The sequence below is a fragment of the Exiguobacterium alkaliphilum genome (assembly GCF_018138125.1).
GTDB classification, from domain to species: Bacteria; Bacillota; Bacilli; order Exiguobacteriales; family Exiguobacteriaceae; genus Exiguobacterium; species Exiguobacterium alkaliphilum.
In genome coordinates, this window is the sequence record NZ_CP073101.1 from 870,524 (window position 1) to 928,194 (window position 57,671).

Consider the following 57,671-nt stretch of genomic DNA (forward strand, 5'->3'; position numbering starts at 1 on the left):
AAGAGTTCGCGACGAACCCGAAGCGGCTCATGGACTTCGTCTCGTCGGGCGCATTGTCACAGATCACGACGTCGAGCCTAACCGGAGAGTTTGGCCAGAACGTGCAAGAGCTCGCCTTCACGTTTCTTCGGAACGGACTCAGTCATTTGATCGCCTCCGATGCCCATAGCACCGGTCGCCGCACGTTCTACTGGACGGACGTCGAGACGGTCGTCACGAAAGAGCTCGGTCAAGACAAGTGGGAGACGTACATGACGAACGCCGAGGCGATCGTGAAAGACGAATTCATCTTTATCGACCCGCCCGTTCTTCCGACAAAGAACTGGAGAGGTAAATGGAAGAAATAATTTCTATCTTATGACAAAAAAACTCTTGACATACGGTGTATGAGTGTGATTTTTGTCGACAGTTGTCGAACGATTTTAGGTTTTAATTCCCTAACATTGGTTTTTAAAGACGCTATAACGTGATAACCTTAATTTATAATTTTCAAGGGATGTTAAATGCATCCTTTTTTATGTGGTTTAGACAATTAATAGTTTCATATACAGAGGAGGAGTATCATGACAATCAAAAAAGTGAGAAAAGCCGTTATCCCGGCGGCAGGTCTCGGTACACGTTTCCTCCCGGCGACGAAGGCGATGCCGAAAGAGATGTTGCCGATCGTCGACAAGCCGACGATTCAATACATCATTGAAGAGGCGGTTGAGTCGGGTATCGAGGATATCTTGATCGTCACGGGGAAAGGCAAACGTGCGATTGAAGATCACTTCGATTCCGTGCCCGAGCTCGAGCAGACGTTGATCGAAAAAGGAAAGTCGGAGTTTTTGAAGCTCGTCGAAGAGACGACGAATATTAACATCCACTTCATCCGTCAATCGAAACCGATGGGACTCGGTCATGCGGTGTTGCAAGCGAAAGCGTTCATTGGCGATGAACCGTTCGTCGTCATGCTTGGCGACGACATCGTCCAGGCGGATGTGCCGTGTACGAAGCAATTGATTGAGCAATACAATAAAACGGAAAGCTCGATTATCGGCGTGCAACCGGTCTCGCGTGACGTGACACATCGTTACGGGATTGTCGACCTTCAATCGACGCTTGAAGGCGGGTTACATAAAGTCGAGTCATTCGTCGAAAAACCGGCACCTGGGACGGAACCATCGAACTTGGCTATTCTCGGTCGTTATTTGTTCACGCCCCAAATCTTTAAGTTTTTAGAGACGCAAGATGCGGGTGCGGGCGGAGAGATTCAGCTGACGGACGCCATCACGCGATTAAATGAAGTACAACGTGTCTTTGCCTACGAGTTTGACGGCAAGCGGTATGACGTCGGTGAGAAGCTCGGTTTTATCCAGACGACGCTCGAATTTGCGTTGAACCGTGACGACCTTCGAGACGACGTCTTGAAGATGATCACGCAATTAGTCGAAGAACAAACTGCGGTGAACGCAGTCAAGTAAGGGGAGGGAAACCGATTGTCGATTCCTGAACTCGGTCGTAAATCTTTACGGACCGGTCTATTGGTCACGCTTGATATCATCGCAATTTTGTCGTCGATGGTACTGACTTATTTTTTCTTATATCCAGTTGAATTCATTCAAAATATCGATCAAAACCACTTTTTAGAGTCTGCATTCCTTTATAGCGCCCTCTTTATCGTCATGGCCGGAGTGAGCCGGTTGTACCGTGTCGCATGGCGCTTCGCGAGCATGTCCGAGGCGATCCGTCTCGCTTCGACATTATTCATGAGTACGGTCACGTTACTGCTCATTCAATTCGCGGTATACGGTGAGGCGATGGAGCGGATGTTGTTCCTAAGCTTTTGTTTGTCGCTTCTTATGCTTGGAGGGATTCGTTTAGGCTCACGCGTCTACATCACGTGGAAACAGCAGCAATACTCCATTTTTCTCGGCCGCAATATGAAACGCCGGAAAGATGTGAAACGAACGCTCGTCATCGGGGCCGGACAAGCCGGACGCATGTTGGTTCGACAAATCCAACAGTCGGATAACCATCGGATGAACCCGGTCGCATTTATTGATGACAATCGTCATCTCCAAACGTTGACGGTCAATGGGGTACGTGTTGTCGGGACGATTGAGCAATTAGAACAAGTCGTCGAGAACGAGGCGATCGATAAAATTGTTTTTGCAATCCCATCGATGAGCTATCAAGAGCGTCTCGCCATCATTAAGCGAGCGAAGACAGTCTGTACGAACGTGCATACGCTTCCAATGATTGAAGAAGTCGCAGCTGGAAAAGTGGCTGTCAATCAGATGCGTCAAGTGTCGATTGAAGATTTGCTTGGTCGTGAGCCGGTCGAACTCGACATTTCCGGTATCCAGTCGGAAGTGGAAGGGAAGACGGTGTTGGTGACAGGTGCTGGTGGATCGATTGGATCCGAAATCTGTCGTCAAATTTTGAAATTCAGTCCGGAACGATTGCTTTTACTTGGGCACGGTGAGAACAGCATTTATTTGATTGAACGTGAATTACGTGAACTGAAGGTAGATGTCGAACTCATTCCGGTCATCGCTGATGTGCAAGACGTCGAGCGGTTACGTGATGTCTTTATGACGCACACGCCGCACCTCGTGTTTCATGCGGCAGCGCACAAGCATGTCCCTTTAATGGAAGCAAACCCGCATGAAGCTGTTAAGAATAATATCTATGGCACTAGAAATGTCGCTGAGATGGCAGATGAGTTTGGGGCAAATCGATTTGTGATGATTTCAACGGATAAAGCCGTTAATCCAACGAACGTGATGGGGTCGACAAAACGTATTGCTGAAATGGTCGTTCAAAATTTAGCAAAGAGTAGTCAAACGAAGTATGCCATTGTCCGCTTTGGAAATGTGTTAGGTAGCCGTGGCTCAGTCATTCCGTTGTTCAAAACACAAATTGAGAAGGGTGGTCCGGTCACGGTCACACATCCGGACATGACACGCTACTTCATGACCATCCCTGAGGCAAGTCGCCTTGTCATTCAGGCGGGAACACTTGCCGATGGTGGAGAAGTGTTCGTGCTCGATATGGGCGAACCGGTTAAGATTGTAGATTTAGCGCGTAACATGATCAAGTTGAGCGGTTTTTCTGAAGAACAAATTTCAATTGCCTTTAGCGGAATTCGCCCAGGTGAGAAGATGTTTGAAGAGCTGCTGAAAGAAGGAGAGGTCCATCCCGAGGCGGTGTATCCAAAAATCTTTACGGGCATCGTGACCGAAGAGGCGGATTTGGAAGGGAAGCTTGCGCGAATGAATAAATTGAAGACGGGTGAAGCGCTCAGTCTTTATCTTGTCAATTGGGCGAATGATTGTCTCGATTCCGTGAAACACGATGATTTAAAAGAAACAGTTTAACTAATGGAGTGTGAAGGATGAAGTATATCGAACAGAAGCGGAAAATCGACTTTATATTGTCGTTAATTGGACTGATTATACTGGCACCGTTATTTATTGGAATCATGATTGCGATTAAGCTCGAGTCGAAAGGACCCGTATTTTTCAAACAAAAACGAGTCGGACTTCTTCAGTCACACTTCAATATTTTGAAGTTTCGAACGATGCGAATCGATGCACCGAAAGACACACCTACGCATTTGTTGGGTGATCCGGAGCAGTACATTACGAAAGTCGGTAAGTTTCTTCGGAAAACGAGTCTCGATGAACTGCCTCAAATCATTAATATCCTTAAAGGAGAGATGGCCGTGATTGGACCACGCCCCGCACTTTGGAATCAATATGATTTGATTGAAGAACGTGAGAAGTACGGTGCAAATGGTGTGTTACCAGGTTTAACAGGATGGGCTCAGATTAATGGTAGAGATGAGTTACCGATTGAAATAAAAGCAAAATTGGACGGGGATTATATCAAAAAAATGTCCTTTTGGATGGACGTTCGTTGTTTTTTAGGAACTTTGCTGAGTGTAGTGCGGAGCAAAGGAGTACTAGAAGGTGGTACTGGAGTTATGCTCAGAGAGGTGGCTTCAACGATGGAACATAATAAGGATGAGAAGCATGACAACAAATAAGCATATTTTAGTAATCAGTCAATATTTCTTTCCTGAAAACTTTAGAATTAATGAAATTTGTAAGGAATGGGTGAAAAAAGGCTATAAAGTGACTGTAGTTACTGGTATACCTAATTACCCTGAGGGCAAATTTTACGAAGGATACAACTTTTTTGATAAGCGTACTGAAAATTATTATGGTGCAGAAATTATTAGATTACCTATTATTCCGAGAGGGAACTCAAAACTCTCGCTTATTTTAAATTATTTCTCTTTTGTTGCTTCAGGCTTTATTTGGTCGAAATTTTCACGATTAAAACCAGATAGTGTATTTATTTTTGAGGTGTCACCGATGACACAAGCATTACCTGGGGTATGGTTTGCGCAGAAAAATCAAATTCCGTGCCATATCTATGTTCAAGATTTATGGCCGGAAAACGTAGAAATTGTAACTGGAATTAAGTCTAAAAAAATCCTTGTGCCAATTGGAAAGATGGTTGACTACATTTATTCTAACTGTGATCGAATCTTTACGACATCTAACAGTTTTGTAGAAGCTATCTTGGAGCGTGGTGTTCAAAAAAATAAAGTATTTTACTGGCCGCAATATGCTGAGGAAGTTCAAATTAACTTGTTACACAAGAAGAAAGTAAAAGATGAACTGTCTGTTGTTTTTACAGGTAATATCGGAGAAGCTCAAGGTTTAGAGCAACTAGTTCCATTAGCACGGCAGTTAAAACAATTAGGACATGAAGAGTGTATCCACTTCACTTTAGTAGGTGGAGGACGTTTCAAAAATACTTTAATGAGTATGATAGATGATGAAAACCTCACCTCTATGTTTACGTTCACAGGCCGGGTTTCTTCAGGAAAAATACCATCAATACTTCGGTCGCATGATATCGCACTATTATCGCTTTCTCCGAATCCTTTGTTTGATAAAACGATACCAGCAAAACTACAGACATATCTTTCTGTAGGAATGCCGATATATGGTTTAGTCGGAGGAGAAGCGAAACATATTATCGAGGAATCTCAATCCGGTTATACGGCAAATCAAAAAGATATCAGTAGTCAAGTTGAACTGCTTCTAAACTTTTTAGGGAAAGACGAGAGCGACATGAACGAGCTTAGAGATAATGCGACAGCGTACTCAAAAAATCACTTTGATAAAAACAAATTAATGAATGAAATGGATAGATATTTAAATAATCAACCACTTAAAGAAAGTGGCGAAATTGTAAAGGAGACTAACTATGTTTAATAATAAAACGTTGCTTATTACTGGAGGGACAGGGTCATTTGGAAATGCAGTAATGGAACGTTTCCTTGAAACTGATATTAAAGAAGTCCGTATTTTCTCACGTGATGAGAAAAAACAAGAGGACATGCGTAAAAAATATCAAAACGAAAAGTTAAAGTTTTATATTGGGGATGTTCGTGATCAAAACAGTGTCAAGAATGCGATGTACGGTGTAGATTACGTGTTTCACGCGGCTGCTCTAAAACAAGTACCATCATGTGAATTTTTCCCGTTAGAGGCAGTAAAAACAAATGTCCTCGGGACTGAGAACGTTTTAAATGCTGCAATCGAAGTTGGTGTCAAAAAAGTAATTTGCCTTTCAACCGATAAGGCGGCGTATCCAATTAATGCGATGGGGATTTCAAAGGCGATGATGGAGAAGGTATTTGTTGCGAAAGCACGTACGATTGATTCGACTCAAACGTTAATTTGCGGCACTCGTTACGGGAATGTTATGGCTTCTCGTGGATCGGTTATTCCTTTATTTATTGAACAAATTAAGAAAGGTGAACCGTTAACTGTCACGGACCCGAACATGACGAGATTCTTGATGAGCTTAGAAGAAGCGGTAGAGCTCGTTGTGTTTGCATTCAATAATGCAGTAGCCGGTGACATCATGGTTCAAAAATCTCCGTCGTCTACAGTTGGGGACTTAGCAATCGCTTTAAAAGAACTATTTGAAGCAGATAATGAAATCAAAGTAATCGGTACACGTCATGGAGAGAAGGCCTTCGAGACATTATTGACTCGAGAAGAACATATTGTTGCTGAAGACATGGGTGGTTTCTATCGAGTTCCAGCTGATACCCGAGATTTAAATTATGATAAGTATTTCAGTGAAGGAGACCAACAATTGACACAAGAAACTGAATATAATTCAAATAATACAGAGCGGTTAACAATTGAGCAGATTAAAGAGTGTTTGTTGACTTTAGAATATGTTAAAAAAGAACTTCAAAAGAAGGTTAGACTATGAAAATCCTTGTTACCGGCGCGAACGGATTTCTAGGAAGAAATTTAGTTGAACAACTTAGAAATCAGGGTTATGACGAATTATTACTATGTGATCGCAACACGTCTGAATCTGAATTAGAACAGTTTTCTCAAGAAGCTGAATTTGTTTATCATCTCGCAGGGGTGAATCGACCAAAAAAAGAAACGGAATTTATTAAAGGCAATACAGAATTTACAGAGAAATTGCTTCATTTATTAAATGAGAATCCAAATAATCCAGCAGTGATGTTTGCATCTTCGGTCCAAGCGGAGTTATCTAATCCCTATGGAGAAAGCAAAAAAAAAGCGGAATCTTTTGTTCAAGCTTATGGAGAAAAAAATCAAACTCCAGTTGCAATCTATCGTTTTCCAAATTTGTTCGGGAAATGGTGCAAGCCTAACTATAATAGTGTAATTGCAACATTTTGCCATAATATTGCACGGGATATTCCTGTTCAAGTAAATAATACAGAAACCGAACTAACAGTCGCATATATCGATGACGTCGTTAAAGAACTAATCAGTTTGTTAGAGAAGTCTAGCTTTAATGAAACCTCTGTATTATACGAAATTACTCCTACTTATAAAGTTAAATTAGGGGAGTTAGTAAATTTAATCAATACATTTAAAGAATCGAGAAATGATTTATCAGTTCCACAATTAAATCAAAATTTAACAAAAAAAATGTATAGCACTTATTTGAGCTATTTGCCAGAGGATGATTTTTCATATGACTTGACTATGCATGTGGATGATAGGGGATCTTTCACGGAATTTATTCGAACTCCTGATCGAGGGCAATTATCAGTTAATATTTCTAAACCCGGGATTGTTAAAGGTAACCATTGGCACCATACAAAGAATGAAAAGTTTCTAGTGGTTAGTGGACAAGGCGTGATTCGTTTTAGAAAAATTGGTTCTGACAATATTATTGAGTATTTTGTGAGTGAACGTAAATTAGAAGTGGTAGATATTCCTGTAGGATATACACACAATATAGAAAATTTAGGAGAATCAAATATGGTTACCCTTATGTGGGTTAATGAACCTTTTGATTCTCAACATCCAGATACATATTATACGGAGGTTTAATTACATTTATGAAAAAAATGAAGGTAATGACTATTGTAGGAACTCGACCAGAAATTATTCGCTTATCTGCAACTATAAATAAATTAGAAGAATCTGAAGCAATTGATCATGTACTAGTTCATACTGGGCAAAATTATGATTACGAATTAAATGAAGTTTTCTTTGAAGATTTTAATCTTAGAAAACCAGATTATTTTTTAAATGCAGCTAATGGAACAGCCACGGAAACAATAGGGCATATTTTGATTGCAATTGACCCTATTTTAGAAGAGGTGCAGCCAGAAGCAGTTTTAATTTTAGGTGATACAAATAGTTGTTTATGCGCAATTGCAGCTAAGAAACGCAAAATTCCGATTTTTCACATGGAGGCAGGAAATCGTTGTTTCGATCAACGCGTTCCAGAGGAAACTAATCGTAAAATTGTAGATCACATTGCGGATATAAACTTAACTTACAGTGACATTGCTCGAGAATACTTACTCCGAGAAGGTTTGCCTGCTGATCGTATTATTAAGACTGGTAGTCCTATGTATGAAGTACTAGATTCAAAAAAAAATGATATAGAAAAATCTGATGCGCTTCACCGTTTAAATTTAAAAAAGGATAATTATTTCTTAGTTTCTGCTCATAGAGAAGAAAATATCGGAAATGAGCAAAAGTTCTTCGCTTTAGTGGAATCATTAAATGCTATTGCAGAAAATCACAACTTACCAGTTATAGTAAGTACCCACCCAAGGACTAAAAAAATGATTAATGAAAAGGGAATTGAATTTCATGACAATATAAAACTGATTAAACCGCTAGGATTTGTAGATTACAATAATCTTCAAATTAATGCTAAAGTCGTACTTAGTGATAGTGGAACAATTAGTGAAGAAACTTCAATATTGGGATTGAAAAGTTTGAACATTAGAGAGGCTCATGAAAGACCAGAAGCTATGGAAGAAGCTACTGTAATGATGGTTGGTGTAAATAAAAATACGATTCTTCAGGGTGTAAGCATTATAATGAATCAAAATGCTGAATGTTCATTACCAGTAGCTGATTACACAATGCCAAATGTTTCAGAAAAAGTTCTTAAAATAATCGTATCGTACACTGATTATGTTAATAGAACTGTGTGGAAAAAAAGTTTATGAAAGTAATTATTTTAGCCCCAATCCCTCCGCCTGCAGGAGGGATAGCTAGTTGGACTTTAAGAATGCAAGGAGCTTCATTAAAAAACGGCTGGAAAATTGAAGTTGTTGATGAAAAACTCATAGGAGATAGAAAAGTTTTTGGAAAAGAATCAAAAATCAATTTAAAAAAAGAGGTAGTAAGAACTTTTGGTATATGGAAAAATTTACTATTTAAATTAATTGATAAAGAAACTAGAGTGGTTCATGCGTGCATTCCTGCAAGTACAAATAGTATGCTACGAGAAATAGGTTCCTGTAGTCTTACCAAGTTATTTAGAAAAAAATTTATAATTCATTATAGATGTACAATCCCAAATATCTGCACTGGGAAAATCAACCTATTTTTATTTAAAATTCTAAGTAACATGAGTGATTCTTTAATAGTATTAAATAAAGAATCATATAATTTTTCGATAAAACACTCTAGGAAAAGAACGGTTATAATTCCTAACTTTGTAGAAAATAATATAACCGAATCTATTCGATTTAAAGAAATATCACCAAAAATAAGCAAGATAGTTTATGTTGGTGGGGTTATAGAAGAAAAAGGTTGCAATGATATTATAAAAGCTGCTGAAAAATTACCGAAAATTAAATTTCATCTAGTTGGAAAGCATGATTCGGATTTTTCTTCAAATATTTTTCTGGAAAATGTTGTTTTGTTAGGGGAAAAAAATAAAAAAGAAGTACAAGAAGAGCTTGCAACTTCAGATCTATTCATTTTCCCGACATACTTTCCTGGGGAGGGATTTTCTAATGCTTTAGTTGAAGCTATGGCGTTAGGACTTCCTTGCGTTGTTTCAGATTGGGCTGCAAATAAAGATATGATCGAAGATAAAGGAGGAATAGTTGTAAGTATAAAAGATGTTCAAGGATTAGTGAATGCAATTAATAAGTTAAATGATGACCCGGAATTAAGAAAGAGACAATCAGAATGGAACGTATTAAAAGTAAAGAATTTTTACAATGAACGTAGGATTGTAGATTTATACGTCGATGAATACGAAAAATAATAATGGAGATAAGAATATGTTACGTAAAATAAAATTGGTAATTACAATTTTGTACAATTTATTTAGATTGCCATTAACAAATATTATTTATCTTGGTGCTCTAAAGTTTTCAAAAGTAGTATTAATATCTCCCTTTGCTAGTATTTCATCGTCAAACAAGGGACGGATAGAGATTGGTTACAAATGTGGTATTGAATCCGGAACATTAATTAGAGCAAATGAAGGCGAATTAAAACTGGGATCAAACGTTTATATAAATAGAAATTGTAATATAGTCGCATATGATTCAATAGAGGTAGGTGCAGGCACAACAATTGGTCCAAGTGTAAATATATATGATCATAATCATACATTTGTATCTACCGATAAAAAATATGAAACTGAAAGAATAATAATTGGAAATAACGTTTGGATAGGTGCAAATTCCTGTATTCTTAAGGGCGTTAAAATAGGAAATAATTCAATTGTTGGAGCTGGAAGTGTGGTAACTAAAAGTATACCTGAAAATGTAATGTACGCTGGAAACCCTGCTAAGCTACTAAAGCAGCTACCGAGGAGCGCAAAAAATGAAGAAAAAAGTGGGTATTCTCATTCCTTCGATAAATGAAGGCGGTGCAGAAAGAGTAGTATCAAGATTAACTTATATATTAAACGAAAAGTATGATCTTCATGTAATAGTGTATGAAGACACGTATCTTAAGTATCCTATTAACGTGCCTATAATTAACCTAAATCTAAAGGCAAATACTTCAAGTGTTTTATTAAAATTGCTTACTTTCTTTAAGCGTATAATACTAATGAAGAAAACCAAAAGGAAGTATAAATTTGATGCTGTGATTAGCTTTATGGATAGTCCAAATGTTATTAACATTTTATCCTCGGATAAAAAATGTAAGACAATTATATCAATTAGAAATTACAATTTTTCTAGAAGAAATAAATTGATAAATTCCATTATCTTTAAGTTATACAAAAAATCTGATCAAATAATAAGCGTATCTAAGAAAATTGAAGAAGATCTTGTTCACACTTACAAGATAGATGAAAATAAAATAACGACAATTTACAACCCTTACGATAATGACGAAATAGAAAAGTTAAAGAAAGTTCAACTCCAAGAAAAATATAATTTGGTTTTAAACAACAATTTTAATTTTGTAAGTGTTGGTAGAAACACTTATCAAAAGGGCTTTTGGCATCTAATAAAAGCTTTTAAAATTGTGAATGATATTCATCCTGGAACAAAGTTAGTTATTGTGGGTAGAGACGAAACCCAAGGTAAAGCAAGTAAATTAATAAGTGAATTAGGTTTAAAAGATAATGTGTTATTAGTGGGATCACAAAAAAACCCTTTTAATTTTGTTGCTGCCAGTGATGTCTATGTTACCTCATCTTTATTTGAAGGGTTCCCAAACTCAATGGTGGAAGCAATGGTTTGTGGTAAACCTATTATTTCTACTGATTGCAATTCTGGACCAAGAGAAATTCTTTCGGATACGATTAAGTCGGATTTAAAATTTGATACATACAAAAAAGCAGAGTATGGAATTTTAGCACCTGCGTTCAACTTTGATGAAATTTGGGATTCTAGATATTTTACTAAAGAAGAGAAAATATTAGCAGACGCAATGTTGAATTTTATTCAAAATCCAAGTGAGTTGGAACTATACAAAGAAAAAGCAAAGAAAAGAGCGGAAAAATTTAGTTCAGAAGAGTGTGGCTTAGGTTATATTGATTTAATTGATAAAGTTTTAAAATGAAAATAAATTATATACTGGAGGAAGTATGAAAAAAATTTTAATAATTACAGCTAGAGCAGGATTTCCTCATGGTTATGGGGCCTCAAGTATATTGAGAAAGTATAGTAAAGGTTTTGTAGAAAAGGGATACTTTACGAAAGTATTATTATTAAGACCCTCTGAAGAACCTGATAAAAATACGGCAATAAATGATAATATTTATGGTGTATATGATGGAGTAAATTATGAATATATGTCAAAAAGAGTTCATACAAGTAGATTTTTTTTTGCAAGGATTTTTTTGTATCTTTTTTCATGCATACGTACACTAACCGAAATTTTTAAAAATAGAAGAGAAATAGAACGAATATTTTTTTATTCTCCAGATTATTTATTATCTGTATTATCTATTCAACTTTTATGTAAAGTACTTAAAATTCCATTAATAGGAATTAAAACTGAATCTAGTGAGGCTGATAAACAAAGAATAAAGAATCCTTTTTGGAAATTAAAAGAAAAAATACTATACTCTCTCTTTTCTTCAATGATTGTAATTACAAAATATTTAAAGAATCAACTACAATCATTTGGTTACAAAGGAAAGATAAGTGTGTTACCTATTATAGTTAATGAAAATATGTATAATCATTTAGAGTTGAAAACAAAAAAAAATAAGAGTCTTGTTTATATGGGGACTTTAAATTATGAAGAAGAACTTATTGATTTATTAACCGTCTATAGTCATGTGAAAGAAAAGAATAGGGATTGGAGTTTAATAATAATTGGTGAATTCAGATCTGAAAAATTAAAACAAAAAATAAAAAAAATAGCTCTGCAACTAAATTTAAAAAATGACGTTATTTGGAAAGGGAAACTTTTAGCTGAAGAGGTTTCTTCGAGTCTTATTAACGAAGGCGTAATGGTTTTACCTAGAAGAAAAACAGAATACTCAGAAGGTGGTTTTCCTATCAAACTAGGAGAGTATTTATTAACAGGATCACCTGTGATTGTTACAAGAACAGGTGAAATAGATCAATACTTAGAAGACGGAAAAGATGTATTTATGGTAGAGCCGAACAATCCATATTTGTTTGCAAGTAAAGTCAATGAAGTCATAGAGAATTATGATAGCTCTCTACTGGTTGGAAAACAAGGAAAAGAAGTGGCAATTAAATCGTTCGGTTCTGTTAGTATATGTCAAAAAATGCTGGAGATTTAATAGATGAATAAAAAAATAATGCCTTTTATAAATATATACTCTCTATTTACAATATTTTACTATTTCTTCGGGCGGTATGATTGGGAAATACCTTCATATTCTAAACTATTTTTGTGGATTATTATACTATTGGTCTCCTTGAACATGGGATACTATTTTAAGTATGAATTTACTTTTAAAAAGAAATTAAATAATGGAAAAGTAATAGAGGAGAGAGAAGATAGTAGAGTACTTAAAACGGATTACTATAAATTATTTGTAATAAGTTGTCTATCTATAATTATCTTTCAAGTAATATGGGTTGTCACTGTCTTAGGTGAATTTAATGTCATTAATATTTTTGAATCTCTAGGAAGTAACTATTATGAACGTTTAGATTTTGGAAAAGACGAATCTGCTTTAGGAATGCAAATCAGAACACTGTTTTGGGGGCTTACTTTATTCGCATATCCAATTGGTTTTGTTTTCTTTAATTCTTTGAAGTTATCAGGAAAGATTTTGTTGTTTGTAACTATTTTGATAGATATGATTGCAGCTCTCAATATGGGGATCAGTAAGAATATTGGAGACATTGTAATTATATATATTCTTAGTGTTATCTTAAAAAAATATGTGCATAGTCCATCTAAAAAAAAGGAAGAAACAAATAAGAAAAAGATTTTAATAGTAATTTTATTATTTTTAACAATGTTTGGTGCTATTCAACAAAGTAGAGACGAGACTAAAGGAATGAGTTCTCAAAATCAATTGTTTTCTAATTTCTCGACTGTAAGAGAGGACACATTTTTCGATGTTATGACTTTTAATAACGTAGGGTTAGTTAGCACTATAGACAGAATGGGTGTGTATGTCTCCCATGGCTATACAGGTTTAGCATTTTCTTTAGAAACTTCTTTTCAAAATACTTATGGGCTAGGTTTTTCACGAGCATTAATGGATTATGCAAGGCAATATCTAGGCATAGAGTTAATGACTAAAACCTACATGTCTCAAATTGAAGCCTCATATGGGTGGCCGAATGGAATGTATTGGTCAACAGCCTACGTTTGGTTTGCCTCAGCAACATCTTTTTTATTTCTGCCATTAGCAATGTTCTTTTTTGGATATATTTTATCCAAAGTTGAAAAAAGATTTAGCGTTTACAAAGATGTTTATAGTTTAGCTTTTTTAGCACAGTTATTTATTCAAATGGTTTATCTTCCGGCAAATGCTCAAATATTCCAATCGAGATCAGCTTTGATTGGAATTATTACATTAAGTGTTATTTATGTTATAACAGGAAGGAAAATTAGAAGGTGATGAGTAAAACTTCGAAGCAATATGTTTTGGTTTTATCAGGAAACTTAACTACATTAATGTCAGGTTTTTTAATTAGTGTATTAGCAACCCATACTATGGCTACTTCTGAGTATGGATTTTATAAAGCCTATTTAATTGCTTTACAGCTGTTTGCTACTATTTCGCATCTAGGATTTCACTATACTTTTGGAAGAGAGTATGCAGCTTCCAAAAGTATATCTGATTTAAAAAGCTTAAATGGATTGGGTCTAAAAATAATATTTATTTGTTCTTTTACGTTATTGTTAGGATTCTATTTGTTGTTTTTTACCGGTGAACAATTCGAAATTTTCTCAATACCAGAATATATTAAACTCGCATCTTGGACAGTGTCAGTTATGCTTCTAATTTTTTTTGCACAACAAAAGTTACAAGGGAAAAACGAAATGGGATATTATGCGGCATTAACAATACTCCCTCAATTGTTTATGAGCATATTATTTAGCGCATCATACTTGTTAGGTATTAGTTTAAGTGGTGAACAGGTTGTTTTTTCATACTTGATTTTTAACGTAATCTCATTAATGTTTATCTTCAAAGAAGGGGTCAAGTTTAATACGCAAAGTTTAAATAAAAAGATAATACAGAACAATAAAACGTATGGATTTAATCTCTATTTAGGATCCTTAGTGGCTGTATCAGCATCTCAATTTCTAAGCTTATTAATAGCTACGATAGCTGGTTTGGAGGAGTACGGACTATTTGCGTTAGGTATGAGTCTTGCTTCTCCGATTGCATATGTTGCTTCTACACTTGGAATAGTCAATTTTAAGAGAAATTTAAAAGCAACTCACATTAATAATAATGAGCTTATTAGAACTGCTATGTTAACGTTTGGAACTTGTGTACTCTACTATATATTTTTGAATTTTTTCATAGAATATATTATTGGAGTAAATTACAGAGGTGCTGTTAAGTACGCGAATGTTTTAATTATATTTTACGCGATGACTGGATTAGGAGACTATTTGAATAAATTTTTAAGCGCTAAAGGAGAAGGAACTAAAATTCGGAATGGGTCAATTTTATCGGGAGTATCCCTAGTATCAATATCAGCATTATTAATACCATTTTTGGGAATTGCAGGACTTATTGTTTCGAAAATTATTGGGGCTCTGGTTTATCTGATAAGCATGACTATAGCTTATAAAAAAACGATAAAAGAATTAGGAAAGTAAATATAATTTTGAATCGATAAATTAACATACTAAAAAATTGAAATTGTTGTTTAAGTTCCTGATCGTTTCAACTATAAATATTTTAACTATAGAAAAAATAAATAAACGTTTTTCTGCAACATAAGTAACTTTTAGAATACTGAGGAGGATAAAATTATGAGAATTTTAATTACAGGTTCTAGTGGATTTGTTGGTTTTTCATTATCAAAAAAGTTATTAGAAACTGGTCATGAAGTTATTGGTATTGATAACATGAATGATTATTATGAAACAGATTTAAAAGAAAATCGATTGGAAAGCTTACGCAAATTTAATAATTATAAATTTCATAATGTTAGTCTTTCGGATATGGAGTCATTAAAAAAAATTTTTGATACATATTCTTTAGATTATGTTATTAATCTTGCGGCCCAAGCTGGTGTACGCTATTCAATCGAAAATCCTCAAGCTTACATGGATTCTAATTTGCAAGGATTTTTAAACATTTTAGAAGCTTGTCGTAAAAATCCGGTTAAGCATCTAATTTATGCTTCTTCAAGTTCAGTGTATGGAGGTAATAAAATTGCTCCATTCTCGACGAATCATAATGTGGATCATCCGGTAAGTTTGTATGCCGCGACTAAAAAATCAAACGAATTAATGGCACACACCTATAGCCACCTTTACAGAATACCAACAACAGGTCTAAGATTCTTTACTGTATATGGTCCATGGGGTCGTCCTGACATGGCTTACTTTTCATTCACGAAAGATATTATCGAAGGTAATCCGATTAAAGTATTTAATCACGGGAAAATGGAGCGTGATTTCACTTATATCGATGACATCGTAGAAGGTATCATTAAGTTGATTCCTAATGCGCCTAAAGCGAATTTGGATTGGAATGAAAGTGTTGACTCGACGAGTGAAAGTTTTGCACCCTACAAGATTTATAATATCGGAAATAACGAGCCGGTGACATTGATGCAGTTCATCAAAACACTTGAACAAAAGATTGGTAAAGAAGCAGTGAAAGTATATATGGATATGCAACCTGGCGATGTACATCGTACTTATGCAGATGTTTCTGACCTTGAAAGAGATATCGGTTTCAAGCCGAGGACCTCGATTGAAGATGGACTAGGTAAGTTTGTTGACTGGTATAAAGAATACTATAAAGTGCAAATATAAACTATCGGGGGAAAATAATGAACATTACAGTAGCAGGAACAGGATATGTCGGTCTTTCTATGGCTGTATTACTTTCTCAACACAATAAAGTCATTGCACTGGACATCATGAAAGAAAAAGTAGAAATGATTAATGCAAAACAATCGCCAATTGCTGATACGGAAATTGAAGATTTTTTGCAGAACAAAGAATTGAATTTAGTCGCGACAACAGACAACTTGACAGCGTTCAAAGATGCCGAATACGTCGTGATTGCTACACCTACGGATTATGATCCGGTACGTAATTACTTCAACACGCGTACAGTTGAGAGTGTCATCGCAACAGTGCTTGCAATTAATCCGGATGCCATCATGGTCATCAAATCGACTGTCCCGGTTGGATATACAGATGAAGTCAAAGCAAAATTCGATACGGAGAATATCATCTTCTCACCAGAATTCTTGCGTGAAGGTCAAGCGTTGCATGATAACCTTTATCCATCACGTATCGTTGTCGGTGAGCAGTCTGAGCGTGCGGAAGTGTTCGCGAACTTGTTGAAAGATGCTGCGATCAAAGAGGATATCGAAGTCTTGTTGACTGACTCAACAGAAGCAGAAGCCATCAAACTCTTCTCAAACACGTACTTAGCGATGCGTGTCGCCTTCTTCAACGAACTCGATACGTACGCGGAAGTGCGTGGTCTCGATTCGAAACAGATCATTGAAGGTGTCGGACTCGATCCGCGCATCGGTTCGCACTACAACAACCCATCATTCGGTTATGGCGGGTACTGCTTACCGAAAGATACGAAGCAGCTCCTGGCCAACTATGAGGATGTACCGAACAATATCATCGGGGCAATCGTTGACGCGAACCGCACACGGAAAGACTTCGTTGCAGAGTCGATTTTGAAACAAAATCCAAAGCGCGTCGGCGTCTATCGTTTAACGATGAAGACGGATTCGGACAACTTCCGAGCCTCATCTATCCAAGGAATCATGAAGCGCATCAAGGCGAAAGGTGTCGAAGTTGTCATCTATGAGCCGGTTCTAAAAGAAGAATCGTTCTACAATTCACCGGTCATCAATGACTTTGAGACGTTTAAAGAGACCGCGGATATCATCGTCACAAACCGCTTACATCCAGAACTTGAAGATGTAGCGGAGAAAGTATATACACGCGATTTGTATAGTCGTGACTAAGAAGCTAGATGGTACATTCACTAGTACCGTCTTCTTTTAAAATAAATAGGTATAGTTAACTATTTTATAGAAAATGAATAGAATGTGTTTATATAAAGCGTTGGGACGGACAACATTCAACTAAATTCTGTCCGTCCCAATTCTATTCGTTATGGTTTTTGGTTCAATCCATCAATCAACTGACGCGTCCGCTCGCGTGACACATGAAGATAACGCTCGGTCGTGCTAATCGACTTGTGTCCGAGTAGCTCGGCGACGCCGACGATGTCCTTTTTCTGCTCGTACAACGTCGTTGCGAAGCTATGGCGCAACATGTGGGTCGTCAGCTTCAGACCGAACTGTTCGGCGGCGATTTCTTTTAGGTCTTGGTTCACGAAGCCTGGCTGGACGACGCGTCCTGTCGGCATCAAGAAGATTTTGTTCGAGTTCCCGGCCTTCGGGCGCCGGACGTCGATATAGAGCTTCAACTCTTTCGTGAGCCGCTGCGTCATCGGCACGACGCGGGTCTTGCCGCCTTTGCCTTTCATGACGGTGAGTAAGCGCTCTTCAAAGTTGATGTGATCGAGTTCCAAGTCCAAAATTTCGCTGATCCGTAGTCCGGCATCGCCCCCGACGAGATAGATTGTATAGAGCGTATAGTTTTTGGCGTGATACAATACGACATCCAATTGGTCGCGGCTGATGATCGTCGGTGGTTCGGTGACGCCTTCCCGCGTGATGATTCGACTGAATGGGTTCTGCTCCATCCAGCGCTGCTCGACGGCGAACGTGAACAGCCCGCGGACGCGCATGATATACGACCGGACCGTGTTGTCGGCTTTCCCGCTTAGGTGCTTCTTGTATGGAACCGCGTAGCCCATCTCGGTGATGTCTTGGATGTAGACGGCACCCCGTTCGGCCGCATACTCGGCAAAGCTCCGTAGCGTGTTGCGTTTACTTTTCAGCGTCGTCTCCGGGGACTCCTTCCGTTCTTTCAAGTCTTCTAAGTACAGGTCGATCGCATCGTTCAGTAACACACGTTTCATCACAATCACTCCTTCGAGGTTATTGCCGCTCGCAGTTCCCGTTGGACGTCGGCCTTATATGCCCGCAACCGGCTCGCGGAATACGGTAGCGTCTGCTCGGTCCCGTCAATCAAGTGGCAGAGGAGTTCGAAATGGCGTGGTGACAGCAACACCCGTTGTTCGTCGAGCCAGTCGAACAGATGGCGCTCGGACGTCATGCATTGTTCCGGGATACGCTCGGCCGCGACCTCGTGCTTCAAGTGCCGGGCGTTCTTCTGTTGGTGGTTGAGGATGGCGCCCCGTATCCGCTGGAAGCAATACGTCTTCGATAACGTGCAGCCGCGGTTGAGTGCCTCCCATAACGCGATGCGTGCGATTTGGGCGCAGTCTTCATGTTCGTTCGGGTGGATGTGGAGGTGACGGATGACGTAATGGATCATCGGCTCCCATTCAACGATTTGGTCATCAAGCTGGTTCATGGATGGATTCTTTTCCGAGCGCTCTGTTGATTTTCCTAGGTTAATTCGAGTATAGTCATCGATATCCAAGATGGGACAGCGCCGTTATCACACATAAGCCCCGGGCTTGTTTGAGATATCGGCTTACAATTGATAGATGGAGCCGAGAGGCGTACGTACAGCAACACCCAATCCACGAATATCGATGAATATTCGAAGAGGCAAGGGGATGTGGCCATGGGGGAGTGGCGAGATGTGGCTCTCCTTGCGATCGGTGTGATATCGAATGTCGGTATATGGTAAAATGAACACATCGAGAGACAACTGCTTCACGCTTCAGCTGGGACGGTTGTTCTTTTTTATGAGGAGGGCGACAGATGAAACGAGTATTGATCACCGGCGCGAGCAGTTACGTCGGCAACGCGTTCAAACAGTGGGTCGAAACGAAGTATGCGGACGACATCCACGTCGACACGGTCGGGATGAAGAACGGGGAATGGAAAGAGAAGTCGTTCGAGGGGTATGACGCGATTCTCCATGCGGCCGGGATCGCCCACGTTTCGACGGACAAGAGCATGGAAGACCTGTACTATAAAGTGAACACCGATTTGACGGCCGAGGTCGCGGCGAAGGCGAAGCGGGACGGCGTAAGCCAGTTCATCTTCCTGAGCAGCATGATCGTCTATGGGGACGCCTCGAACGCCCAAATGATCACGAAAGACACGGAACCGAAGCCGACGAATTTCTACGGTAACAGCAAGCTCCAGGCCGAGAAGAAGCTCGAGGCGCTCGCGGACGAATCGTTCCGCGTCGCGAACGTCCGTCCGCCGATGATTTACGGCAAAGGCTCGAAAGGGAACTACATCAAACTCGCCGGGCTCGCGCGAAAAGTGCCGATCTTCTCGGACTATCCGAACCGCCGCAGCATGATCCACGTCGACAACCTATCAGAGTTCTTGGCGCTCATCATCTTGCATGAAGACCACGGTACGTTCCATCCGCAAAACGCCGACCACGTCTGTACAACGGAGCTCGTCAAGACGATCGGTGCGGTCCACGGCAATCAAGTCCGGACGACGGGGCTCTTCAACGGGGTCATCGGCACGCTCGTCGACAAGAACATGACGATGAACAAGCTGTTCGGCGACTTCGCCTATGCGAAGGAGTTGTCTGCGTATCCGCATGACTATCATGTGAGGGACTTTTTTGACAGTATCGTCTTGACGGAACGACAAGAATAAGAGTAAGACACTACTTCTACGGGAATGAACAGATAAACTAGTCGAAGTAGGTGAGCGAGTGAAACAAGCAACGATTGAAAACGCGAACGGGATGCGCCTGTCGGCCATCGATTATGGCTGTGCCATGACCGAGTTGACGGCGCCGGACCGGGACGGGAACTATGAGTCCGTCATCTTGAAGTACGGTGACCCGGAACAATACTTAGAGAACCCGATTTATGTTGGGTCGGTCGTCGGGCGCATCGCCGGCCGGATCCGCAACGCCGAGATCGATGGGGTGGCCTTGACCCCGAGCGAGGCCCCGCACCACATCCACGGCGGCGAGGAAGGCATCACGGCCCGGCACTGGGACATGGACGTCGACGGACAAGCGATCGTCTTCACGTACCTCAGTCCGGACGGGGAGGAAGGGTACCCTGGAAATGTTCGCTTCAAAGTCATGTATGAACTGACGGACGACGATGCGCTCGTCGTCACGATGACGGCCGACACGGACGAACGGACGTGGGTCAATTTGAACCACCACAACTATTTCAACCTCGGCGGACGGCCGACGGTGCACGACCACGTGCTGACGCTGCCGTCCGATTACGTGGCACGGCTCGATGACGAGTCGCTACCGACGGGGGAGTTGCTTGACGTGTCGGATACGCCGTTCGACTTCCGTGACGGGAGACCGGTCGGCGCGGCGATTGCGTCCGAGGACGAGGCAATCGTGAAGGCGGGTGGACTGGATCATCCGTTCCTCTTGAAGGACGGGACGACCCGTTTGCACGACCCGGTATCTGGACGTGTCATGGACGTCGAGACGAACCAGCCGGTTATGGTCGTCTATACGGCGAACTTCTTAAGTGAAGAGACGCCGGTGACGCTCGAAGGACGGCAAAAGCATAGCGCGATTTGCCTGGAGGCCCAAGCGTTCCCGGACGCGCCGAACCATCCGGATGTGGCGACGTCGATTGAGCTGAATCCGGGGGAGTTGTATTACTCGAGGACGGTTTACAAGTTTAGCGCAGAATAACAAATAGCCTCACTACGTGGAAAACGTAGTGAGGCTATTTGCGTGGAATCACTATGGCAAAGTCTAGACCGATTTTAAATAGAGTAAACATATAGTATACTTTAATTAGGGAAAATGAATTTCTGTGTGTTTGAAATAAGGATTAAGTCATTTTTAGTATATTTTTATTAGACTTTTTGAAAGAGGTGATTAGAGTGGAGCACGACAAAACAATGACGATTGAAGAAGTGGTCGCTAGAAATGTGAAGTCTTACGTTCAGGCAATCGATCAGACGAATAAATGGGTGTACGAGAAAGCGGGCATGTCGAAACAAACGTATTATAATTTGTTGGCCGGAAAAGGAGAGGTCACTCGGAATGTTGAAAAGTTAAATCGCTTATTTCGCATTCAGGATCCGATGTATTTTTATCGAGCGGATTTTGTCCCACCGTTGTCTGTTGAAGAAATTGAAAAGACGAGTAATCTACAACAGTTGGCGGCTGCGAATTACCACGTCGGTTCGACCGGTTCGGAAGCGCAACAGTTGCAACACACCTTCAAAACACTGGATGAAGTCATTAATCTGCTCGATACGCTTCATACCGTCGCCGAGGTGAATGAATTGTGATCACAAAAGACAATCTTCTACAGGTCATCGAGTCAAACCACCGGCTGTTGCCTGGCGTCTTAAGTAAAGTGGAAGAAACGAAAGAAACAAATTTGCTGTTTCGCTATAAGCCTGTGGAAATGATTAAACATTATTTGATGCAGGAAGCGAACGTTATTTTATTTCCAAGCCCGTTCCCGAACTACGGCGGGATGGTGACGTATCGAAATCACCAATTTTATATTCATATCAATACAGCCCAACCTCGCGTATATGAAAACTTCGTCTGGGTGCATGAATACTATCATTTCAAATATGAACAATCAAAAATAAAAAATGCGACGATTCAAACTTTTTTTGAAGACTCGGTATTAAATGAGCATGAGAGGCAGGCGAACCTATTCGCGGCAGAACTGTTAGTGGATGGTCGACTTCTTCGTGACTTGTTTCAACAAATGACGCACACGTTACGACATCGTCCGCTAGTCGATTGGGTGCTTCATCTCATCCCTATTTTTGAAGTGCCGTTCAAGGTGATTGTCATCAAGTTATTGCAGGACGGTTTGATTCAAGAAGAAGAGGCACTTGGTTTGATTGACTACGATTATCAGAAACAGCTGCCTGATGACTTTGACCATTCCATCCTACAACCCACATTAGTGATCAAGTTAGACGATTTAGATGAAATGTTGAAAGATCCTGCGATTACGTCTGGACTCCGGGAGAGTGACTTAGCGAGCATCCGAAATCGCGCCTCCACGCTCCAGCAGAAAATACGCGAGGAGCGCGATCGGTATGACTGAACCTTGGTCTTTTGACAATTCAGTCTATGACGCGATTCGTTCCTATGTGACAACAGATTGGGGTTATGGCGCAGACCACACCCTGTATGTGTTGGATAATATGTTGTTGACTAAATTGGCCACTGTAGCTAGAGATTGTCCAGACGAATTTGGAGTCATGATCGCTGCATTCATAAAAGAGCAGGCCATTTTTTTCATACCTGACATCATCTTTGAAGAAAGTGCAAGGTCAGAGCAGACAACTTCTGAACAATATGCGGGGTGGTATGGCGATTTATTTAGTCAACTATCCGGAGCATGTAAACTCGTGCGAGTCGATTTTCAAGCTGTCTATGACATCATGACGGAAGGGGCTGCCGGTCTGGACAAAGGGTTTATTAAGTTCCGCCTCGTCACAATGGAGACGGTGCGCATGAACCCCGACTTGTTAGATCGAGTTGCTGCTGCAACGACTGTTCATGGTATGAAAGAAGGGATTCATTCGTTTCAAAAAGACTGCGGCGAGCGTGTCATCCATTTACTCGTCTGTGCCTTGTTGTCAAATGGTGCGCAGTCTGTGACTGTGTTAAGCAATGAAGAGACGGGTGTGTTCAAAGTGCGCCAGATGCTTGCGAGAAATGAGCGTTTATTACAGCTCCTGTTCATGCAAAATAAGTATGTGTTTTTAGATGGCTACCGCCTCTACTCATTTGACCGACTGCTTTCTCACGTCTTGTCCAATCAAAACGTAGGGGACATCCTTGAATTTGTGAATGCAGTGCGGGATTCGCGGGACCAATCCCGTTACGTCAGAATGATTTTTGGTGATGAAAGTGATCGAAGTCAGCTCGACAACGTTCAGTTCACAGATATGATTGTAGATGGCAAAGCCAGAATCACCTTTTGAGACAAGACGAAGGATAGACCATCACCCAGTGACACGGGCGATGGTCTTTTTTAGACGTTGATTGTATACAGGTCTTCCAATACGGCGGTCACGGTTGCGCTGAACGAGCGGAAGGCGGGAGCGTCAAGGAGAGTGTTCATCGCATCTTTTACAGTAGCTGTGTTCGTCCAATTCGAGACGTCTGTCGTCTCGGTGTAGATACGAGTGAACTTTTTCCCTTCTTGTTTTCCTGACTTCAAGAACGAGATGTCTTTTGCTTCGAGTGCCTCAAGAATCTTGAGCCGCTCCAGATAGCTGATTGGGCCGACTTCGACGTAAAGCTTGAGTCGTTTACTGCCTTTGCGCTCGAACCAGATGATGAGGCCGTAGTTGAGCCAATAGCGTTTCAAACGATGCATGTGCTGTAACGAAGGCAACCAGTCATCCATCACAAAGTGCGGGACGCGTGAATGTGCAGAGTAGGTCGTGATGTTCTGTTCGCTCACGAACTCGAGAAACGCTTGGGGAATGATATTACCACCGGTTTTGAAGATGTAGTCAATCGTTTGTCGCTTTCGATTATAGATGAGCCTAAGATGATGTTTCGTTGCCTCATCGAACGTGGCGAGCATCTTGACCGCTTGGCGGAGCTCGATTTGTTTTTGCTTCGCCGGGTTGGCGTTCGCATACAGTAAATGAATCGCCGACGTATAGTCTTGGTAGAGCTGTAGTGCCGTCTCCATCGTCGCCTCATCATCGACGAGTCGCTCTTCAAGGAGCGCGACATAGTACGACAAAAAGTCATGGATGTTGTCGGCGATCGTCGCCTGGTTCAATTCGAGTTCATGTGTGATGATGGAGAGCACATCCTCATACGTCAACATCCAATACGCCTCGTGAGAGGGTGCGTCACCGGATAAGGTCAGGAAGACCGGAAGTACGTTCCGCTCCGGATAGTATTCCGTCACGCTCGTTAAGTAACGATCGAGTTGACCTACAGATTCAGTGGAATGAACCTTGTTTTCGATGAATAAGATCAAGTTCAACGTTGGGATTTCAATGAGCAAATCAATCGCACCAATCCCTTGTTTTGACCACTCTCGATGAACGATAACGTCCGACAAAGAGGCATGGGCAAACGATAAATAATCGAACGTATCGATTTTGTTTTCATTGTCTGCTTTCGTGATCAGATTCATAAGTACTTTGCGCAGGAAAATGCTATCGAGGCGATGGTTCTCATTTGGATCGAACAACCACGCGAGCACGTTCGAATGACGAATCTCGTATTTGGCGACACGGAGTACTTTGAACGGGTTGAACGCATTGAACTGTTGATCGAGTTTGTTAAATTCAGGCGTATTCTCAAGCTGTAAGATGGTATCAAGTGAGTAGGTCATATTGGACTCCTTCATTGTCAGTATGCACCGCTAAGTTTCTTCCATTCTTGGTCGAGATGGGCGTCGACCGCTTTCCAATCGTACACGTCTTTCCCGAGCACATGCTTCAGTTCTTGCATCGAGGCGTATGCGAAGCGGCTCCAGGCGACATAGTTTAAGCGCGTCGCAAATAAAATCGGGACGTTGCCGCTTCGGATATAGGCATCCATCCCGTCGGTCAGGCAGAGGGCACCGTGGCCGACGAACAGCATCTTCCGGAGCGTCGGTTTGTTGCCGGCAGGGATCGATTCAAGCCAGCTGTTCTTATGGTAAAACAGGCTCTTCAAGCCCCAGAGCAGGCGGATGACGAGTTCGTTGAAGACGACCGGCACCGCCATCGCCACGCCGTGACGGGCATCATACCCGCTCTCAAACACTTTCGTCGAGAAGTCGGCAAACGAGAGCGTCTTCCCGTTGTGCGAAACTTGGCCGAAGTCGGCGAATTGGAACAGCTCAAAGAACGGGAGCGGGATGCCGGCGCCACGACGACCGTTGTCGTGACCGCGCACCCCACTCGATCCTGATACGTCAGACAAGAGGTGGCCGAACCAGTTGGCGAACCCGGCGAACAGCTTAGCTAATAGGTTTCCGCCTTGTAATCGCTGCGTGCCGTCTTCTTTCGGTTCGAGTCGAAGCAGGCGACCGTCCGAGATGAAGCTCGCCTTGCCCGTAAACTGATCTAGAATCGAGAAGAATAATCCGATGATGTCCGGTGCGTGGGCGAGTGATTTCAAATGGTGGTCCGACGGACGCATATTGAGTGTCGCTTCACCCATCTTCAAATCCCGCGCGTACCGCGCGTCATAGTTCACTTTAAAACGGCGCTCTAAAAAACCGATGGCACTCGCGATCGAATCCGGTTGTTTGCGGAGACGGGCCCCGTTCTTTTTGTCTTGTTTCCAGACGAGGTTCGCGAACTTGATGACGAGGTTGTCGACTTTCTCGTCTGACCAACTCTGGAGTTTGCTGTCCGCAGGGGAACCGACAAAGAAACTGTCGATGAGGCCGGCGACAAGGCCACTGAAGGACGCGATCATATAATCGTAACGGTCACATTCCGCTTCCTTCAGCAAGAAGTCTTCTTTAAACGTTGTCGCCAAGTCGTGCCGTTGCCGTGCCGTCAACAGATGGGTGAACGGGTCGTCGAGCCCGGTCACGTCGTGTCTCGTCGCATACGTATCGAGGTTGTCCAAATAGATATCCCAGGAGACGTCGGAGACTTGAATCGGCTCGAGGTTCTCAAACGTTGGGACGGCGAGTGGCGTTAACTGCGTTGCCCCCGCTTGAGATGCCTGTCCACTCATGAGCCGCATCATGTCTTCGAACAACTGGTCGAGCACTTCCGATTGCGCGTCTTGCGCTTCTTCAAGTTGGCTCAAATGCGTCTGGACATCACCTAGACGTTGTTCGGCTTTCGTGGCTTGGTGTTGTTGGGTGAGCAACGCCTTCGCCTCATCGGTCAGATTTTGTTCGGACATATTCATCTGTCACCGAAGACGTTTTTGACAAGACGCTTCGCCCCACCCGTCACCTCGGCCAGACCACCGCCTGACATGTCAAAGTAGCCGATTGCTTGGAGCGATTCGTGTAACTGGTCCAACTCGTCGAGCGTGAGCGTCTCTTTCAAGACGAGCTCTTCCTCGGAACTGAACATCGAGTCATCGAGCTGGACTGGTTCCGGCGTATAACACGCATACACGTAATCACGTAGTTTTTGATACGTCGGTTTCGACGTCAACTCGTCTAAACGGACCGTACTCAGTTTCGAAGGGAGCTGTGTGATAATCTGTTCTTTCTGCGAGTGGACTTGTTTGTCGGCACTGAACTGGGCACTCTCATTGAGCATTTGTAGCATGTTCGACAGCTGATTGATCTTCTCTGAGTTGGCGTTACCATGCTGGATGGCAGCGACGAGTCGATTCGAGATCTCATTGATGTCCTCGAGCAGGCAGTTGAGTGTTTGTTGCGTATTCCGGATGATGGCCTGCAGCATGTATTCCCGCTGTTTATTGTTCTCGATATCTTTCATGCCCGTGATTTTTTTCAATCCTTGATACGTGCCGACCCCGATGACGACGAGCACCCCGATACCCGTGAACATGCTAGAGAAGCCGAGCAGACCACCCATGCCGAGAGAGGCGAGACCAGACGTCAACCCGGCCGCACTCAATCCGACGACCGAACCGGACAAGTAGATAGCGGTGAGCGGGACACCGACCGCGGCTGCTTTCGCCGCCAAGTCTTTCATCGACTTGGCGATTTCCGAGTCGTTTTTCCGGAACGTCAAAATATCTTCGTCACTTTGGATGGCGCTTGAGATCAGTTCGATTTCTTCTCGCGAAATCGACAGAACTTCTTTCAACTCTTCAAGAAACTTGTTCTCGAACCAAGCCGAGAGCGGGCGCTTCAGTTTGAACAGATAGAGTAAGTCTTTGAACAACGATTTCTCGACGATCGAGAAGTCGATGGTCGTCGACAAGTCGCGTAATTCATCAATCAACGCGATCGTCGGTGCATGTTCATTCGGATTGCTCAAATAGCCCCGAAGTTGCAAGCGATAGTCCGAACTGAGATGGATACGGGTAACGAGCGACATCAGTTCGCTATACTCTTCGGCATCAATCTGTTGATCATCGAAGAACGTGAAGTTTGCCAAGACTTTTAAGTAGGTGAGCTTATACGCCTCGGGCAAGTCCGCGAGCGGGGTGACCTGTGAGACGTTGATGAGCTCGTCTTCCTTGTCTTTCAAAGCGGAAATCCCGTTCAATAGCTCGACGACGCCTTCGACGTTATACGTCGCAAGCTTGTCAGACAGACTGTAATCGTATTTCTCTGTGTGCATGATGATATGAAGTTTTTCTTTTCGCTTATCGTTCTTGTATGTGACTTCACGGTCCAAATCGACGCGTTGCAAATCCTTGTAGTAGACGCAAATCGGCTTCTCGAGCAACGGTTTGAAATAGAAGCGGTCACCTAAAAACAGCATGCCTTCTTTACCGCTCTTAAAGAGCGTTGAATCGTATAAGACGACAACGTGTTCAGGAAGCGCGTCCTCCGCATAATTCTTAATGGCTCCGTTCAATTTTTTGTCGGGAACGTTCGGGGCGATATGTGTGCCGTCGCCGAGTAGTGTGTGGGCGTATTCTTTCAAATATGTATTAATGTTCATCATGCAACACCTTCCATATATTGTTTATAAAGTTATTATATACTTATAGAGGGTGCTGGGTAGGGAAAATATTCTAACTGGTAAAGAAGAATGCGAGGAGCGGCTATCGTGGAAATCATTATGTATATGTTGATTATGGGATTGAGCGGAGGAGTGGGTGTACTATTGTTCCGAACTGGGCGTGCGACAAGACTCGTTCAGCAGGCGTTGCGACGAGAACTGCGAACGATCGACGACGAATTGAAACGGGCGGAACATAACCCGGCCCGACAGTTTGACTTGCTCGATCCAATCTATCGAAAAGTCGTGTTCCAAGTCCACTCGAACGTGAAGATGAAACGAGCCGAATTGGAGCAACTTGTGAGCGATGAGTTGAATCGGTTAATCAAAAGTCGACGCTCGGCGGTCTGGTCTTCGATTGCGATGACAGGACGCAACGTGTTGGCGTTGATCATGTTGGGTGTGAGTGCGGTCGGCGGATATGCGACGTACCAAGAGGCGAAGATCATCGAGTGGCCGGGTTCGCGACAAGTGGTAAGTTCGTCGGCCACGATACTTGATGAAACGTTCGAATTGCCGAGCCAAATCGCTTCACCTGAGGAACTCGGGATGGCACTCGCCTATCACATGAGTCGATTCGATGAGGCGTTCAGCATCCGTTACATCGGGAAGACGAGAGACTTTGAGGAGACGATGGAAGCCGCGTGGGACTGGCTCGAGGCGAATCACATCTACGTCTTCCGTTTATCTCGGGGCGGGGAGAGTCAATATCGGGATCACGGGGGCTATGTCGACCTCGACATGAAGTTGGCGTACGACATGACGACAGATGAGGCCCATCAGATCGCGGCCCGCGTCGAGCGCATCGTGCAAGAGATGCCGATCGGGCTGAACGACTTTGAGAAAGTGAAATACGTGAACGATTTCGTCGTGTTGAACACGGCGTATAACTTGGAAAGCGCGACGAGCCCATACACACCGTATTCGATATTGTTCAACGGGGAAGGCGTCTGTGAAGGGTACGCGCTGACGACGTTGCTTCTATTAGAAGCGGCCGGTGTCGAGACGCGCTACATTTCAGGAGAAGTCGAGACCGGTCTTCACGCATGGAACCTCGTCAAGCTCGATGGGGAATGGTATCACTTGGACACGACGTGGAACGATCCGGTGCCGAACCAGCCGGGAAAAGTCCGATACGACTACTTCTTAGTGTCCGATGCGACATTGCAAGCGGACCATACGTGGGAGGAAGGGAAGTATCCAGTGACGGCGATGGCGAACTATCAGTGAGGCAAGAGTGAAGCGATGGGGCTTCACTCTTTTTTGTTGCAATCATACACTTGTTTTTAAAAATAGGTCATTCTGTTTTTAAGAAACGTGCTATATTTTTATATGGGATTTATAGGATTAACATTCAAAAGTCTACATATACAGATTGAGAAAAGAGGAAAATTGATGAAGAAGTGGATGGCTCAACTCATTATCGTGATGTTGGTGATGAGTTCGTTTCAGATGACAGGAAGTGCGATGGAGGATACGGAGGCACCGAAACTGATCAGTTACTCATTGACGAACCAAGAGTACACAATTGGCGATACAATCGAAGTGGCGATTCATTTAGAGGACGACAGTTCATATATCAAGTATGCACAACTTCACTTGAAAAAACCTCAGACAGGAGCATCCTACTATGTCCCATTGTCAGCTCAGAACAATGGTTTATATAAAGGCTATGTCACTGTCCAAGAAGGAATGGAGTCGGGTAAGTATGTGATTGACTTTATCTACGCCGAGGATGGTTATGGAAATAAAACGTTCAGGTATTTAGATGCAGAGGACAATCAATGGTTTGAAATCTATGGGACGACTCCCGACACGGAAGCACCGCAAGTGCTCAGTTACTCCTTGACGAACAAGGAGTACACGATTGGCGATACAATCGAAGTGGAGATTCATTTAGAGGATGACAGTTCATATATCAAGTATGCACAACTTCACTTGAAAAAACCTCAGACAGGAGCATCCTACTATGTCCCATTGTCAGCTCAGAACAATGGATTATATAAAGGCTATGTCACTGTCCAAGAAGGAATGGAGTCGGGTAAATATGTGATTGACTTCATCTACGCCGAGGATGGTTATGGAAATAAAACGTTCAGGTATTTAGATGCGGAGGACAATCAATGGTTTGAAATCCAGGGTACTCAGTCGGACACGGAAGCTCCGAAAATGATTAGCTACTCCTTGACGAACAAGGAATACACGATTGGCGATACAATCGAGGTACAGATTTATCTTGTAGATAACAGCTCCTATATCAAGTATGCCCAGTTGCACTTGAAAAAGCCTCGAACGATGGCTTCACAATACGTTAGTCTCTCATCATATGGTGATGGACTATACAAAGGATATATTACTGTCCAAGAAGGAATGGAGTCAGGTAAATATGTGATTGACTTTATCTATGCCGAGGATGGTTTTGGAAACAGGATGTTTAGGTATCTAGACACCAGTGACAATCAATGGTTCAATATCCGTTACCCCTCAACAGACACCGTAGCACCGACTTTCGATCGTCTTGAAGCGAATGATGTCGAACTCGACGAACATGACACGGCGTCCTTCACCGTCCATGCGACAGATGACTTGAAGCTGAAGTCGGCGGAGGCGGTGTTTATGAACGGGGAGGAGCGTGTCACACTCTCGAGTTCAAACGTAACGTCTGACGGTTTCCATTTCGACTTGAACCGCAGCGATTTCCCGGAAGGCGCAGGGAAATGGGCGTTACAGACGCTCACGCTGACTGACTTAAATCAAAACACGACGACCATGTCCGATGGGTTGGCCTTCACGGTGACGACGCTCCCGAAAATCGAACCGGTCAACGCCATCATCGTCAGCTCGGATGACTCGTGGAGCTACATGACCGTCAATCAAGACGTCTATATCATGCCGGGCGCCACGCTCACACTCGGGCAGAACACTGTCTTGAACGGGAACGTCTATGTCGGTGGACGGCTTCGTCTGACGGGCGGTGTCCAAGCGAAGCGTGAGATCCGGGCCAGCAACTTCACGTTCGGCTATTACTATCCGTATCAAGACGGGATGGTGACGATGTCGGGCTCGAACTCGATTTCTTCGATGATCGCGACGAACAACCTGTACGGCACGCTCCCGTTCCGTTTGAGCGAGACGCCGGTGTTCGAAACGAACGGGACCGTCAACGTCTCCGGTTCATACGTACCGCTCGGGACACTTTTTGTGAACGGGGAGGCGATTCAAGCGAAAGCGAACGGGACGTTCCGACTCACCGTCCCGACACCGAGCGACAGCATGCTTCGGTTCACGATGACCGACCAGTTCGGCAAGATCCATCGTTGGACGTACAAAGTCTACTCACCTGATTTGCCGGTCGTCACGACGAATAAAAACAGTGGCATCTACTTGCAAGGCGAGACGGTCGAACTGACGACGACGAAACAAGCCACCATCTATGTTTCGAAGAACGATGCGTCGCCACAACCTTACACTGAGGCCATGCCACTTAACGACAGTGTGACGCTCACGGCTTATTCGATCGATGAGGCCGAGCTCACATCGGAAAACGTGACCCGGCGGTATGAGGTGTTCCACGTCGAGGATGTGACGAACCGCGACACGTCGATTCAAGGGAAGGCAGAACCTGGAACCGAGTTGACTTTAACGCTCGGGTCGTTGCCGGTTCAAACGACGGCGAAACCAGACGGCACGTTCGTGTTTGACGGGCTCGAGCTGAGCGACGGCACGTTCACGATTCAGGCGAAGCGCGGGCTGTTCACAAGTGGCGAATATACGAAGCCGATTCGTGACGTCTTGCCGCCGGTCGTATCAGGCATCACCGATGGGTCATCCGTCGCGACGCCTGTGACGCTCTCATTCAACGAAGGAACGGCGACATTGAACGGGAAGCCGTTTGGCTCAGGCGAGACGATTGATCAAGATGGAACGTATATACTTGTCGTTCGAGATACGAGTGGAAATGAGACGACGCGTCAGTTCACAATCGATCAAACGGCTCCGACCATTACCGGGGTGACCGACCGAGCATTGCTCAATCAAGCGGTCACAGTGACATTCAATGAAGGGACGGCCACGTTAAACGGGAAGCCGTTCGCGGGCGGGTCTGTCAATGCGGAAGGGACGCACGTCATCCGTGTCGTCGACCTCGTCGGCAACGCCACGCTTGTCACATTCACGATCGATTTGACCGCACCTGATATCGAAGGGATTGACCAGACGTTCTATCAAGACGGCGTGACGCCGGTGTTCACAGAAGGCGTCGCGAAGTTGAACGGGCAACCGTTCACTTCCGGGACACGGATCACGGCAGAAGGGGCGTACACGCTTCGTTTGAGGGATGCGGCCGGAAATGAGACGACACGTGAGTTCAATATCGACCGGACACCGGTGACGGTGAACGGGGTGGCAGACGGATTGACGAAAGACGTCGTGACTCCAATATTCATCGAAGGAACGGCGACGCTGAACGGGAAGCCGTACACGTCCGGGACACCGATTACAACAGACGGCGCCTACACGCTCGTCGTGACGGATCAGGCTGGAAACACGACGACGCATACGTTCACGATTGACCGGACGGCACCGCTCGTCACAGGTGTGACGAACGGGACGTTCAATCAAGACGTCACACCCGTGTTTGAAGAAACGGCGACGCTGAACGGACAAGCCTTCACAAGTGGCACGATCATCACGGAGGAAGGGACGTATGTGCTCGTCGTGACCGATCAGGCCGGGAACGTGACGGAGATTCGTTTCACGATCGACCGGACGAAGGTCGAAGTGAGCGGCGTCGAAGACGGGAAGACATTCGTTCGTGCCACACCACGATTCAGCGAAGGAAAAGCCACGTTGAACGGAGTCCCGTTCGCGTCTGGCCAAGCGGTCACAAAAGACGGGAGCTATACGTTGCGCGTCATCGATGAAGCTGGGAACGAGACGGTCGTCCGTTTCACGATTGATGCGACACCTCCTGTCTTGAGCGGTTTGACGAAAGGGAATACGCATTACCGGGAAGTCGCGCCTCTCTTCACGGAAGGGGTGGCGACACTGAACGGGCAACCATTTGTCTCGGGGACACGTATTTCCCGGGAAGGAGTGTACACGCTCCGTCTCGTCGACACGATTGGAAACGAGACGGTCGAGACGTTCACGATTGACCGGACGCGACCTGTCGTGACAGGTGTCACTGCGAACCAGTTGACGAATCAAAGCGTCACAATCCGTTTCAACGAAGGAACGGCGACGTTGAACGGCAAGGCGTTCCGTACGAACACACAAGTGAGCGCATCCGGTAAATACGCGCTTCGCGTGACGGATGCAGCCGGCAACTATAGTTCGATTTCCTTCACGATTGACAAGGTCGGACCGACGAAGCCGACCATTCTCAAGCTGACGAACAAGTCGACACGGGTGACCGGGAAGACGGAAGCGGGGGCGACCGTACTAATCAGGTATGACGGACGGACGTACACGACGAAGGCGAGTTCGACCGGGGTCTATGCCTATAACGTGAAGACGACGAAACCAGGCGCGATCGTCTCTGTCCGCGCGCGCGATGCGGCCGGGAACGCATCGAGTTTGACCTCGACGAAAGTACTCAACACGTTCCCGTCGTTCACGATCAATGCGGTCAAATCGACGCAAACGGTCGTGACCGGTAAAGGGAATCGGAACGCGACCGTTCAGGCGTTTGTCGGGACGAAAGCGATCAGCAAACCGGTGAAAGTCGATGCGAAAGGGAATTACCGATTGACGATCCCGAAACAAAAGACGGGGACCGTCCTCACGGTGAACATGACCCAAACGGGATACGAAGGAATGAAGAAGACGAGTAAAGTCGTCCGATGAGAAAAAGCAGCCTCGGCCGAATTTCGGCCGAGGCTGCTTTTCTTTGTTTCCTTACTCTGCCTTCACAAGTTCGACCGGACCGTGGTCGTCGCAATGCCCGTTATGGACGTGGTGCAGGCGCCCGTTGACGAGGTAATCCATGTGATCGCCGTGCGGCACGAGCTCGTGGCCACAGTCCTCATCATGGTTGCATCCACATTCCATCGGGGCACAGACGTCCGGGTTCGTCTCCGACACCGGGATGACGCATTCATCCCAATGGCCGTCATGCTCATGATGCAAATGTCCATCGTGCACATAGTCGATATGGTCACCGTGTCGAATCTTCGTGTGACCGCAAGCTAAGCTATGTTGGTGCTTGTGGTCGGTATGCGCATGATGCTCATTACTCATCACGTTTCCTCCTTTAAAGATGTGCTCACGACTGATTGTAGTACTGATTTACCTGCTAAGGCGTCATTTGAAACGTATTATACGAAGAAGCAGCCTCAGCCGAATTCGGCCGAAGCTGCTTTTGTCATTTCTTGACGGATGCCGCAAGTGTCAGTTCCGCCCCGTTCGTCGCGATGACTTGCTTGTACCAATCGAAGCTCTTCTTCTTCGATCGGACGAGCGTGCCGTTTCCAGCGTTGTCTTTGTCGACGTAGATGAAGCCATACCGTTTCTTCATCTCCCCGGTCGAGGCGCTCACCAAGTCAATCGGACCCCAGCTCGTGTAACCGAGAATCTCGACGCCGTCCTTGATCGCCTCGTGCATCTGTTCGATATGTTTCGTCATGTAGTCGATGCGGTAATCGTCCTCGACGTAACCGTCTTTCGGCGTGTCGACGGCACCGAGCCCGTTCTCGACGACGAAGAGCGGTTTCTGATAGCGGTCGTACAGCTGGTTCGCCGTGATGCGGAAGCCGATCGGGTCGATCGTCCAGCCCCATTCCGACTTCTCAAGATACGGGTTCTCGAGTGAGCTGAAGATGTTGCCTTCCGTCTCTTTATTGATCTCCGGGTCCGCGCTAGTCGTCCGGCTCGCATAGTAGCTGAAGCCGATATAGTCGACCGTATGCTGTTTCAACAGCTCGAGGTCGCCGTCTTCCATCGCGAGCGTGATGCCGTTCTCGTCGAGATAGCGTTTGGCGTAACCCGGGTACTCGCCGCGCGACTGTACGTCGATGAAGAAGAACGATTCGCGGTCCTTGTCCATCGCGTCCAAGACGTCGTCAGGGTTGCACGAGTACGGGTACGTCTGACCGGCCGCGAGCATGCAGCCGATTCGCATGTCCGGATTGATGGCGTGCACCGCTTTGACCGCTTTCGCGCTCGCGACGAGCTGATGGTGGGCCGCCTGATATTTCACTTGCTGCTTGTCCTCGCCATCCTCGAACACGAGTCCGGCGCCGATGAACGGCAAGTGTAGCAGCATGTTAATCTCGTTGAACGTCATCCAATAGGTCACCTTGCCGTTATAGCGGGTGAAGAGCGTCTTTGCGTACGTCTCGAAGAAGTCGACGAGGCGACGGTCGCGCCAACTGCCGTAGTGTTGGATGAGGCTGACCGGCACGTCGAAGTGGGCGATCGTGACGACCGGCTCGATGCCATGCTTCAACAGCTCGTCGAAGACGTCATCGTAAAACTGAAGACCTTCCTCGTTCGGTTCGGCGTCGTCGCCGTTCGGGAAGATACGCGCCCAAGAGATCGACAGACGGAGCGCCTTGAAGCCCATCTCGGCGAACAGCGCGATGTCTTCTTTATAACGGTGATAGAAGTCGATCGCCTCGTGCGACGGATAAAACTCATCCGGCACCGGCTCAAGCGACGGCAAGTCGCCGAACATGACGTCGAACCGTTTCTTGCCCGTAGGCAACAAGTCGACCGTCGTCAATCCTTTCCCGCCTTCTAAATAGGCCCCTTCTGCTTGGTTCGCGGCGATGGCGCCGCCCCATAAAAATCCGTTTGGGAAACTCATCGAATCATCCTTTCTAAAGTAGGGGAGGGACGCACCCTCCCACGTTTATTCGTTGATAACAAACAGTGTTTCACCTGTCGCGACACGAGAACCGTGCTTCTCGGCGATCTGTTTTCGGTTCGTGACGATGACCGGCGTCGTGAGAGCGCGGCCCGACCGAATGATTGCGTCGAGGTCGAACTCGATCAACAGTTGGCCCTTCTCGACGAACTCGCCTTGCGTGACGTGTGCTTTAACTAAATCAGGCGAGAATTCTCCCTCCTCTAAGCGTCTCGGGGCGAAGCCCAGCGTAGGTGGGAGATGAATCGCCTGTGTTAGCAAGATTGTATGCGCTTGGTATAATGGATGTAACCAATCAAAAGGACTGAACTATCAATGAAAATGGATACAAACAAACATTCAGTCTTCCTCCTGAACTACCACCTCGTCCTGGTGGTCAAATATAGACGCAAGGTGATCGATGACGCCATCTCGGGTTCGCGAGACAGACGTTCGAACGGATCGGCGCGTCGTACCATATCACACTGACCGAGTGGAATCATGACGGCGACCATATCCATGTGTTGTTCAAAGCCCATCCGAACACAGAGATGTCGAAGTTTCTGAACGCCTACAAGAGCGCCAGCAGCCGACTGATCAAACGAGACTTTCCACACGTCAAGAGACGACTGTGGAAAGAGATGTTCTGGTCCCGGAGCTACTGCCTCGTGACGACCGGCGGTGCGACGATCGACGTCATCAGGCAATACATCGAAAAACAAGGAGAGGAGTGATCACTTTGCTGAAGGCGTAAAAGTTTCGACTATACCCGACAAAGCCACAACGAGAACACTTCATGAAGACGTTCGGCTGTGTGCGTTTCGTCTACAACAAGATGCTCGAGGAACGGATCCGGTTATATGAAGAGTCGAGGCTGAACCCTGACGCGAAGCAGAAGCTCCCGACCCCGGCGAAGTACAAGCCCGAGTTCCCTTTCTTGAAAGAGGTCGACAGTCTATCCCTGGCGAACGCCCAGATGGACTTGAACAAGGCGTATGCCAACTTCTTCCGCGACAAGTCTGTCGGGTTCCCGAAGTTCAAATCGAAGCACGGCGACCGCGCCTCCTACACGACCAACAATCAGAACGGGAGCGTCCGGATCGAGGACGGGAAGGTGAGACTTCCTAAGATCGGCTTCGTGAAGTTCAACCAACATCGTCCTTTCGAGGGGATTATCAAGTCCGCGACGGTCTCGATGACGAAGACGGGCAAGTTCTTCGTCTCCATCCTTGTCAATCAAGGCGAGGAAAAATGGGTTCCTGCCAAGAACAAGATTGGGATCGATCTTGGTCTTGAGCACTTCGCCATCATGACAAATGACGAGATGGTTTCTGAGAAGATTGACAATCCTCGTTTCCTTCGCAAGTCAGAAGAGAAGGTCAAGAAGGCGCAGCGCGCTCTGTCACGAAAGAAGATCGGAAGCAAGAACAGAGAGAAGGCCAAGCTGATCCTCGCCAAGAAACACGAGAAAATCGCAAACCAACGCAAAGACTTCCTTTATAAACTGTCGAAACAAATCGTTGACGAGAACCAAGTCATCGTCGTGGAGACGCTGAAGTCGCAAAATATGATGAAGAACCACAGGATCGCCAAATCGATCGCAGATGTCAGTTGGTACGAGTTTGTTCGACAGCTAGAATACAAATGCAAGTTCTACGGACGGACTCTTATCAAAGCGGATCAGTGGTTTGCATCGACGCAAATCTGCTCTTCCTGTGGATCAAAAGGCGAGAAGAAAACAGTGGATGTCCGTGAATGGACGTGTACGTGTGGCGCTCATCATGACCGCGACATCAATGCGAGCATCAACCTGTTGATGTTGGCAGACTGAAATACCTTCAGGGCAGGGACTTGCCCGACGAGCTTGGTAAACAATCGTGGCTAGTAAACGTGCGGTCTTCCCAAGAAGCTCCCACTTCAATTTGCGAAGCGAATAAGTGGCGAGTAGTTCACAAACATTGAATTTGAAACATCTAGTAAATATGAATCGTAGAAAGAAGTAATTAAAGATAGAAGGAGTTTTGAACATGAGACGCGAACAACATATTCGCCAACTCGTCGATTACGCGAGACAAGGAAAAGCAAGAGCATTTATTTTGGCAGTGGCCTCAATCATTTTGACCGGCACACTTCTTCGGACGCTTGAACTCTCGGCACCAATCGTCTTTAGTTTAGGGTTTCTTGGAATGATCCCGCTTCTCGTTCGGGAATGGAAACTCGGTACGATTCGCCGGTCGTTTAACGATGATTCTTCGTATCAGAAGCTCATCCGCTTACCGTTTTGGGTGACGGTGTTCGGACTATGTCTCTTGTACGCCATCCTCGGTTGGTATGAACTCGGCACGCCGAATCGCTCTGTCTTTCTAATGCTCGGTGCGCTGGTCATCGGGATGTTTTTCTTTCAGCGGACGTTCGACCGGGTCATCTTGAAACTCGAACCCGACTACATCACCGATCGCGAATTGAATCGAGAACTGAAGTGATCGACCGTCTCCTCATGAGGCGGTCTTTTTTTAGGTCCAACTTCCTAAAAAGACGAAGAACGAAACGGAACGGCAACATGACATGATGTTGCGAAAAAATGATAAATCTATCTCTCGGATTGTCAAGATGAACGGGGTAAGAACGTACTACGGTAGACTTGTGCCTTATTTCTGTCGTCCATTCTGTCTGTAGGGAGGAAAAATCCATGAACGATCAAACGACGATCGTCGGCGATCTCGTCGAGGTGCTGAAGAAAAGCAAGTGGCTGCTCGTGCCCTTCATGCTCATCGGCGGATTCGCCGCCTATTACTTGAGCGCGAACTTCATCGAGCCGACGTACGAGGCGTCGACCCAAGTGCTCCTCGTCACGAAACAAGAAGACGACCGTGTCGACAGCTCGGAAGTGTTGTCGTCGCTCTCGCTCGTCAACACGTACCGGGTCATCATGAAGAGCCCGGCCATCTTGAGCGAAGTGAGAGAGCGCGTCCCGAACGCGCCGGACCCGATCGCCGACGCCATCACCGTCGAGAGCGAGGAGGACTCGCAAGTCATCAACGTCGTCGTGACCCATACGGACGCAGCGGGCGCAGCGGAGACGGCGAACGTCATCAGCGAAGTGTTCGCCGCCGAGATTCCGGACCTCATGAACATCGATAACGTCCGCATCTTGTCGCCGGCCGAAGTGCCGACGGACCCGGTCTCGCCGAACTTGCTCATGAACACGGCAATCGGCATCTTTGTCGGCTTGTTCTTCGGTGCGTTCATCGGTTTAATGCGCTACTTGTTCGACAAACGCATCCAGACCGAGCAAGAAGCCGAACGCCTCCTCGACTTGCCGGTCATCGGCTCGGTGCCGGTCATCGAGCGTCGAGACATGAAAGTGAAGAAGCCGAAACTGCCTAACGTGAAAGGAGACATTCCTCATGTTCCTTCGAAAAAAGAACGCCAATCTTCCTGATTATTCACAGCGTGAGTTGATCACGCTCGTCAATCCGAAGTCGCCGATCTCGGAGCAGTACCGGACGATCCGGACGAACCTCGAGTTCACATCGATCGGTCAGAAGCTACAGATGATCACCGTCACCTCGGCCTCAAACGGCGAGGGCAAGTCGACGACCGCGGCGAACCTCGCCGTCGTTTACGCCCAGCTCGGCAAGCGCGTGTTGTTGATTGATTGCGACCTCCGCAAACCGACGGCACACTTCACGTTCAAGACGTCGGCACACGCCGGCCTGTCGACAATCCTCGTTGGCCGCATCCCGCTCGACCGGGCCATCCAAAAGACGGATGTCGCACGGCTGTCCCTCCTCGCGGCCGGCCCCGTCCCGCCGAACCCGACCGAGCTCGTCGCCTCCGAACGGATGACGGAGCTACTCGAAGACGTGCGCCGCGACTATGACATCGTCATTTTAGACGCCCCGCCGATGATGCAAGTGGCCGACGCACGGTTGCTCGCGAACGTGTCGGACGGCACGATCCTCGTCATCGGCTGTGAGAACTCGGACCGCCAGCTCGTGTTGAAGGCGAAAGAACAGCTCGAACGGACCGGGACGCACATGCTCGGCCTCGTCCTCAACAAGCGGCCATCGAGCGGACGCCGTACGTATTACGCGTACGAGTGAGGTGACGACGATGAAGATCCTCCACATCAACGCGATCAATGACGTGAAGAGCACCGGACGGATCTGTAAGGAACTCGCGGCCGTCCATCACGAATATGGGCACGAGACGCGCGTTGCCCATTCGACGGGACCGGTCACCGAAGGGAGTTACGTCATCGGGGATGCGGTCGACGTGAAACTGCACGCGCTCCACGCCCGCATCACCGGACGGCAAGGGTACGCCTCACGGCTCGCGACCGAGAACTTGGTGCGCGAGATCGAGCGCTACGGCCCGGACGTCGTCCATCTCCATAACTTGCATGCGAACTATCTTCATCTGAAGACGCTATTCGATTTCCTCGCCGTCCGCGACATCCCGACCGTGTTGACGCTCCACGACTGTTGGTTCTTCACCGGGAAGTGCACGCACTACGCGGCCGCTGGATGCGACAAGTGGCAACACGGCTGCGGCGGCTGTCCGCTGTTAAAGTCCGACATCCCGAGCTGGCTGTTCGACCGGACGAGCGAGATGCTCGCGGACAAACGACGATGGTTGACGGCGATCCCGCGTCTCGGCGTCGTCGGTGTCTCCGATTGGATCACGACCGAGGCGCGCTTCTCGTTTCTCGGGCAGGCGAACGTCATCCGGCGCATCCATAACTGGGTCGACCTCGACGTGTTCCGGCCGGTCGAGACGTCCGCGCTACGGGAGCGTCTCGGCCTCACCGGTAAGACCGTCCTGCTCGGTGTCGCGAGCACGTGGGGTGAGGCGAAAGGGCTCACCGCCTTCCTCGACCTTGCCCGCTCCCGGCCCGATGACACGTTCCTTTTAATCGGCCAGCTCGATGATATGCAACTCCCAGATAACGTCCTCCACATTCCGGAGACGAACGACGCCCGCGAGCTCGCCCGTTATTACGCGCTCGCCGACGTGTTCCTCAACTTGTCGGAAGAAGAGTCGTTCGGTAACGTCACGGTCGAGGCGATGGCGTGCGGTACCCCGGTCGTCGTCATCGACGCGACGGCGAGCCCGGAACTTGTCACCGACGAGACCGGTGCCGTCGTCTCGACACGGCGGCTCGAAGACATCGCCTACGGCATCGACCGCGTCCTCGCGCGCGGTAAGGCGGCCTACAGCGACGCGTGCGTCACCCACGCCCGGACGAACTTCGCCCTTCACGACCGGGCGCGCGACTACTTGGACGTCTATGAGACGCTCCGTTACGAGAAAGTGAGGAATGCGCTATGAGACCACTCGTCTCGATCATCATCCCGGTGTATAACGGGAGCAACTATTTGGCGGCTTGCATCGACAGCGCGCTCGCCCAGACGTATGCACACATCGAAGTGATTGTCGTCAACGACGGGTCGACCGACGGCGGCAAGACGGCCGACGTCGCGCGGCGCTACGGCGACAAGATCCGGTATATCGAGAAAGAGAACGGCGGCGTCTCGAGCGCGCTCAACCGCGGGATCGATGAGATGGAAGGCGACTTCTTCTCTTGGCTCAGCCACGACGACTTGTACGCCCCGCGTAAAATCGAGTCCCAAATCGAGACGCTCGAACGGGAACGGCTCGACGCGAGACGGACGATCCTCGTCACGGGGACGGCGTTCATCGACGAACACGGGGCCCCGATTCATCGCTACCGACGCAAGTTCAACGGGTTTTACGCCTCGAACGACATGTTCCGGCACTTGATGCTGACGGCGTCGCTGAACGGTTGTGCGCTCCTCATCCCGCGTGATGCGTTCCGCGCGCACCGCTTCTCGCTCGAGGACAAGTTCATCCAAGACTGGATGTGCTGGGTCGAGTTCGCGCTCGACGGCTTCGACTACTTCTTGACGGACGAGCCGCTCGTCTACTCGCGCCTCCACGGGGCGCAACAGACGAAAAAGATCGCGCATCGCGCCGAGCTCGAGTCGAGCCGCTACTTGCGGACGCTCCTCTTGCGCGTCGAGCGCAGGGGGGACTCGCGAGAGCTCGTCCCGATCATCTTGCGCCACACGTTCAAAGAAGACGCGACCGACGTGCGCGATGAATATTTAGCGACGCGGAACGTGCGCGACTACTTCAGCCCTCTCGAGTATGGCACGCACCGGATGAAAGGCTGGGCCGTGTCGAACATGTTGACGCTGTACCGGGGCGTCACGAACCTCATCTATCGGTAGAAAAGAGGAGAACCCATGACCATCTATCTCGTCAATCTCGCGCTCCTCGTCATGTGGGCGATGCTCCTCATGCGAAGCGACGCATCGTACAAACGCGGCTGGTTCGTCACGTTCGCGACGATTCAATGGATCGTGCTGTCCGGCTTCCGACATATCACGGTCGGGGACGACACGGCGCAGTACAAGGCGCTCTTCCTCGGGACGGAAGGGTTGCCGGTGTCGGCGCTCACGAACGACTTCTTCAAGATCGTCTTCACCGAGAGCGAGGACCCGGGCTATTACTTGTTCCAACGGCTCGTCCAGTTCGTCATCACCGACTATCAAGTGTACTTGGTCTTAATCGCGCTCATCTTCATGATCCCGCTCGGCTACTTCATCTACAAGTACTCGACCGAGCCGCTCATCAGCTTCCTGTTGTTCTCGGTGCTGTTCTACGAGTTCTTCGCCGTCACGGGGCTAAGGCAGACGGTGGCGACAGCGCTCGTCGTCTTGATCGGCTACCACTTCATCCGGGCGAAGCGGCTCGTCGCCTTCCTCGCCATCTTGTTCGTCGCCTTGACGATCCATAAGTCGGCGCTCATCTTCTTGCCGTTTTATTTCCTCGCCGACAAGCGGCTGACGAAGCCGTACATCCTCGGGATGCTCGGCGTCATCGCTGCCTTGTTCGCCTTCCGTGGTCCGTTCTTCAATTTGCTCGTCTCGCTGTCGGGTTACGACACGTACTCGGCGCTCGACGGGGCGGGGGCGATCAACTTTAGCGTCATGCTCATGACGGTGCTGCTCGTCGCGCTTTGGCGCCGGGATGAGATTTTACAGAACAACCCGCAGGCGATTCACTACTTCAACGCCTTGTTCCTCGCCGCGTGCTTCTTGCCGCTCACGTTCATCAACCCGTCGATGATGCGACTCGTCCAATACTTCACGCTGTTCTTGCTGCTCATGATCCCGGAGATTATCAAGACGTTCGAACGACGCGAACGTGTCGTCGTCTATTACGCGGCCGTGACGCTCCTGTTGCTCCTGTTCCTTCAGGACGCGCCGGTGTACACGTTCTTCTGGCAATAGAAAGAGAGGTGAACCTACATGTCGACACGCGTCGAGCCCGATGAGGCCGCAAGCACGCGAAAAATCAAATACGGGGCCGCCATGTCGTACACACAAATCTTCTTCGGTATCCTGTCCGGGCTCATCTACACCCCGTGGATGATTCAAGAAATCGGTCAGGCGAGCTATGGACTGTACATGCTCACCATCTCGCTCATCAGCATGTTCGCGATGGACTTCGGGCTCGACGCCGCCGTGTCACGCTTTATGAGCAAGTATCTCGCCGAAGGGGCGCAGGACAAGGCGGCCCGGTTCCTCGGCGTCGCCTACAAGCTGTTCATCGGGCTCGCCGCCCTCTTGTTCGTCATCTTGGCGATCGTCTACTTCTTCCTCGACTCGATTTATGCCGGCTTGACGCCGGGCGAGCTCGAGTCGCTCAAAGTACTCTATCTCGTCGCTGGCCTGTTCATCGTCATCTCGTTCCCGACGAAGCCGTTCTCGGGCATCCTCGTCTCGCATGAGCAATTTCTGTTTGCGAGCGCGCTCCACCTCGGCGAAAAGGTCGCGACCGTCGCCCTCATGGTCACGGCGCTCCTCCTCGGCTACGGGCTGTACGCCCTCGTCCTCGTCAACGCGCTCGTCGGGACGCTCGTCCTCGTGATCGAGTACGTCTTCATCCGCCGGAAGACGAGCGTCCGGGCCAACTTCACCGAACGGGATTCAGGCATCTACAAAGACATCTTCAGCTTCACGTCGTGGAGCACGGTGACGCTCGTCGCCCAACGCTTCGTCCTGAACATCACCCCGAGCCTGCTCGGGATGCTCGCCGGCAGCGCCTCAATCGCCTTGTTCTCGGTCGGGATGGTCATCGAAGGGTACGTCTGGACGATTGCCTCGGCGCTCGGCTTCTTGTTCCTCCCGAAAGTGAGCCGGATGATCTCGCGCGACGACCGCGGCGCCATCGCCGATTTGTTCGTCCGGATCGGTCGCATCCAGCTCTATATCGTCGGTCTCATCGTCACGTCGTTTTTCATCCTCGGCCGTGAGTTCATGCACCTGTGGGTCGGGGAGGCGTTCAACGACTCCTACTATATCGCGCTCCTCCTCGTCGTCCCGAGTCTCGTGACGCTGACGCAAGACATCGGCAACACGACGCTCATCGCCGAGAACAAAGTGAAGTATCGGGCGTACGCCTCGATGATCGTCGCGACGATTAGCATGACGTTGTCGCCGCTCCTCATCCCGGTGTATGGACCAATCGGGGCGGCCGTCGCCATCTGCATCGGCAATACTATCGGGCTCATCTTTTATATGAACGTCATCTATCACCGCGTGCTCGGGCTCGACGTCTTCGGCTTCTTCCAAGCATGCCACTTGAAACTGTTGCCAGGGCTCGCGATCTACACGGCGCTCGGGTGGGGCATCCAACAGCTGTTCCCGGCGACGAACTTGTTCGGCCTCGCCGTCAAAGGCATCGGGTTCGTCCTCCTCTACGCCGCCATCATGTGGCTGCTCGCGTTCGACGACAGTGAGAAAGGGCTCATCCGGCAAGTGTTCGCCCAAGTGAAGCTCCGCATCCTATCCATCCATCACACATCCTAGGAGGGAACACCATGAAGCGACTGAAAGTGATGACCATCGTCGGGACACGGCCCGAGATTATCCGTTTGTCCGCCGTGATGGATAAGCTCGAGACGTCCGAGGCGATTGAGCACGTCCTCGTCCATACCGGCCAGAACTATGACTATGAACTGAACGAGATCTTCTTCGAAGACTTCGGGCTCCAGACGCCGGACTACATTCTCGACGCCTCGGCCGACGGTCCGATGGCGACGATTGGGAACATCTTGATCGCCGTCGACCCGGTGCTCGCCGCGGAGAGACCGGACGCCGTCCTCATCCTCGGCGACACGAACAGCTGCCTCGCCGCCATCGCCGCGAAGCGCCACAAGATCCCGATCTTCCATATGGAGGCGGGCAACCGTTGCTTCGACGAGCGGGTGCCGGAAGAGACGAACCGCCGCATCGTCGACCATATCGCCGACATCAACTTGACGTATAGCGACATCGCCCGCGAGTACTTGTTGAAAGAAGGGCTCCCGGCCGACCGCGTCATCAAGACGGGCAGCCCGATGTACGAGGTGCTGACGCGGCACCGTGACAAGATCGACCGTTCGGACGTGCTCGACCGGCTCGGTTTAGATGAAGGCGGCTACTTCGTCGTCTCGGCGCACCGGGACGAGAACATCTCGTCGGACGAGAACTTCTTCGACCTCGTCGAGACGCTGAACGCCGTCGCGAAACGCTACGACGTCCCGCTCATCGTCAGCACGCACCCGCGCACGGCGAAACGGTTCAAGGAGACGGGCGTGCCGCTCCATCCGCACATCCGGACGCTCAAACCGCTCGGCTTCAGCGACTACGTCAAACTGCAGCTCCATGCGAAGGCGGTGCTGAGCGACAGCGGCACGATCAGCGAGGAGAGCTCGATTCTCGGGCTAAAAGGGCTGAACATCCGTCAGGCGCACGAGCGTCCGGAGGCGATGGAGGAAGGGGCGGCGATGATGGTCGGGTTGAAGCGCGACCGGGTGCTCCAGGCGCTCCGCGTGCTCGAAGAGACAGAGACGCCGATGCGCCTCGTCTCCGATTACGCGATGCCGAACGTGTCGGACAAGGTGCTCCGCATCTTGCTGTCATACACCGACTACGTCATGCGCGAAGTTTGGAAGCAAGAGCCGGTCCGTTCGATGACCGAGGAGGTGTGAGCCATGCGCTACTTGAACCAGAAGCGCCGCTTTGACGTACTCGTGAGCGCGACCGCCCTCGTCGTGCTCGCCCCTTTGTTTTTGATGCTCGCCGTCCTCATCAAACTCGACTCGCGCGGACCGGTTTTCTTCAAACAGCAACGGGTCGGGCGGGACGAGACGCTGTTTTGGATTTACAAGTTCCGGACGATGCGCGACGACACGCCAAACGACGTGCCGACGCACCTGTTCAACGAATCGACAAAACACATCACGCCGATTGGCGGTTTTCTCCGGAAGACGAGCCTTGACGAGTTGCCGCAGTTGATTAACATCCTGCAAGGCGACATGTCGCTCGTCGGGCCGCGCCCGGCGCTTTGGAATCAGGACGACTTGATTGAGGCGAGACGGCACGCGGGCGCTGCGCACGTGTTGCCGGGTTTGACCGGCTGGGCGCAAGTGAAAGGGCGCGACGAACTACCGATTGACGTGAAGGCGAAGCTCGACGGGGATTACGTCCGGCACATGAGTCACCGAATGGACCTTCTCTGCCTCGTCCTCACCGTCCGCAACGTCTTGTTGCGAGAAGGGATTATCGAAGGACGCGTCGAACCGCCGGTCGTCCCGTTGAAAGAAAAAGAGATGACACATGTTGCGAAAAAATGATAACGGCTTCCCTCCTATTACCAATTCATTTCAAATTTGACGGGTAAAAGACTCCATACACCAACTCCTGACATCCTTGATCACACACCTAGAAAGGAGACTCCTCATGTTCTCGAACAAAACACTCCTCATCACGGGCGGGACCGGCTCTTTCGGCAACGCCGTCATGGAGCGTTTCCTCCATACCGACATCAAAGAAATCCGCATCTTCTCGCGTGACGAGAAAAAACAAGAAGACATCCGCAAGCGCTACAACGACGACAAGCTCAAGTTTTATATCGGTGACGTCCGCGACCCGAACAGCGTGAAGAACGCCATGTACGGCGTCGACTACGTGTTCCACGCCGCGGCGCTCAAACAAGTGCCGTCGTGCGAGTTCTTTCCCGTCGAGGCGGTGAAGACGAACATCCTCGGCACCGAGAACGTGTTGAACGCGGCCGTCGAGGCGGGCGTGGCGAAAGTCATCTGCCTGTCGACCGACAAGGCGGCGTACCCGATCAACGCGATGGGCATCTCGAAGGCGATGATGGAGAAAGTGTTCGTCGCCAAGGCCCGAGCCGTCGGTCCCGAGCAGACGCTCATCTGCGGCACGCGCTACGGCAACGTCATGGCGTCGCGCGGTTCGGTCATCCCGCTCTTCGTCGAACAGATCAAGAGCGGAGAGCCGCTCACCGTCACCGACCCGCTCATGACCCGCTTCCTTATGAGTCTCAGTGACGCGGTCGAGCTCGTCGTGTTCGCGTTCAACCACGCCCACGCCGGCGACATCATGGTCCAAAAATCACCGGCCTCGACAATCGGCGTGCTCGCCCAGGCGCTCAAAGAGCTGTTCCACGCGGACAACCCGATCAAAGTCATCGGCACCCGGCACGGGGAGAAGGCGTTCGAGACGCTCATGACCCGCGAAGAGCACGTCGTCGCCGAAGACATGGGTGGCTTCTTCCGCGTCCCGGCCGACAACCGGGACCTGAACTACGACAAGTATTTCAGCGAGGGCAGCAAAGAGCTGACCGTCCAAGGCGAGTACAACTCGAACAATACTGAACAGCTCGACGTCGAGGAAGTGAAACAGCTCTTGTTGACACTCCCTTATATCCAAGCCGAGCTCGCCGCTTGGGAAGTCCCTGCTTCCGTGAAACGGATCGGGTGAACGCCCGATACGAGGCAGCTTCGACTTTGCCGCCGGCTGGAAGAACGGGGGCGGTAAACCCAGACACACTTTTTCATCTCATATCAAAGGAGAACTCGATCATGGTCAAGCTCATGCTGCTCGGAGGAGCGATGCATCAAGTACCCGTCATCTTGAAGGCGAAGGAGAAAGGGATTTTCACGATTCTTTGCGACTACCTACCCGACAATCCGGGTCGTAACGTCGCCGATCGGTACTACTGTGTGAGCTCGCTCGACCGTGACGCCGTCCTTGAGGTGGCGCGCGAGGAAAAGATTGACGGCATCCTCGCCTACGCGTCGGACCCCGCGGCCCGAACAGCCGCCTACGTCGGTGAGGCGCTCGGCCTCATCACGAATCCGTTCCAGACGGTCGAGACGTTGACGAACAAAGCGAAGTTCCGGGCCTTTTTGAAGGCGAACGGTTTCCCGACGCCCGAGGCGTACGCGTTCACGGAGCTCGAGACGGCCGTCTCGGCGCTGGCGACGATGCGGGGCAATCACGTCGTCAAACCAGCGGACTCGTCCGGGAGCAAGGGCATCAGCAAGTTGCTCGCGAGCGACCCGCCCAGGAAGATCCGTGAGAAACTCGCGGCCGCCTTCGCCGTCTCCCCGGGCGGTGAAATCGTCGTCGAACAGTTCGTCAAACGGGACGGCTACCAAGTCGCCGGAGACGGGTTCGTCCTCGACGGGGAGCTCGTCTTCCGTTGTTTCGGCAACAGCCATTTCAACACACGCGGCGTCAACCCGTTCGCGCCCGTCGCTGCCAGCTTCCCGAGCGTCCAGCCGCCGAACGTCTTGACGAACGTCCATGCGACGCTCCAGCGTATGATTACGCTCGTCGGACTGAAGAACGGACCGCTCAATTTCGATATCTTCGTCAGTGGGGACAACGTCTACTTAATGGACATCGGGCCGCGCAACGGCGGCAACTACATCCCGCAAGTGATTGAACAGGCGACAGGCGTCGACATGGTCAGCGCGACGATCGACCTCGCACTCGGTATTCCGGTCACGCTCGAGATGAAGCCGGTGACCGTGCCGTCGTCGTACTTCATCCTCGGTAGCCAAGTCGCTGGACGTTTCGTCGGGCTCAGCTTCACACCGGACGATTACGAGGTCGTGAAATCGAACTTCGTCTATCCGGTCGGGGCGAAAGTGCCGCGGTTCGAAGGGGCGAACAAGTCGCTCGGCAGCCTCGTGCTCCGCTTCACCGACGTGGCGTCGATGTTGCGTCTGCTCGACACGCCGGACAGTTGGGTGAACGTCCACGTCTTACCAAATCGAATAAAGGAGGGGACAAAATGGAAATCGTTGTCACCGGCGCCACAGGCTTTCTAGGAAGACATGTGACGCACGCGCTCGAGACGGCAGGGCATGCCGTTTTATCCGTCACGAGAGAGACGAGCCCTGCCGAACGGAGTGTTCGGCTTCGCCGGGCCGATTTCGTCTTCCATCTCGCCGGTGTGAACCGGCCCGACGACCCGGCCGAGTTCACGGTAGGAAACGTCGACTTAACGGAGCTGATCGCGACCGAGCTGTTGTCATACAACCCGGTGCCGGTCGTCTTCGCCTCCTCAACACAGGCCGTCGAGGCGAATCCGTACGGTATGAGCAAACGGGCCGCTGAAGACGTGCTCGCCGTCTACGGGGAGCGGGCCGAGTCCCGCGTCCACTTGTACCGGTTGCCGAACCTGTTCGGGAAGTGGGGGCGTCCATTTTATAACAGCGCCGTCGCCACGTTCTGTCATCAAATCGCACGGGGCGAGACGGTCACCGTCCACGACCCGGAGCGCGTCCTCACGCTCGCCCACGTCGATGACGTCGTCGCGTCGTTCCTCGACGCGCTCTCGACCGACGTCGGGCTCTATCCAAGCGTCCCGGCCCACACGATCGGGCTATTGGACATCGTCCGGACGCTCGAGGCGTTCGAGGCGATGCGCACGTCGCGCGGGGTGCCGGACTTATCGGACCCGTTCACAAAACAGCTGTATAGCACGTACACGAGCTACTTGCCGCGTGAACGCATCTTGACGCCGCTCGTCATGCACCGCGACGCCCGCGGCTCGTTCACCGAGTTCTTGAAGACGCCGGACCGGGGCCAAGTATCGATCAACGTCGCCCGTCCCGGCATCACGAAAGGCGAGCATTGGCACGACACGAAACATGAACAGTTCCTCGTCGTCAGCGGCGAGGGTGTCATCCGGCTCCGCCCGGTCGGCGGGGGCGAGGTCATGACGTTTCATGTGAGCGGGGAGACGCTCGAGGTCGTCGCCATCCCGGCCGGTTACGTCCACAACATCGAGAACGTCGGGACGACCGACCTCGTCACGGTCATGTGGGTGAACGAACCGTTCGACCCGGTTCATCCCGACACGTTCGCGGAGACGGTAGACATGCGAGAGGTAATGGAAGGAGGGGAAACACGATGATGATGGTGAGCATCAACTGCATCACGTACAACCACGAGGCGTATATCGGCAAGACGATTGAGAGCTTCCTCGCGCAACGGACGAACTTCGACTTCGAGATTCTCATCCACGAGGACGCGTCGACGGACCGGACGGCCGACATCGTCCGGTCGTACGAGGCGAAGCATCCGGACAAAATCCGCGTCATCTATCAGACGGAGAACCAATATTCGAAAGGCGTGTTCATCAACCGGTTGAACGAGGAGCGGGCCCGCGGCAAATACGTCGCCCTCTGTGACGGGGACGACTATTGGACCGACCCGCACAAGCTGCAAAAACAAGTCGACTACATGGAGGCGCACCCGGACTGCACGCTCTGCTTCCACGACGCGTACGTCGAGATGGACGGCCACGTGCACGCCGACTGGCGCGTCATCCCGTGGCTCCCGGAGAATAAGTTGCTCGCCTCGACAAAGGCGCGGACTTATACGGCCGGCGAGTTGCAGCTGCTCGGCTTCATCCCGACGATGTCGATGCTGTATCCGAACGGCTTAATCACGAACGCACCGGACTGGTTGAAAGACACGCCGGCGAGTGACGGCTCGATGAAGCTGTACGTGGCGAGCAAAGGATACGCCTACTATATGCCGGAAGCGATGAGCGTCTATCGCTACGGGGTCGCCGGATCGGCGACGACGATTTGGAACGAAGGGAACCGCGAGCGTGACATCAAGCGCCACGAGGCGTTCATCCGTTTCCTCGACACGTTCGACACCTATACGGAAGGGAAATTCCACGAGGAGCTCGAGCTGTCCCGCATCTCGTTCGAGGTCGGGCTGCACCGCCTGAGACGCGACCATGCCGCGTTGAAGTCGCCACGCTATGACCGCTACCTCGACCGCTTCGTCGGGAAGGACCGCATCCGTCCCTATCTCATGGTCAAGCAACCGCTCGTGACCGAATGGCTCATCCGCCTCCGGGAACGTCAATTCGCGTAAGGGGTGAGACGGATGAGATTGGCCATCATGCAACCATACTATTTTCCATACCTCGGCTACTTTCAGCTCATGGCGGCCGTCGACGCGTTCGTCATCCTCGACGACGTCCAGTTCATCAAGCACGGCTGGATTCACAAGAATCAGATTCTCCTTGATGGAAAGGCGAAGCCGATTCATATGACGATCGATCACATGTCGCAACACCGCACGATTCGGGCGCACGAGCGACGGATCGACGTGCAAAATGAGCGTTATCAGCTCCGGCTGCTCGAACATGCGTACAAGAAAGCCCCGTCGTACGCCGACGTCATGCCGCTCGTGAGCCGCCTCATCCGCGACGACGAACGAAACGTCGCCGTCTACCTCGGCAAACAGCTGACCGAGATGCGCAACTTCCTCGGGCTCGACACGCCACTCCTTTACGCCTCGTCGCTCGAAAACGACAAGTCGAAACGATGCGGCGACCTCGTCCTCGACCTGTGCCATCACCTCGGCGCCGACCATTACATCAACGCGATCGGAGGGCGTGGCCTCTACAACAAGGAACGCTTCGCTTCGGAAGGTGTCCAGCTCGACTTTATCGAGATGCAGCCCGTGACGTACCGACAAGCAGGCCATCCGTTCGTCCCGAACTTATCAATCATCGACGTTCTCATGTACAACGCGAGACGGGACGTCCGTCAGTTGCTCGACGCTTATACGCTCGTCTGACAAAGGAGGGAAATGAGATGAATCTACCTAAACATGACCTGGCCCCACCGATTCAAGTGACGCGGCCGTCGATGCCCGAGTTCGAGGCGTACGTCGACATGATTCGGCCGCTCTGGGAGTCGCGCTGGCTCAGCAACAACGGCGAGCACGTGCGAGCGCTTGAGTCGGAGCTGACGGACGTCCTCGACGTCCCGCACGTCTCGTTGCTAACGAACGGGCACTTGGCGCTCGAGACGGCGATTGACGTGCTCGGCCTCTCAGGCGAGGTCATCACGACCCCGTTCACGTTCGCCTCGACGACGCACGCGCTCGTTCGAAAAGGCATCACGCCGGTGTTCTGTGACATCAACCCGATTGACTATACGATTGACGTCACGAAACTCGAGGCGCTCATCACCGACAAGACGACCGCGATTCTCCCGGTCCATGTGTACGGCAACGTCTGCCACGTCGAGGCGATTGACCGCATCGCCAAGCGACACGGGCTGAAAGTGCTCTATGACGCGGCCCATGCGTTCGGCGTCGTCCATGAGGGCCGCGGCATCGCCACATATGGGGACATGAACATGTTCAGTTTCCACGCCACGAAAGTGTTCCATACGATTGAAGGCGGCGCGCTCGCCTATCGCGACGATTCGCTCAAAGCGGACATCGACCTTGCCGTCAACTTCGGCATCACCGGTCCCGAGTCGGTCGAGGCGATCGGCGGGAACGCCAAGATGAACGAGTTTCAGGCGGCGATGGGCCGCTGCAATCTTCCCCGTCTCGAGGACGACATCGCCAAGCGCCGCGCCATCGTCGAACGTTATGACGAGCGGCTCAAGGACGTCCCGACGCTCCGGTTGAACCGGCGTGTTGACGAGACGGAATCGAACTACGCGTATTATCCGGTGCTGTTCAAAGGCGATCGGCGCCGCCGGGACGAGATGATGGCTTGGCTCGCCGACAACGGCATCTTCGCCCGGAAATATTTCTATCCGCTCGTCACCGACTTTGCCTGTTACGCGTTCACGGCGCACGTCCCGAACGCGAAGTACGTGTCGGACCGCGTCTTGACGCTGCCGCTCTATCCGGACTTGACGCTCGAGATGGTCGACCGGATTTGTGACGTGATTATCGAAGGAGGGAATCGATTATGAAAGGCATCATTTTGGCCGGCGGCAACGGCACCCGGCTCTACCCGATGACGAAAGCCGTATCGAAACAGCTGCTCCCGATTTACGACAAGCCGCTCATCTACTATCCGATGTCGGTGTTGATGCTCGCGGGCATCCAAGACATCCTGCTCATCTCGACCCCGAAAGACATCGCCGGCTATGAGCGTTTGTTCGGCGACGGCCACCAGCTCGGCGTGTCGATCACGTACAAGGTACAAGAGAAGCCGGTCGGGCTCGCCGACGCCTTCCTGCTCGGGGAGGACTTCATCGGCAACGACTCGGTCTGTCTCATCCTCGGCGATAACGTCTTTTACGGGCCCGACTTGACGAGCTTCCTCAGGGACGCGAAAGGGCGCACGCAAGGGGCGACCGTGTTCGGCTACCCGGTGAAAGACCCCCGCGCGTTCGGTGTCGTCGAGTTCGACGCGAACCGCCGCGTCTTGTCAATCGAGGAGAAGCCGGCCCAGCCGAAGTCGAACTACGCCGTCCCGGGCCTCTACTTCTACGACAACCGCGTCGTCGAATATGCGAAACGGGTCGAGCCGTCGCCGCGCGGCGAGCTCGAGATCACATCGATCAATCAGATGTATCTCGAGGCGGGCGACTTGAACGTCGTCTTGTTCGGACGCGGCATGGCGTGGCTCGACACGGGGACGCCGGAAGGGATGATCAAGGCGTCCGTGTTCGTCCAGACGGTACAGGAGCGGCAAGGCTACTATATCGCCTGCCTCGAGGAGATCGCCTGGCGCCGCGGCTTCATCACATCGGGCCAGTTGCGCGATATCGGACAGACGTTGAAGATGACCGACTATGGACAGTACATCCTATCCCTTTTAGAAGAGGAGCGTGAAGAACATGAAGACTTTACTCGTAACTGGCGGAGCCGGGTTCATCGGATCAAACTTCATAAAGATGCTTCTGGCCGACGCATCGTGGCGCATCATCAACCTTGACGCCCTCACGTACGCCGGAAACCTCGAGACGCTCCACGGGATTGACGACCCGCGCTACGTCTTCGTCAAAGGTGACATTCGGGACAAGGCGACGGTCGAGGCGGTGTTCCGCGACTATGACGTCACCCGGGTCGTCCACTTCGCGGCCGAGTCGCACGTCGACCGGAGCATCCTCGAGCCGGACGTGTTCTTGACGACGAACGTGCTCGGGACGCAAGTGCTGCTCGAGGCGGCAAAACGGCATTGGAACCTCGCCCCGGACGACAAGCATTCCCGCGACTATTCGGAAGGGGTGAAGTTTATCCACGTCTCGACGGACGAGGTGTACGGCACGCTCGGGGCGGAAGGCTATTTCACCGAGGCGACGCCGCTCGCCCCGAACAGCCCATACTCGGCGTCGAAGGCGAGCTCGGACTTGATCGTGCGCGCCTATCACGAGACGTACGGCCTGCCGGTCAACATCACGCGCTGTAGCAACAACTACGGCCCGTATCAGTTCCCGGAGAAGCTCATCCCGCTCATGATTCATCGCGCCGAGCGCGGCGAGTCGCTCCCGGTATACGGGGACGGGCAACAGATTCGCGACTGGCTCCACGTGCGCGACCATTGCCACGCCATCTGGACGGTCGCCGAGAAGGGGCGGGACGGCGAGGTGTACAACATCGGCGGCAACAACGAGATGACGAATTTGACGATCGTCCGGCTCATCTTGGCACAGCTCGGGCGTGACGATTCGCAAATCACGTTCGTCGCTGACCGGCCGGGGCACGACCGCCGCTACGCGATCGACAACACGAAAATCACGACCGAGCTCGGCTGGCGTCCGCGTTACACGTTCGAGCAAGGCTTGCATGAGACGATCGACTGGTACGTCACCCATCCCGACTGGGTCGACCGGATCGTCTCGGGCGAATACGCATCGTACTATGAGACGATGTACGCGAAAGGGTGACCGACATGGAGACGGTGAAGACGTTCGAATGGGAGAAGCGCCGGCTGTTGTTCAGCCCGGCGCGTGACGCCGCCCTCGACTGGATGGATGCGTTCGCACAGGCGCCGTCCGTCCTCGAGCGCGACACGTATGTGCGCATCTATTTCAGCTGTCGGCCGAAGCCGGTTGACGGGCGTTACGTCAGCTATAGCGGGTACGTCGACGTCGACAAGCAGGACTTCCGCATCCTTCGGGTGAGCGAGCGTCCGGTACTCGAGCTCGGGGCGCGCGGGACGTTCGACGAGTTCGGCGTCTACCCGTTCTCGGCGATTGACGTCGGGGACGAGGTGCACGCCTATTACGGGGGCTGGACGCGTACAGTGTCTGTGCCGTTCAACGTCAATATCGGCAAAGCCGTCAGCCGGGACGGCGGTCAGACGTTCGAACGCGTCGGTCCGGGCCCGATCCTCTCCTATACGCTCGACGAGCCGTTCATCTTGAGCGGACCGAAGATTCGGCGCTTCGGTGACACGTGGTATTTGTTCTATATCGCCGGGCGCGAATGGATTCTCGATGGAGACCGCCCGGAGCCCGTGTATAAGATTCGGCTCGCCACGTCGACCGACGGCGTGACGTGGGAGAAGCAGCACCGGGACTTGATCGACAGCGTGCTCCCGGACGAGGCACAGGCGAGCCCGGACGTGTTTTTTGAGGAGGGGCGCTATCACATGTTCTTCTGTTACCGGGACGCGACCGACTATCGGAAGAACCCGGAGCGGACGTATCGGCTCGGATATGCCTCGTCGCCGGACTATAAATGATACTTTTAATGTGTCCTAAAGTGATGGGATAAGAATGTACAATTTTGTCTCCTTCTCGCATACTTGTTCACGAGGTGAACGACTATGCAAATTCAATTAAACGTAGACACGACGTTCGAGGTGAACGAACTTACGGACCTACAGAAATTCAACGACATGATGGAGACGATGAACATGAAAATCAATAAAAGCCAACTCGCTAGAGAAATGGGGGTCGACCGCAGGACGGTCGACAAATATCTCAACGGCTATAAAAAGCCTGATAGAAGGAACCGTGAATCTGTGGTTGACGCCTACTATCCGATCATCCGGGCCCTCCTATCGGAGGACTCGAAACAACGCTTCTATTATCGACGCGTCCTTTGGCAGTACCTGAAGGACAATCACGGGCTGGATTGCGCGGCATCGACGTTCAGGACATACATCAAACGGCATCCCGAGTTCAGCGCTTATTTTAACGAGAACAAAAAAATGCCCGCCATCGGGCAACATGTCCGTTTCGAGACTGCCCCTGGCAAACAGGCACAGCTGGACTGGAAAGAGTCCATCCGTTACGAGACACGGGACGGTGAAAGAATCGAGGTGAACGTGGCGGTACTGTTACTTTCTTATTCCCGCTTTCGTTTCTTCCACCTCAGCCTGTCAAAATCGCAAGACGTCGTCCTCTCATTCCTGACACAGGCCTTCGAAAAATTGGACGGAGTTCCTGATGAGCTCGTGACGGACAACATGAGCACCGTCATGACCGAAGCACGAACGAGATATGGCGAGGGCGTCGTGAACCGTCGGTTCGAGGAGTTCGCAAAGGATTTCGGTTTCCAGGTGAAACCTTGCATCGCCGGGCGGCCGCAGACGAAAGGGAAGGTCGAGGCACCGATGAAAATCTTGGACGAGATTCACGCCTACCAGGGCAAATATAATCTCGAGGAGCTGCACGATTACATCGAGAGGCTGTGTGAGCGAATCAATAACGAGGTCCATCAGGGTACCGGGAAGATCCCGATTCTGGAGCTCCAAAAAGAAAAGAACCTCCTACTCCAGCTACCAACTGAACGAGTAAGAGATTCCTATCGCATCAAGCACGTCCGGGCCAAGGTGAACCATTCCAACATGGTGTCGTACCGTTCGAACCAGTATTCCGTACCGATCGGATATGAGGGTGAACGGGTAGCGCTCGAGGTCCATGACGACTACTTGTGGATTTATCATAACACGAAACCCATCGCACAACATCGCCTCACCGGCAACAAACTGAACTATCTGGAACATCATTACCTTCAGCAGCTGAGTCAGACGGTCGGGGAGCACGGCGGCATCGACGAGATGGCTCGACGCAATCTACAGCTCATGGACGAGAGGTACCGATCATGAGGGAGACGAACAGTTACAAGCAACTACGGGAGAACCTCTTGTCGCTCAACCTCAATCAAATGGCACTCCACCTCGACGAGGTGCTAGACTTCGGCATTCAGAGCGGGGCATCATTGACCGAGGTGCTCGTCAAGCTCACGAATCACGAGATCGACATCCAAGAGCAACAGAAGACGCATCGGATGATCCGAGCAGCAGCGCTACCAAGCCCCAAAAGACTCGACACGTTCGACTTCTCATTCCAGCCGTCGTTGAACCGAGATCAAATCGCAGACCTCCACTCGCTCCGTTTCATCGAACGAGACGAGAACGTGGTGTTCCTCGGTCCTAGCGGTATCGGCAAGACACATCTTGCGACTTCGATTGGTGTCGAGGCGGCGCTGGCACGGCATAGCACGTATTTCACGAAGTGTCACGACCTCATCCAAAAACTGCGCATCGCAAAACAGGAGAACCGGCTGGAAACCAAGCTGAAACATTTCGCCAGATATAGGCTGTTGATCATCGACGAGATCGGGTATCTCCCGA

At 49.5% G+C, this 57,671-nt stretch carries 50 protein-coding genes and 3 pseudogenes (2 of these 53 running past the window's edge); 45 read left to right on the plus strand and 8 right to left on the minus strand.

The genetic code is table 11. The annotated features are described in order from the left end of the window. The 16 genes from KB235_RS04635 to KB235_RS04710 form a co-directional block, all read left to right on the plus strand. Positions 1–347, plus strand: partial view of a tyrosine-protein phosphatase gene (locus KB235_RS04635; RefSeq protein ID WP_211780554.1) — the 3' portion only. 421 nt of this gene lie to the left of the window's left edge; the window shows 347 of its 768 coding nt (coding positions 422–768); its start codon lies beyond the left edge, outside the window; its stop codon occupies positions 345–347. 216 nt (positions 348–563) lie between these two features. Further along, complete coding sequence (gene galU / locus KB235_RS04640; RefSeq protein WP_276514418.1) at positions 564–1,463, plus strand: UTP--glucose-1-phosphate uridylyltransferase GalU; 900 nt, start codon at positions 564–566, stop codon at positions 1,461–1,463. A gap of 15 nt (positions 1,464–1,478) precedes the next feature. Then, entirely contained in the window at positions 1,479–3,362 is a 1,884-nt protein-coding gene (locus KB235_RS04645) for a polysaccharide biosynthesis protein (protein WP_246514336.1), read from the plus strand. Between the two features lie 17 nt (positions 3,363–3,379). Next, complete coding sequence (locus KB235_RS04650) at positions 3,380–4,033, plus strand: sugar transferase (RefSeq protein WP_211780555.1); 654 nt, start codon at positions 3,380–3,382, stop codon at positions 4,031–4,033. After that, on the plus strand, positions 4,020–5,276 hold the full coding sequence (locus KB235_RS04655) for a glycosyltransferase family 4 protein (RefSeq protein WP_211780556.1): 1,257 nt from the start codon (positions 4,020–4,022) through the stop codon (positions 5,274–5,276). The genes KB235_RS04650 and KB235_RS04655 overlap by 14 nt, the downstream gene beginning before the upstream one ends. Then, positions 5,269–6,291: a polysaccharide biosynthesis protein gene (locus KB235_RS04660; RefSeq protein WP_211780557.1), complete on the plus strand. Its 1,023-nt coding sequence runs from the start codon at positions 5,269–5,271 to the stop codon at positions 6,289–6,291. The genes KB235_RS04655 and KB235_RS04660 overlap by 8 nt, the downstream gene beginning before the upstream one ends. Continuing rightward, positions 6,288–7,400, plus strand: a complete 1,113-nt coding sequence (locus tag KB235_RS04665) for a polysaccharide biosynthesis C-terminal domain-containing protein (protein ID WP_211780558.1) — start codon at positions 6,288–6,290, stop codon at positions 7,398–7,400. The genes KB235_RS04660 and KB235_RS04665 overlap by 4 nt, the downstream gene beginning before the upstream one ends. Before the next feature lie 8 nt (positions 7,401–7,408). Next, the gene (gene wecB, locus KB235_RS04670; RefSeq protein WP_211780559.1) at positions 7,409–8,539 is read left to right on the plus strand and encodes a non-hydrolyzing UDP-N-acetylglucosamine 2-epimerase; all 1,131 of its coding nucleotides are present in this window, start codon (positions 7,409–7,411) and stop codon (positions 8,537–8,539) included. Then, on the plus strand, positions 8,536–9,591 hold the full coding sequence (locus KB235_RS04675) for a glycosyltransferase family 4 protein (protein ID WP_211780560.1): 1,056 nt from the start codon (positions 8,536–8,538) through the stop codon (positions 9,589–9,591). Before wecB (KB235_RS04670) ends, KB235_RS04675 begins: the two co-directional genes overlap by 4 nt. 16 nt (positions 9,592–9,607) lie before the next feature. Continuing rightward, positions 9,608–10,198: an acyltransferase gene (locus KB235_RS15750; protein WP_211780561.1), complete on the plus strand. Its 591-nt coding sequence runs from the start codon at positions 9,608–9,610 to the stop codon at positions 10,196–10,198. Further along, a complete protein-coding gene (locus tag KB235_RS04685; RefSeq protein WP_211780562.1) occupies positions 10,158–11,351 on the plus strand; it encodes a glycosyltransferase in 1,194 nt (397 codons plus the stop codon). Before KB235_RS15750 ends, KB235_RS04685 begins: the two co-directional genes overlap by 41 nt. A 25-nt stretch (positions 11,352–11,376) precedes the next feature. After that, entirely contained in the window at positions 11,377–12,549 is a 1,173-nt protein-coding gene (locus KB235_RS04690) for a glycosyltransferase (RefSeq protein WP_211780563.1), read from the plus strand. A 3-nt stretch (positions 12,550–12,552) separates the two neighbouring features. Further along, a complete protein-coding gene (locus KB235_RS04695) occupies positions 12,553–13,848 on the plus strand; it encodes a hypothetical protein (RefSeq protein WP_211780564.1) in 1,296 nt (431 codons plus the stop codon). Then, complete coding sequence (locus KB235_RS04700) at positions 13,848–15,065, plus strand: lipopolysaccharide biosynthesis protein (protein WP_246514396.1); 1,218 nt, start codon at positions 13,848–13,850, stop codon at positions 15,063–15,065. The genes KB235_RS04695 and KB235_RS04700 overlap by 1 nt, the downstream gene beginning before the upstream one ends. Positions 15,066–15,221: 156 nt before the next feature. Beyond that, a complete protein-coding gene (locus tag KB235_RS04705) occupies positions 15,222–16,235 on the plus strand; it encodes an NAD-dependent epimerase (protein ID WP_211780566.1) in 1,014 nt (337 codons plus the stop codon). 17 nt (positions 16,236–16,252) lie between these two features. Further along, positions 16,253–17,419, plus strand: coding sequence for a nucleotide sugar dehydrogenase (locus KB235_RS04710; RefSeq protein WP_211780567.1), 1,167 nt, complete (start codon positions 16,253–16,255; stop codon positions 17,417–17,419). Between the two features lie 149 nt (positions 17,420–17,568). Here KB235_RS04710 and KB235_RS04715 read toward each other — a convergent pair whose 3' ends face one another. Together KB235_RS04715 and KB235_RS04720 are read right to left on the minus strand one after the other, a co-directional pair. After that, on the minus strand, positions 17,569–18,444 hold the full coding sequence (locus KB235_RS04715; protein WP_211780568.1) for a tyrosine-type recombinase/integrase: 876 nt from the start codon (positions 18,442–18,444) through the stop codon (positions 17,569–17,571). 5 nt (positions 18,445–18,449) lie between these two features. Beyond that, the gene (locus KB235_RS04720; RefSeq protein WP_211780569.1) at positions 18,450–18,902 is read right to left on the minus strand and encodes a sigma factor; all 453 of its coding nucleotides are present in this window, start codon (positions 18,900–18,902) and stop codon (positions 18,450–18,452) included. Positions 18,903–19,258: 356 nt separating this feature from the next. Between KB235_RS04720 and KB235_RS04725 the strand changes: the two genes are divergently transcribed. The 5 genes from KB235_RS04725 (at position 19,259) to KB235_RS04745 (ending at position 23,419) form a co-directional block, all read left to right on the plus strand. Next, a complete protein-coding gene (locus tag KB235_RS04725) occupies positions 19,259–20,122 on the plus strand; it encodes an NAD-dependent epimerase/dehydratase family protein (RefSeq protein WP_211780570.1) in 864 nt (287 codons plus the stop codon). Positions 20,123–20,180: 58 nt separating this feature from the next. Beyond that, complete coding sequence (locus KB235_RS04730) at positions 20,181–21,143, plus strand: aldose epimerase family protein (RefSeq protein WP_211780571.1); 963 nt, start codon at positions 20,181–20,183, stop codon at positions 21,141–21,143. A 212-nt stretch (positions 21,144–21,355) separates the two neighbouring features. Then, positions 21,356–21,751, plus strand: coding sequence for a PLP-dependent aminotransferase family protein (locus tag KB235_RS04735; protein ID WP_211780572.1), 396 nt, complete (start codon positions 21,356–21,358; stop codon positions 21,749–21,751). Next, complete coding sequence (locus tag KB235_RS04740; RefSeq protein ID WP_211780573.1) at positions 21,748–22,533, plus strand: ImmA/IrrE family metallo-endopeptidase; 786 nt, start codon at positions 21,748–21,750, stop codon at positions 22,531–22,533. Before KB235_RS04735 ends, KB235_RS04740 begins: the two co-directional genes overlap by 4 nt. Further along, on the plus strand, positions 22,526–23,419 hold the full coding sequence (locus KB235_RS04745; RefSeq protein ID WP_211780574.1) for a hypothetical protein: 894 nt from the start codon (positions 22,526–22,528) through the stop codon (positions 23,417–23,419). The genes KB235_RS04740 and KB235_RS04745 overlap by 8 nt, the downstream gene beginning before the upstream one ends. 50 nt (positions 23,420–23,469) lie before the next feature. Here KB235_RS04745 and KB235_RS04750 read toward each other — a convergent pair whose 3' ends face one another. The 3 genes from KB235_RS04750 to KB235_RS04760 are packed head-to-tail and all read right to left on the minus strand — an operon-like array spanning position 23,470 to position 28,009. Further along, positions 23,470–24,798 (minus strand): PDDEXK-like family protein, encoded by a 1,329-nt coding sequence (locus KB235_RS04750; RefSeq protein ID WP_211780575.1) that lies wholly within the window; start codon positions 24,796–24,798, stop codon positions 23,470–23,472. Positions 24,799–24,815: 17 nt separating this feature from the next. Beyond that, positions 24,816–26,315: a hypothetical protein gene (locus KB235_RS04755; RefSeq protein ID WP_211780576.1), complete on the minus strand. Its 1,500-nt coding sequence runs from the start codon at positions 26,313–26,315 to the stop codon at positions 24,816–24,818. A gap of 2 nt (positions 26,316–26,317) precedes the next feature. Continuing rightward, complete coding sequence (locus tag KB235_RS04760) at positions 26,318–28,009, minus strand: hypothetical protein (protein ID WP_211780577.1); 1,692 nt, start codon at positions 28,007–28,009, stop codon at positions 26,318–26,320. A 105-nt stretch (positions 28,010–28,114) separates the two neighbouring features. Between KB235_RS04760 and KB235_RS04765 the strand changes: the two genes are divergently transcribed. Both KB235_RS04765 and KB235_RS04770 read left to right on the plus strand, forming a co-directional pair. Further along, entirely contained in the window at positions 28,115–29,296 is a 1,182-nt protein-coding gene (locus KB235_RS04765; protein WP_211780578.1) for a transglutaminase domain-containing protein, read from the plus strand. A 165-nt stretch (positions 29,297–29,461) separates the two neighbouring features. Beyond that, positions 29,462–33,913 carry an Ig-like domain-containing protein gene (locus KB235_RS04770; protein ID WP_211780579.1) on the plus strand — a complete coding sequence of 1,484 codons (4,452 nt, stop codon included), beginning with the start codon at positions 29,462–29,464 and terminating at the stop codon, positions 33,911–33,913. A gap of 51 nt (positions 33,914–33,964) precedes the next feature. Here the strand turns inward: KB235_RS04770 and KB235_RS04775 are convergent, their stop codons facing one another. From KB235_RS04775 to KB235_RS04785, 3 genes are all read right to left on the minus strand, one after another. Continuing rightward, positions 33,965–34,306, minus strand: coding sequence for a hypothetical protein (locus tag KB235_RS04775; protein ID WP_211780580.1), 342 nt, complete (start codon positions 34,304–34,306; stop codon positions 33,965–33,967). Positions 34,307–34,430: 124 nt separating this feature from the next. Beyond that, positions 34,431–35,873 (minus strand): 6-phospho-beta-glucosidase, encoded by a 1,443-nt coding sequence (locus KB235_RS04780; protein WP_211780581.1) that lies wholly within the window; start codon positions 35,871–35,873, stop codon positions 34,431–34,433. A gap of 45 nt (positions 35,874–35,918) precedes the next feature. Then, complete coding sequence (locus KB235_RS04785; protein WP_246514338.1) at positions 35,919–36,194, minus strand: PTS glucose transporter subunit IIA; 276 nt, start codon at positions 36,192–36,194, stop codon at positions 35,919–35,921. 54 nt (positions 36,195–36,248) lie between these two features. On the opposite strand from KB235_RS04785, the pseudogene tnpA reads away from it, so the two are divergent. From tnpA to istB, 22 genes and pseudogenes are all read left to right on the plus strand, one after another. Then, positions 36,249–36,646: pseudogene (tnpA, locus tag KB235_RS04790) on the plus strand (IS200/IS605 family transposase). A gap of 20 nt (positions 36,647–36,666) precedes the next feature. Then, positions 36,667–37,743 (plus strand): annotated as a pseudogene (tnpB, locus tag KB235_RS04795) (IS200/IS605 family element RNA-guided endonuclease TnpB); the annotation flags it as partial. Positions 37,744–37,939: 196 nt separating this feature from the next. Further along, the gene (locus tag KB235_RS04800; RefSeq protein WP_211780582.1) at positions 37,940–38,395 is read left to right on the plus strand and encodes a hypothetical protein; all 456 of its coding nucleotides are present in this window, start codon (positions 37,940–37,942) and stop codon (positions 38,393–38,395) included. Between the two features lie 206 nt (positions 38,396–38,601). Further along, complete coding sequence (locus tag KB235_RS04805; RefSeq protein ID WP_051690349.1) at positions 38,602–39,354, plus strand: YveK family protein; 753 nt, start codon at positions 38,602–38,604, stop codon at positions 39,352–39,354. After that, a complete protein-coding gene (locus KB235_RS04810; RefSeq protein WP_211780583.1) occupies positions 39,320–40,018 on the plus strand; it encodes a CpsD/CapB family tyrosine-protein kinase in 699 nt (232 codons plus the stop codon). Before KB235_RS04805 ends, KB235_RS04810 begins: the two co-directional genes overlap by 35 nt. Positions 40,019–40,028: 10 nt before the next feature. Next, positions 40,029–41,246: a glycosyltransferase gene (locus KB235_RS04815; protein WP_211780584.1), complete on the plus strand. Its 1,218-nt coding sequence runs from the start codon at positions 40,029–40,031 to the stop codon at positions 41,244–41,246. After that, positions 41,243–42,169: a glycosyltransferase family 2 protein gene (locus KB235_RS04820; RefSeq protein ID WP_211780585.1), complete on the plus strand. Its 927-nt coding sequence runs from the start codon at positions 41,243–41,245 to the stop codon at positions 42,167–42,169. The genes KB235_RS04815 and KB235_RS04820 overlap by 4 nt, the downstream gene beginning before the upstream one ends. 15 nt (positions 42,170–42,184) lie before the next feature. Continuing rightward, positions 42,185–43,234, plus strand: coding sequence for an EpsG family protein (locus tag KB235_RS04825; RefSeq protein WP_211780586.1), 1,050 nt, complete (start codon positions 42,185–42,187; stop codon positions 43,232–43,234). An 18-nt stretch (positions 43,235–43,252) separates the two neighbouring features. Then, on the plus strand, positions 43,253–44,815 hold the full coding sequence (locus tag KB235_RS04830) for an MATE family efflux transporter (RefSeq protein ID WP_211780587.1): 1,563 nt from the start codon (positions 43,253–43,255) through the stop codon (positions 44,813–44,815). 11 nt (positions 44,816–44,826) lie between these two features. After that, a complete protein-coding gene (wecB, locus tag KB235_RS04835; RefSeq protein WP_211780588.1) occupies positions 44,827–45,978 on the plus strand; it encodes a non-hydrolyzing UDP-N-acetylglucosamine 2-epimerase in 1,152 nt (383 codons plus the stop codon). A gap of 3 nt (positions 45,979–45,981) precedes the next feature. Continuing rightward, complete coding sequence (locus KB235_RS04840; protein WP_034817345.1) at positions 45,982–46,623, plus strand: sugar transferase; 642 nt, start codon at positions 45,982–45,984, stop codon at positions 46,621–46,623. Between the two features lie 106 nt (positions 46,624–46,729). Continuing rightward, positions 46,730–47,773 (plus strand): polysaccharide biosynthesis protein, encoded by a 1,044-nt coding sequence (locus KB235_RS04845; protein WP_034817343.1) that lies wholly within the window; start codon positions 46,730–46,732, stop codon positions 47,771–47,773. Positions 47,774–47,874: 101 nt separating this feature from the next. After that, on the plus strand, positions 47,875–49,131 hold the full coding sequence (locus tag KB235_RS04850) for an ATP-grasp domain-containing protein (RefSeq protein ID WP_211780589.1): 1,257 nt from the start codon (positions 47,875–47,877) through the stop codon (positions 49,129–49,131). Next, positions 49,095–50,222, plus strand: coding sequence for a polysaccharide biosynthesis C-terminal domain-containing protein (locus KB235_RS04855; RefSeq protein ID WP_211780590.1), 1,128 nt, complete (start codon positions 49,095–49,097; stop codon positions 50,220–50,222). The genes KB235_RS04850 and KB235_RS04855 overlap by 37 nt, the downstream gene beginning before the upstream one ends. Beyond that, positions 50,219–51,199, plus strand: a complete 981-nt coding sequence (locus tag KB235_RS04860) for a glycosyltransferase family 2 protein (RefSeq protein WP_211780591.1) — start codon at positions 50,219–50,221, stop codon at positions 51,197–51,199. The genes KB235_RS04855 and KB235_RS04860 overlap by 4 nt, the downstream gene beginning before the upstream one ends. Positions 51,200–51,211: 12 nt before the next feature. Beyond that, positions 51,212–51,910, plus strand: coding sequence for a WbqC family protein (locus KB235_RS04865; protein WP_211780592.1), 699 nt, complete (start codon positions 51,212–51,214; stop codon positions 51,908–51,910). Positions 51,911–51,927: 17 nt separating this feature from the next. Beyond that, the gene (locus KB235_RS04870; protein ID WP_211780593.1) at positions 51,928–53,049 is read left to right on the plus strand and encodes a DegT/DnrJ/EryC1/StrS family aminotransferase; all 1,122 of its coding nucleotides are present in this window, start codon (positions 51,928–51,930) and stop codon (positions 53,047–53,049) included. Further along, a complete protein-coding gene (rfbA, locus tag KB235_RS04875) occupies positions 53,046–54,020 on the plus strand; it encodes a glucose-1-phosphate thymidylyltransferase RfbA (protein WP_211780594.1) in 975 nt (324 codons plus the stop codon). Before KB235_RS04870 ends, rfbA begins: the two co-directional genes overlap by 4 nt. Further along, entirely contained in the window at positions 53,923–54,972 is a 1,050-nt protein-coding gene (gene rfbB / locus KB235_RS04880) for a dTDP-glucose 4,6-dehydratase (RefSeq protein WP_211780595.1), read from the plus strand. Before rfbA ends, rfbB begins: the two co-directional genes overlap by 98 nt. Before the next feature lie 5 nt (positions 54,973–54,977). Further along, positions 54,978–55,772: a glycoside hydrolase family protein gene (locus tag KB235_RS04885; RefSeq protein WP_246514343.1), complete on the plus strand. Its 795-nt coding sequence runs from the start codon at positions 54,978–54,980 to the stop codon at positions 55,770–55,772. An 84-nt stretch (positions 55,773–55,856) separates the two neighbouring features. Further along, entirely contained in the window at positions 55,857–57,143 is a 1,287-nt protein-coding gene (gene istA, locus KB235_RS04890; protein ID WP_211780596.1) for an IS21 family transposase, read from the plus strand. Continuing rightward, positions 57,140–57,671, plus strand: a pseudogene (istB, locus tag KB235_RS04895) (IS21-like element helper ATPase IstB); it runs 258 nt beyond the window's last position. The gene istA and the pseudogene istB overlap by 4 nt, the downstream one beginning before the upstream one ends.

Excerpts from the sequence above, each read along its gene's own strand:
- galU (WP_276514418.1), top strand. The coding sequence starts at position 564 with ATGACAATCAAAAAAGTGAGAAAAGCCGTTATCCCGGCGGCAGGTCTC.
- KB235_RS04650 (WP_211780555.1), top strand. The coding sequence starts at position 3,380 with ATGAAGTATATCGAACAGAAGCGGAAAATCGACTTTATATTGTCGTTA.
- KB235_RS04655 (WP_211780556.1), top strand. The coding sequence starts at position 4,020 with ATGACAACAAATAAGCATATTTTAGTAATCAGTCAATATTTCTTTCCT.
- KB235_RS04660 (WP_211780557.1), top strand. The coding sequence starts at position 5,269 with ATGTTTAATAATAAAACGTTGCTTATTACTGGAGGGACAGGGTCATTT.
- KB235_RS04665 (WP_211780558.1), top strand. The coding sequence starts at position 6,288 with ATGAAAATCCTTGTTACCGGCGCGAACGGATTTCTAGGAAGAAATTTA.
- wecB (WP_211780559.1), top strand. The coding sequence starts at position 7,409 with ATGAAAAAAATGAAGGTAATGACTATTGTAGGAACTCGACCAGAAATT.
- KB235_RS04675 (WP_211780560.1), top strand. The coding sequence starts at position 8,536 with ATGAAAGTAATTATTTTAGCCCCAATCCCTCCGCCTGCAGGAGGGATA.
- KB235_RS15750 (WP_211780561.1), top strand. The coding sequence starts at position 9,608 with ATGTTACGTAAAATAAAATTGGTAATTACAATTTTGTACAATTTATTT.
- KB235_RS04685 (WP_211780562.1), top strand. The coding sequence starts at position 10,158 with ATGAAGAAAAAAGTGGGTATTCTCATTCCTTCGATAAATGAAGGCGGT.
- KB235_RS04690 (WP_211780563.1), top strand. The coding sequence starts at position 11,377 with ATGAAAAAAATTTTAATAATTACAGCTAGAGCAGGATTTCCTCATGGT.
- KB235_RS04695 (WP_211780564.1), top strand. The coding sequence starts at position 12,553 with ATGAATAAAAAAATAATGCCTTTTATAAATATATACTCTCTATTTACA.
- KB235_RS04700 (WP_246514396.1), top strand. The coding sequence starts at position 13,848 with ATGAGTAAAACTTCGAAGCAATATGTTTTGGTTTTATCAGGAAACTTA.
- KB235_RS04705 (WP_211780566.1), top strand. The coding sequence starts at position 15,222 with ATGAGAATTTTAATTACAGGTTCTAGTGGATTTGTTGGTTTTTCATTA.
- KB235_RS04710 (WP_211780567.1), top strand. The coding sequence starts at position 16,253 with ATGAACATTACAGTAGCAGGAACAGGATATGTCGGTCTTTCTATGGCT.
- KB235_RS04715 (WP_211780568.1), bottom strand. The coding sequence starts at position 18,444 with ATGAAACGTGTGTTACTGAACGATGCGATCGACCTGTACTTAGAAGAC.
- KB235_RS04720 (WP_211780569.1), bottom strand. The coding sequence starts at position 18,902 with ATGAACCAGCTTGATGACCAAATCGTTGAATGGGAGCCGATGATCCAT.
- KB235_RS04725 (WP_211780570.1), top strand. The coding sequence starts at position 19,259 with ATGAAACGAGTATTGATCACCGGCGCGAGCAGTTACGTCGGCAACGCG.
- KB235_RS04735 (WP_211780572.1), top strand. The coding sequence starts at position 21,356 with ATGACGATTGAAGAAGTGGTCGCTAGAAATGTGAAGTCTTACGTTCAG.
- KB235_RS04745 (WP_211780574.1), top strand. The coding sequence starts at position 22,526 with ATGACTGAACCTTGGTCTTTTGACAATTCAGTCTATGACGCGATTCGT.
- KB235_RS04750 (WP_211780575.1), bottom strand. The coding sequence starts at position 24,798 with ATGACCTACTCACTTGATACCATCTTACAGCTTGAGAATACGCCTGAA.
- KB235_RS04755 (WP_211780576.1), bottom strand. The coding sequence starts at position 26,315 with ATGTCCGAACAAAATCTGACCGATGAGGCGAAGGCGTTGCTCACCCAA.
- KB235_RS04760 (WP_211780577.1), bottom strand. The coding sequence starts at position 28,009 with ATGATGAACATTAATACATATTTGAAAGAATACGCCCACACACTACTC.
- KB235_RS04770 (WP_211780579.1), top strand. The coding sequence starts at position 29,462 with ATGAAGAAGTGGATGGCTCAACTCATTATCGTGATGTTGGTGATGAGT.
- KB235_RS04775 (WP_211780580.1), bottom strand. The coding sequence starts at position 34,306 with ATGAGTAATGAGCATCATGCGCATACCGACCACAAGCACCAACATAGC.
- KB235_RS04780 (WP_211780581.1), bottom strand. The coding sequence starts at position 35,873 with ATGAGTTTCCCAAACGGATTTTTATGGGGCGGCGCCATCGCCGCGAAC.
- KB235_RS04800 (WP_211780582.1), top strand. The coding sequence starts at position 37,940 with ATGAGACGCGAACAACATATTCGCCAACTCGTCGATTACGCGAGACAA.
- KB235_RS04805 (WP_051690349.1), top strand. The coding sequence starts at position 38,602 with ATGAACGATCAAACGACGATCGTCGGCGATCTCGTCGAGGTGCTGAAG.
- KB235_RS04810 (WP_211780583.1), top strand. The coding sequence starts at position 39,320 with ATGTTCCTTCGAAAAAAGAACGCCAATCTTCCTGATTATTCACAGCGT.
- KB235_RS04815 (WP_211780584.1), top strand. The coding sequence starts at position 40,029 with ATGAAGATCCTCCACATCAACGCGATCAATGACGTGAAGAGCACCGGA.
- KB235_RS04820 (WP_211780585.1), top strand. The coding sequence starts at position 41,243 with ATGAGACCACTCGTCTCGATCATCATCCCGGTGTATAACGGGAGCAAC.
- KB235_RS04825 (WP_211780586.1), top strand. The coding sequence starts at position 42,185 with ATGACCATCTATCTCGTCAATCTCGCGCTCCTCGTCATGTGGGCGATG.
- KB235_RS04830 (WP_211780587.1), top strand. The coding sequence starts at position 43,253 with ATGTCGACACGCGTCGAGCCCGATGAGGCCGCAAGCACGCGAAAAATC.
- wecB (WP_211780588.1), top strand. The coding sequence starts at position 44,827 with ATGAAGCGACTGAAAGTGATGACCATCGTCGGGACACGGCCCGAGATT.
- KB235_RS04840 (WP_034817345.1), top strand. The coding sequence starts at position 45,982 with ATGCGCTACTTGAACCAGAAGCGCCGCTTTGACGTACTCGTGAGCGCG.
- KB235_RS04845 (WP_034817343.1), top strand. The coding sequence starts at position 46,730 with ATGTTCTCGAACAAAACACTCCTCATCACGGGCGGGACCGGCTCTTTC.
- KB235_RS04850 (WP_211780589.1), top strand. The coding sequence starts at position 47,875 with ATGGTCAAGCTCATGCTGCTCGGAGGAGCGATGCATCAAGTACCCGTC.
- KB235_RS04855 (WP_211780590.1), top strand. The coding sequence starts at position 49,095 with ATGGAAATCGTTGTCACCGGCGCCACAGGCTTTCTAGGAAGACATGTG.
- KB235_RS04860 (WP_211780591.1), top strand. The coding sequence starts at position 50,219 with ATGATGATGGTGAGCATCAACTGCATCACGTACAACCACGAGGCGTAT.
- KB235_RS04865 (WP_211780592.1), top strand. The coding sequence starts at position 51,212 with ATGAGATTGGCCATCATGCAACCATACTATTTTCCATACCTCGGCTAC.
- KB235_RS04870 (WP_211780593.1), top strand. The coding sequence starts at position 51,928 with ATGAATCTACCTAAACATGACCTGGCCCCACCGATTCAAGTGACGCGG.
- rfbA (WP_211780594.1), top strand. The coding sequence starts at position 53,046 with ATGAAAGGCATCATTTTGGCCGGCGGCAACGGCACCCGGCTCTACCCG.
- rfbB (WP_211780595.1), top strand. The coding sequence starts at position 53,923 with ATGAAGACTTTACTCGTAACTGGCGGAGCCGGGTTCATCGGATCAAAC.
- KB235_RS04885 (WP_246514343.1), top strand. The coding sequence starts at position 54,978 with ATGGAGACGGTGAAGACGTTCGAATGGGAGAAGCGCCGGCTGTTGTTC.
- istA (WP_211780596.1), top strand. The coding sequence starts at position 55,857 with ATGCAAATTCAATTAAACGTAGACACGACGTTCGAGGTGAACGAACTT.